Here is a 55952-nt window from a genome sequence, read left to right as displayed (position 1 = left end):
AACCCTGGCGAGTTGGCCGCCGCTGAGTTGATCGGCCGGGGTACTGGCACTGAGGGTTGGCAAACCCGCTGCATCCAGCGCCTGGCGCAGGCGTTCGGCGAGGTCCCAGCGGTCGTCGATCAGCTCCAGGTCACTGACGCGTGCATTGCCCCGGGCCATACGCTCAAGGGCAGCCAAGGCCGCGGCAGTTGCGGTGATATCGGCGATGGTTTGCCCTGCTTGAACCGCGATGGCCTGGGGCACATAGGCAACATGGGCCGGTTTTTTCAACGTGCCGGAGGAGGGCAGCAGCACGCCGGCCATCAACTTGGCCAGGATACTTTTGCCCCGTCCATTGCGCCCGACGATACCGGTAGGCGTTTGATCAATGGACAGGTTTACGTCGGCCAGCAAGGTTTCGCCATTGGCGAACTGGAAAGACAGGTGTTGCAGGGAAACAAGCGCGGGCAGCCGTTTGACGTCAGTCATCAGCACCTCCAAAAAAATGTCGAACAGGCCAACAAGCGCGCCAGGCGGCTCGTTGCAGATACATTTTGGAAGGCTTAGATGTTCACGTCGGCGGTCATCCCGTGAGTCAGAAGGGAGGCAGAGCCTAACCCACCTTAACTTTTCGCGGCAAGTCTTCGGCGAGTTTTTCCAGGAACATCGCCAGCGCGACTTCTTCGGCTTTCAAGCCTTTGCGCACCCGCGGCTTGGGCAGCTTCGACAATTGGCCGAGGCTGAAATGCTCGAGCACCGCCGGATGGATATAGCACTTGCGGCACACCGCCGGCGTGTTGCCCAACTGCCGGGCGACATCCTTGACCATCGCCACCACATGCCGCTTGGCGTCGGATTCAGGCTGCCACGCCAATTCGCGCAACACCGCCAGCGCCATCGCCGTGCCGGCCCAGGTGCGGTAGTCCTTGGCGGTAAAATCTTCGCCGGTCAGACGGTGCAGGTAGTCGTTGACGTCCTGGGAGCTGACGGTATGCCGCTCACCGTCTTCGTCCAGGTACTGGAACAGGTTTTGCCCCGGCAATTCCATGCAGCGCTTGACCACCCGGGCCAGGCGTCGATCCTTGACGCTGACTTGGTGCTCCACGCCACTCTTGCCACGAAACTGAAACTGGATCTCGCTGCCTTTGATGTCCACATGGCGGTTGCGCAGGGTGGTCAGGCCGTAGGATTTGTTTTCGCGCGCATATTGGGTATTACCGACGCGGATCAGCGTGGCGTCCAGCAACATCACGACCGTGGCCAACACCTTTTCGCGGGTAAACCCGGGCTCGGCGATTTGCGCTTCGAGCTGTTTGCGCAACTTGGGCAAGGCGGCGCCAAAGGCCTGCAAGCGCGAATATTTGTCGCTGTCGCGCACTTCGCGCCAGCGTGGGTGGTAACGGTATTGCTTGCGGCCACGGGCGTCCCGGCCGGTGGCTTGCAGGTGGCCGCGAGGGTCGGCACAGATCCACACGTCGGTGTAGGCGGGCGGCACCGCCAAGGCGTTCAGGCGTTTTATTTCGTCCGCGTCGGTAATGCGCTCGCCCTTGGCGTTCAGATACTGGAACGTGCCTCGCACTTTTTTACGGCGGATGCCGGGCTGGGTGTCATCCACATAATGCAGGTCGCGGGGCAGGTCGGCGGGTAACGAAGAGTCAGGCATGGGGCGGGTTCCTTGGCAACAAATCAGGCCGGTATGTCTGATTGACCGCAGCGCCCTGCGGTCGTGCCAAATGGTTAAGCCAGCACCGCCACCGCCTTGATTTGCGCCCACAGTCTCTGGCCCGGATGCAGTTGCAACTGGTTGTGTGAGAAGCGCGTGATGCGTGCCAGCAAGGGCGTGCCGCCGGCGTCGAGGCGCACCAGCACGTGGGCGCTGTTGTCCGCGCCGATGGTTTGGATGATGGTCACCGGCAAGCGGTTGAGGATGCTGCTGTGTTCTTCGGCCTGCAGGCTCAGGCTCACATCCCGCGCCTGGACCTTGACCCGCAGCGGTTTGCCCACCGCCAGCGGGGCATGGGCCACGCGCATCTGCAACGGGCAATCGGGCAGTTCCAGAGTGAGCAACTGATAGTGCGCATCGTAGGCAACGACGCTGCCGGCGATCACCACGCCGGCATCGTCGCCCAGCGCCAGGGGCAGGTCGAGACGCGCCAGGGTTTCGCCGATAGGGCCGCTGGCCAGGGCCTTGCCGTCGCTGAGCAAGACGATATGGTCAGCCAGGCGCGCCACTTCGTCCTGGGCGTGGCTGACATAGAGCACCGGGATATCCAGCTCGTCGTGCAGGCGTTCCAGGTAAGGCAATATCTCGCTTTTGCGCTGGCTGTCCAGGGCCGCCAGCGGCTCATCCATCAAAAACAGCCTGGGGCTGGTAAGCAAGGCGCGGGCGATGCCGATGCGCTGGCGCTCGCCGCCGGACAAGTGTTGCGGATGACGCTCAAGCAAGTGTCCGATGCCCAACAGTTCGGTGGCCTGGGCCATGTCCACGCGCCGTTGCAGACGAGGGATACGTTTGAGGCCGAACTCCAGATTGGCGCGCACCGACAGGTGAGGAAACAAACTCGCCTCCTGGAACACATAGCCCAGGGCGCGTTTATGCGGCGGCACAAACAGCCCTTTGCGGCTGTCTTGCCACACCTCGTCGTTGATTTGCACAAAACCGTGTTCGGCGCGTTCCAATCCGGCGATGCAGCGCAGGCACGTGGTCTTGCCGGAGCCAGAATGCCCGTACAGCGCGCTCACGCCACGGCCGGGCAATTGCAGGTCCACATCCAGCGTGAAGGCGGAGTACTTCAGGTGCAGGCGTATATCCATCATTGCGATCAGCTCCAGCCCATTTTGGTTTTACGGCTGGAGTAGAGCGCCAGCAACACGAGAAACGCGAACACCACCATGGCGCCGGCCAGCCAATGGGCCTGGGCATATTCCATGGCTTCGACGTGGTCGTAGATCTGCACCGAGACGACACGGGTCTTGTCCGGGATATTGCCGCCGATCATCAGTACCACGCCGAACTCACCGACGGTATGGGCAAAGCCCAGGATCGAGGCGGTGATAAACCCAGGGCGTGCCAGCGGCAGGATCACCGTGAAAAACGTGTCCCACGGGTTGGCGCGCAAGGTCGCGGCCACTTCCAGCGGGCGCGTGCCGATGGCCGAAAACGCGTTCTGCAACGGCTGCACCACGAAGGGCATGGAGTAGATCACCGAGCCAATCACCAGCCCGGCGAAACTGAAGGTGAGGGTGCCCAGGCCCAGCCACTGGGTGAACTGGCCGACGTAGCCGTTGGGCCCCATGGCCAACAGCAAGTAAAAGCCGATGACCGTTGGCGGCAACACCAACGGCAGCGCGACCACTGCGCCGATGGGGCCGCGCCACTTGGAGTGGGTGCGCGACAGCCACAGGGCAATCGGTGTGCCGATGATCAACAGGATCAGGGTGGTCAGTGCGGCCAGCTTGATGGTCAACCAGATCGCAGAAAAATCAGCACTCGACAGGGGCATTTACAGCTCGTAACCGTAGGATTTGATAACGGCAGCCGCTTTCGGGCCTTTGAGGTAGTCCACCAGGGCCTTGGCGGCGGCGCTGTCCTTACCCTTGTTGAGGATCACGGCGTCCTGTTTGATCGGGTCATGCATGGCGGCCGGGACAATCCACGCCGAACCGCTGGTGACTTTGCCGTCCTTGTAGATCTGCGAGAGGGAGACAAAGCCTAGCTCGGCGTTGCCGGTGGAAACAAACTGATAAGCCTGGGTGATGTTCTGGCCCTCGACGAGCTTGTCCCTGACCTTGTCAGTCAAGCCTTCTCTGGCCAGCACTTGGGTGGCGGCTAAGCCGTAGGGTGCAGCCTTGGGGTTGGCGATGGACAAATGCTTGAACTCATTTTTCTTCAGCACCTCGCCCTTGGCATCCACATAGCCGTCTTTGGCCGACCACAGCGCCAAGGTGCCGACCGCGTAGGTAAAGCGTGAACCCTTGACGGTAGCGCCTTCGCTTTCGAGTTTTTGCGGGGTGGTGTCATCGGCGCTGAGGAACACCTCAAATGGCGCACCGTTCTTGATCTGGGTGTAGAACTGCCCGGTAGCACCGTAGGCCGCGACCAGTTTATGGCCGGTGTCTTTCTCGAAGTCGGCGGCAATCGCCTGGATCGGGGCGGTGAAGTTGGCGGCCACGGCCACCTGCACTTCATCGGCATGGGCCGTACCCAAGGCAAAGGCGGCAAGCAGGGGGGCCAGGCGCGAAACGCGGGTCATCATGAAGCAACTCCTTAAAGGTGTACGGCAGGGTGTAGGAAAGAGGGCTTACCGCTATGTATGGGAATATATAGCGGTTGGCCATTGCCGGTACAGTGCCAAGTTGCTGCTCAGATCAGCCGCGGGTGAGTTTGCTCAAGCTGTGCTCGGCTAATTGGCGCGTCAGGTCATAGGTGGACAGGTCTTTGCCCAGCCTCAGGGCCTGGCCTGCCCACAGGTTGCTGAAACCGGCTTCATCCTTGGCCTTGAGCGGCATTAACGCGCCACCGGCTTTAGGAAACGCCGGCGCCACCGGGTTGATGGCGCCGAGTTCACGCATCACGCGGTTGACGATGCCCCGCGCCGGGCGGCCGGTAAACAGGTTGGTCAGCGCGGTTTCGCTGGCCTGGGCATGGCGAAGCGCGTGGTGATGGGAGGCGCTTACAGTGGCTTCGGGCGTGAACAGGTAGGCCGTGCCGATCTGCACGGCCGAAGCGCCGAGGGCAAAGGCCGCAACGATGCCACGCGCATCGCCGATTCCGCCGGCGGCAATCACCGGCACGCTGACCGCGTCGACAATCTGTGGCAACAGCGCCATCAAGCCGATCTGGCTGTTGAGGTCATCGCTGAGAAACAGACCACGATGCCCACCGGCTTCAAGGCCCATGGCGATAATCGCGTCGCAGCCGTGCTGTTCCAGCCACACGGCTTCTTCGACGGTGGTGGCCGATGACAGCACCTTGGCACCGGTGGCTTTTACTCGGTCGAGTAAGGACTTCTCTGGTAGGCCAAAGTGAAAACTCACCACTTCTGGCCGAAATTCTTCCACCACCTGGCAGGCTGCGTCGTTGAACGGCGCGCGGTTGGACAACGGGGTTGGCGCATCGAAGTCGACGCCCAGTTCATGGTAGTAAGGTTGCAGCAAGGCCTTCCAAGCCTGGTCCCGCGCTTCATCGCCATCGGGCGGTTGATGGCAGAAGAAGTTGACGTTGAGCGGCGCGTTGCTGGCCTGGCGAATGAGGGCCAAGGCGTCGCGCAGTTGCTCCAGGCTCAAGGCTGCGGCGGGCATGGAGCCCAGGGCGCCGGCTTGCTGGGCGGCGATGACCATGGCGGTGGTCGTCGCGCCAGCCATCGGCGCCTGGATGATCGGCACCTCAATGCCCAACAGGTCAAGAATGCGGGTGTCTGGCCAGGTGCTCATCGGGTGCGTCTCCAGCGTTAGTCGGGCTTTTCGCTGTTTTAGCAGGGCAATCGGCACCCGGCCAGTCTGTTTTATTCACTGGACGACAGCGGCATTTTGTGGGGCTGGGTTTCGCGCTCAAGCAACTGACGCTTACGTTCCACGCCCCAGCGGTAGCCCGACAGCTCACCATTACTGCGCACCACGCGATGACAGGGAATCGCCACCGCCAGGTGGTTGGCACCACAAGCCTGGGCCACCGCGCGAAAGGAGGTGGGCGCGCCGATACGCTCGGCAATCTGCGCATAACTGGCAGTGCTGCCCGCAGGGATCTCCCGCAACGCCTGCCACACCCGTTCCTGAAAGGCCGTGCCGCGCAGGTCCAGGGGCAAATCCAGGCCCAGGGCAGGGGCCTCGACAAAGCCGACGACGTGGGCGACCAGTTGTTCGAACCCCTGATCCGCGCCGATCAACTCAGCCTTGGGAAACTGGTCTTGCACGTCGCGCACCAGTTTGCCCGGATCATCGCCCAATAAAATCGCACACACGCCACGTTGGCTTTGCGCCACCAGAATCGCCCCCAGCGAGCACTGCCCAACGGCAAAGCGGATGGTGTTATTGGCGCCGCCGCCTTTGTAGTCTCGCGGTTTCATGCCGAGCACTTGGTCGGCGGCTTCGTAAAAACGGCTATTGGAATTAAAGCCCGCGTCGTACAGGGTGTCTGTCACCGAATGCTGGCCCTTGAGGCCGTCGCGCACTCTGCGCGAACGCAGGGCGTTGGCGTAACCCTTGGGGGTCAACCCGGTGTTGGCTTTGAATACGCGGTGGAAGTGAAACGGACTCAACCCGGCGCATCGGGCAAGCATGTCCAGGCTAGGCGGCGTTTCGGCCTGTTCGATTTGCCGGCAGGCCTCGGCCACTAGCTGTCCATGGTGTGCGGCCAATTGGGTCTGGTCGCCAGCAGCGCGTTTGCTCGGGCGATAACCTGCGGCCTCGGCCTGCGCCGGCGTGTCGAAGAACTCGACATTTTCCGGGCGCGGCAAACGCGAAGCGCTGCTGGGGCGGCAATAAATACCAGTGGTTTTCACGCCGTAGACAAATAGCGCGTCAGCCTTGGCATCACGGGCAATAATGGCAGCCCAGCGCGGATCGTGTTCGTTGTTCATGGCCTGCACTCTTGACGGTTCAGGAGCAGATTAAGCCTGCTGCGCGCAATCGACACTCCGAAGCTTGCGGTCAAATTAGCCAGCGGTGCGAAAGGTCAGGTTGATGCGCTGCGGGCCCATGATCGGATGCACGCCGTCCTTGATCGGCGTCACGCCATGAAAGCGCAGGCGATCAACGCCGCCCCACACCACCACATCACCATGGAACAACGAGACCTTCTGGGTTTTATCACTGCGCGCATGACCACCGAACAGGAAAATCGCTGGCAGCCCCAGGGACACCGAGACCACGGGCGCGCTGTAGCTGCGCTCGTTCTTGTCCTGGTGCAGGGACATTTTTGCCCCCGGTACGTAACGGTTGATCAGGCAGGCATCGGGTTGAAAACCGCTGAAACCGGCCTCGGTAGCCGCTGCCACCGCTAGTTGGCGCAATGTGTCGGGCATGACGGGCCAGGGTTGCTGGCTGCGTGGGTCGAGTGGGCTGTAGCGATAGCCACGGGCGTCGGTGGTCCAGCCCAGCTCGCCGCAACTGCTCAGCGCCGCCGACATGGTAAAACCGCCGGGGGTGACCATCTGCCGAAACGGTGATTGAGCCAGGACACGCCGCAGTTCAGGCAATAACCGCTCGATCCAGGGCAGGGCATAGCCCTTCAGTACGTAGGATTCTTCGCCAATTTGCTCGCGCCCGGCAGGCTGTTGCAGGGCATCATCGGCAAACAAATCGGCGGTAGGGCCAGGCATGGCTTACAGCGCCTTGCTCACATTGATTTCGGTGATTTCGTCGCTGGCATCATGAATTTTCGCCAAGGCTTGCTTGGCTTCTTCGACGCTGTTGCTGTGCAGCTGGGCAAATTCAAAGCGGCGTTCGCCGTTGAGCTTGTACTTGATGACGTATTTGGTTGTGGTGGTCACAGCTTTTTTCCTGTCAGGTGTTCGGGTCAGCTCAGCTTGCTGCTGGTGCGACGAACGATGCGGATCTTGTGGGACAACGCAGGCTTGCGGGTCACGCTGATGGCGCGACGGGTCACCACATCCAGGGTGATGTTCCAGAAGCCGGTGCTCGGTGCGGTGATCTTGGCCGGGAATTTATCAAATGCGCCTCCGTGGTAGGTATGGCGGCCGCCATTTTTGAAGCTGCGAAAGTTCGCATCACTCATCAGGCGAATATTGCAGGTCTGCGAGCATTCGATGACGACAATGTCTCCCTCGTTGAGGTGCTCACGCTGGTGGATGAATTTCATGGGGTGTCTCCAGAAGGGCTTTTTCTGAAAAATCAGAACGATACGTAGGTTAAGATGGAGTTTATCAGCCCCAGCGCGTTTATTATCGGGCCGTCGTCGACGACTTCGACAATTTAAAACAGTTATTTACCGAGTTATCACAGATAAATCCTACGTTGGTGGGAGAAAATTACCATCCCCGCTGTCGTAGGGTCTTTATCGGAGGTTTTTGTATGAAGTGGAGTGTGTTGGTGCTGGCCTTGGCAATAGGTGGGTGTGCTTCGGTTGCAGATATCAAGCAGACCCCGCCAACATTGGTGGTCATCTCAGGGAAGAAGCCGCAGGAATATGCGGCGTGTGTGGTGCGCAAATTGGAGGCGACCCGTCGGCCGCCGCAGATCGAGCCCCATAAAGACGGCATTCAGGTGATCGTGCCGCAGAAATTCTCGGCAGACCCTTCGGCAATTTTTGAAATCGAAGACCGCTCCAGCGGTAGCAGCATCAAGCTTTATGAAAGCATGTCCAATGTGCCCATCCGCCCGGGCGACGTGAAGAAGGCAGGGGAAGAGTGCATTTCCGGTTGAGCCACAGGCCCACCCCTCAAACCCGATAAAAAAAGCCATCACCCTGCAGGGACGGCCTGCATCCGTTAAACTGTCGGGCATTCACTGCAAAGATGCCGCTCAAACCCTGGGTTTGAGCGGCATTTGTTTTTCTGGAAAGCCCGTTATGAAACGAGAACACGTCAAAGCCCGCCATGCCGAAGGGCAGATTTCGGCCACCCATGTCATCCAGAACCCCGCCGATTTGGGCGAGTGGATCGTATTTTTCAAGAAGAGCGGCGGGCGCAGCTACTTCCTGGTGGACGAGCAGGATGAGGTCGAATCGTTCGCGCGCCTGGATGACCTGATCGAACTCCTGCGTGGCCTGGGGATCAAGTTCGCTGAAGTGCACCTGTAGCAGCGTTACTTGCAGACCACCACCACGCTGCGGCCTTTGAAGTTGCCCACGTCCTGGCCCAGGGTCTTGTCGCTTTCCTTGAGCGCCGGCGTACCGTTGGTGCCGACGATGCGGTAACCGGTGCCCGCGCAGGATGCGTCCGCTTTCTCGTAGCAACTGGCCCATGAATTGGCCTCGCCCGAGCAATCGATGGTCAAGCCTTGTTCGCCATTTTTAAGCAAGGTGTCGGAAGCGGTGGTACAGCCGGCGAGTGCCAGTACCGCGGTCAGTGCCAGGATTTTGTTCATAAGGGATCTTCGTCGAGAGGGAATAGAGGGCGCTGACACTGTCGTGGGGCGTTGGCGGCGATTATAGCGAACTGCCATCGGGTGTGCAGTGGCAGGTTACCCGTGCTGCGCTTGCACACCCTGTAAGTCAGTGGGTGACAGTCATGGCACGCCCATTACCAGCACGCCACTTCCGCTGATTGCCCCGGCAGCAGGGAAGTCACCTGCTCGTCGTACGAGCGAAAAGGTTACATCATCGCCTCCCATGCTGTTGGTGATGCGGGTGCGGAATGAACCGTTGACCCTCACCGCTGAGCCCGCACGCACGAGGGCGGTGCCCACGTTCGGGTTGCTCATCACCAATAGCCTGTCGTCGAACGACGTCGAAATGCCTTTGTAGGTGATGGTGATGTCGGTGTTGATCCCACCATTGGGGCATGAATAGGTGAGCCTGCGGTTGGCACGAACCGAGGTGGTAAGGGGATCGGTGCCGATCGCCCGCTGCTGCACATTGCCGAAGTTGATCTCGATGGGGTTGTTATTGTTGATGGTGCAGGTTGACGGCGAGATGCCGAAGTTGTTGGCGGCTTTGTACGTGAGGACGAGCCGCGTGCTTCCAAAGCTGTAATTATTCGTCTGGTGCAGATTCAGCGCGCCCAGAATGTCACCTATTACCACGCTGATCGGGTTGCTGGGGTCGTTGCGCAGCAGGATATAGGGGGTTACAAAGATGGGATACGCCACAAAGTTGTTAGGCATGGTCGCGATCCGGATGTTAAACGGCACTGGAGTGTTATAAAACGCGCCGTTTATGCGTAGGCCGGTACCTTGATTGTTGAATTTCGGCCCGGGCACCCAGGGGGCGCCGGCTTGCGCCGATGTTCCCCAAAAATCTATACGCGTAGGGTGGGCAGGTGAGGGCGTAAATCGGCATTCCAGCCACGCGCCTTCGAGAAGGATACGGGTGTTGTCCGAGCCGACACTCACGTTGACGGGGACCTCCAGGTTCAGGATCCCGCCGTCGCCAACATATTGCCAATTTCCGCCATTAACGCGGCAATCCGCTGCTCGCGCGGTGGTCGTCACACCCAGCAGGACGAGAAGCACTATCGCTCCATAGAGTCGTTTCATTTTGATCTCTCATTGCGCCTCTGTCCGAACGTCACTGTGAGTGATCATCCGGAAGATAATTAAGGTTTGCCCAGGCCGTTTTCAGGCCAGCAACGGCTACGGATAGTCCAACGTAAAAGTCGAGGTCACCCTGTACGCGCCTTGGCCGATGGTCTGATCGCTGATGGCTTGCGGCTCGCCCTGCACAAAGGCTTTAAGCGCGATCACATTGCTGCCATCTATCAGTACCTGCGCATCGCTGGGCGAATTCAGCGGCAGTGGCTTGTTGCTCGGCGTCTCTATGCCAACCCCGATGCCTGAGGCGCCACTGCCGCCATCCAGCGCGAGCATGCCGGGCAACGCGGTGTTTTCCCTGCCGCCAAAGGTGATGCTGACCGTGGCGCCAATGGTGGTGTCGCAGTTCTCCAGGTGCAGCCTGAAGTCCTTGCCCTGTGAACGGGTGTTGATATACAGGTGCTTGCTGGTAACGTCCCAGAGTTCCAGGGTGACGGCCTCGTCGCCCGGTCGCAGGGTGCAGGCCTCCTGGACCAGGTTGCCCTTGAAACTCAGGTTGTCCGCTGCTTGGGCGTCGGCGGCCAGGCTCAAGGCCAATACCAGCGCTGCACGGTGTAAATGTCCCATTTATTCGACTCCTACTGGTATTCGGCCAACAACGTGGCCACCGCGCTAAACCTTGCGGGCGCCAGGGTTGCGCCGGGCTGTTTGACCGGCACCACCTCCAATACGGGCGGTGATGACAGGCTGATATCCAGTGGCGTATTGAGTGAAAAAGGCAGGTTGTTCTGGAAAACCCGAATACCCAGCGCCGGTACGCTTGTCTGTACCGCCGCACCGTCAAAGGTGGTTGCCGTGCCGTTGACACTCAACTTCAGCGCCCATGGCAGCGTGTCGGTGCCGCAGTTGATGGTGTAGCCCACGCCTTTTCGGTACTGCACACCGTCGACGCGCTTGATCCCGACATCGCCAAAATCCACCTCGATGGTGTTGCCCGCATCGATCGTGCACGGGGGAGGCTCGTTGAGCGTGCCGCTAAACGTCAGGTTGGCCGATGCAACGCTGCACAGGCCCAGGGAGCACAAGGCGAGCAACGCTCGCTGCGGCCAACAGATCATTGGTCATTCCTCTTCATTGATAATCGACCACGAGGGTGGCGGCCGCATCGAATGCGCCTCCGGTCAGCGTGCTGCCCGGGCGTTTGACGGGTACCGCCTGCACCACCGGCACGTTGGGATAGGTGAAGTTCACCGCCGTGTTCAGCGGCCAATCGGCGCCGTTGACGAACAGCTTTACCCCAAGATCCGGCTTGCGGGTGACCAGCACGCGGCTGTCAAATGCAGCACCGGTGCCCCTGAGTTCCAGGGTCAGCGCGTTGCTGAAAGGGGAGCTGCAGCTGACGGTGTACGGCACGCCACGGCGATAATTGACCCCGTCGACTCGCGAGGTCAGCAGGTCATTGCCAAAAGGCACGTCGAGCGTACTGCCGCTGTTGATGACACACGGCGGCGGCGCAATGATCACCGCGCGGATGGTCAGGTTGGTCTCGGCCTGCGCACCCAGGCTGAACGCCCAGAGCAAACCGCTGCCCATTAACACGGCCCAGGGGCCGTATGACTTAGCCATTGTTCTGCCCTTACTCATAATTGAGCCTGAAATCCACCACGGCCCGGAATGCCCCGCTGGTCAATGGCGCAGCGGTGCGCGTAGGCCGAACGTTCCAGGTCTTGGTGTTACCGCCCAGGGGCAAGAACAGCGGTTCGCCGCGTTGGCCCAGTTGTACGTCCCGCCCCAGGGCGTCGGTCAGTTGCAGCCCCAGGCCGGTGATGCCTTGCACTTTGACCAGGCGCGAATCGTCGTCATCGGCAGGCGCGATAAAGGCCACCGACAGCACCGGTTGAAAGGCGCTCCAGGTCAGGTTGCCGGTGCGTTCACTGCGGATACTGCCGGCGGTGCGGTTGCACTCGGTAAAGCGCAACTGGAAGGCCACCTGGTTGGCCTGATCACCAGGCCGACGTAACTGGCTGGTGGAGACGTCGCCCAGTTCAATGGTCTGATGCAGCGAGGTCATTTCCAGGCTGCACGGGGTTTCGTGCATGGAGCCGGAAATATTCAGCACGCCATTCATGCCCTCGATATCCTCGGCCTGCGCGCTCCCTCCAAAGGCCAGTAACAGGCCGCCCAATACCGTTATGTAATGAGACTTCATGGCTGACTCCAGCGACAGGCTTACTGTTTGGGCAGTGCTGCTTGCAGGTTGACCTTGCACGTCTCGCCGCTGCAGGTGAAGGCCAGCAGCGGACGGCCGCCGTAATCATTGACGTAGGCCAAGTGAGGGGTAGGGCCCAGGGCCTTGGCAGTCGGGCCGAGGATCAGCGTGCCTTTGGGCGGCACCATCACCGGCTCGAAACCGGCCACGGTCTTGCCCTCTTTGGTGCTGCGCGCATCCACCAGGGTCACGTAGTAGGGCGTCGGGTTATTCACCCGGTAATGCTCGCCTTGCCGGGTCAGGGTCAGCTTTTCCTGCCAGGGCTTGGACAGGTCTTGCTGGCTGGGCGTAATGGCTTGAGGCCGGTAGAACAGTTTGATCCGGGTCTGCAGCGCGATTTGCAGGGTGTTGGCCTTATCGGTGCGTGGCGGAATTTCCCGCAGGTTGAAGTAGTAGACCGTCTCTCGATCCTGGGGCAACGACTTGGCCGCCGGCAGCGCCTGGACTTTTACCTGGCTCTGTTTGCCCGGTTCCAGGCGCTGCACCGGGGGCAGCACGATCAAGGGTGTGGTGAGTTTCTGGCCCTCTTCATTCTCGATCCAGCCCTGGGCCAGGTACGGCAATTGGGTGTTGTTATTGGTGATGTTCACGCTGGTGGCGTCTTTGCTGCCGTCGAAAATCACGCGGGTACGGTCCAGGCCAATTGCAGCGTGGCTGCTGTGGCTCATGGCGAGCGTCAGCAGGGTGAGGGTCGAGAGGGTGAAGCGTTTGTAAAGGGTCATGAGGATGTGGTCTCCGTGACGGGGTGCTTGCCGGTCAGTTCTGCCGGCGCGGACAAGGGTTGATCGGTGGCTGCGACTCGGCAGTCCAGTTGCAGGGCGTTGCTCAGGCCGTCAGCGGGCAAGACGTCGGGAAGGGTGAGGGTGCAGCGCTCATTCCCGCCCCAACTGACGACCATCTGTTCACCGGCTTGAATGCCGCTGAGGTAGACATTGCCGCCGTCATTCACGATGCCGGTGTCCTGCTGCTTGGCGTTCTGGACCGTCGCACCGAAGGGCGGCGAGCTGCCATCGGGCAGGCGCAGCACCGCCATGGCTTTTTCACCGGCGATCACGTCCAGGGCGCGATAACCGATGGCGCCTTCGGTGAGGGTCAGTTGGGTGACAGATTGAGTGGCTTCGACATTGCTCGGCAGGCTCTCCAGATCGACGCTGGCTGCCGTACGCTGGTAGCTGCTCAGGTCGGCGATCACCGCTTTACCGAAGGCGTTGCTGCGGGTCGGCGAGCCGTAACCCCGCACCGGCACGTCAGGCACGCCGCTGGTATCCACCATCAAACGGGTGCCGCCCATGCTGTTGGTGCGATGCAGGGCTGCGCCGTGAGACGTGAGCGTGCCACCGCCGCGGGCTGACAGGCTGAGGCTGGTGCGACTGTCTTGTTGCCGGCTGGCGGCGACTGTCAGGTCCGCTTGATCACCCATGTGGCTCAGATAGCCACTGGCCGAATTATCGCTGGCGGTCAATTGGTAGCTGTTGCGCTCATCGAGGCGGTCGCTGTAACGCGTTGAAAAGCCGTTCTTGCCTGCGGCCCGGCTGGCGTCCAGCGACAGCGTGCCGCTGCGTCCCAACGGCAGGCTGACCGTCAGCGCCATGCCGTTATCCTTGTAGTTGTAATCCAACGTTCGATAAACGTTGAGCGACAAACTCATGTTTTTGACGGTGCCCACATTGAAGTAGCGGGACACCGACAAGTTCCAGCGCTGGGTAGCCGGTCGCGACCAGTAAGTTTGTTTGTTATAACTGGCGTAGACCGTGGCGCCCAAGTCGCGAAATTGTTTGTTAACGGTCGCTGTATACAGCGCTTTGCTGCCACCAATAGGTTTGAATTCACCGGCATATTGACCGAATTCGTCGTATTGTCCGCGGCCCGCCAGTTCCCCGTTCCTGCCGTAATGACGAGCGTCTAAATATTCACTCATGCTCAAGAAGTTCTTATCGGAGAACCGATAACCGGCGAAGGTGACCTGGCTGTCGTATTGTTCAAAGTTCTTCGAATATTGCAGGCGGTAGGATTTACCCGAGAGCGTTTGATTCCATACCTCAGCCCGGGACTGGGTGACATCCAGGGATAACGCGCCCAATGCCAACAGGTCGCGGCCAGCGCCGATAGTGGCGGCCCGGTAGTTGTTGTCGGTGATGGCGCCGCCGAACAACGACCAGCCGTTGCTCACGCCCCAGGAGAACTCCCCCGTGCCAAAAAAGTTGCCGTCAGCGCCATATTGGAGATCCGAAGGCCGCCCGCTCGCCAGCTTATATCGAACTTGCCCAGGGCGCGTCAGGTAAGGAACGCCTGCGGTGTTGAGCTTGAAGGTCTGTACCGAACCGTCTTGCTCCTCTACCCGCACATCCAGCGTACCGGTGACGGCATCATTGAGGTCCTGGATACGAAAGGGGCCGGCGGCCACCAGGGTTTCATACAGCACGCGCCCTTGCTGACTGACGACCACCCTGGCGTTGGTCTTGGCCAACCCCACCACTTCAGGTGCGTAACCGCGCAGGTTGGGGGGCAGCTGACTTTCGTCTGACGTCAACGCAGCACCGGTAAAGCGAAAGCTGTCGAACAGGTCCGAATACAGGTAGTTTTCGCCAACTACCAGCCGCGCCCTCAAGGCAGGAATGGCGCGGTAAGCGTAGTAGCGGCTCCACTCCAGCTTCTGTTCCCCGGCGGAACGGTCCCTTGCGCTGTCGACACGGCCCTGCCAGTCGGCCCTCAGGCGCCAGGCCCCGGCATTGGCCCCCAGCGTTCCGTTGCCACTGAGGTGGTTGCGGGTGCGCTCGTTTTTCTGGGCGTTGGACTGCGCCGTCAGGTTGTAGTCGATCAACAGTCCCGGTACGCCTTCATCCCAGCGTGCAGGCGGATCCCAGTTGAGGGCGCTGTACTCAAGGTAGGCGTGGGGCAGGTTGATGCTCAATGTGGAGGTGGCCAGGTCTGCACTGACCTCGGCACCTGGCAAGCCTTGAAGGTCCAGGCACTCGTCGCCTTTCCACCTTGTGAGCCTGGCTGCTTCGATCGCCTTCAGGCCCAGTTGCGCCACGAGCTCTGCGGACAAGCAGGCCTGGCTACCCTTCGGGTCATCATCAGGGGGATAAAACGCCACCGACTGCTCGGAAAGCGCCTGGCCGTTGATCTGCACAAGCATCGTGTAAGTGCCGGGCAGAATGAAACCGCTGCGCGAAAACCGCGACAAATCGATATTGGTGCGATCATTCAGGTCAAGAACGTCGGTATTGAATTCGATATCCGCGGCACCCAAGGCTGTGCCTGCCAGTGACATCAGCCCGCCAACCAACGTGGGGCGCAGCGTATGTTTGATCTTCGACGCATTCAGCATGAAAGCAACCCATCAATGTTCAAAAGTATTCCAACTTGAACCGCACGGCGACGCGGTGAGCGCCCGGCGCCAAGGGCAACCCGTTGCCCACCAGCCGCAACGTGTAGTGAAGTGTCATGTCGCCTTCGGCCAAGGGATGCGGCGCCATCGGCTCGCCCGGCACGCTCTCCTGGCCGGCCGAATCCCAGATGTGAAAGGCAACACCCTGTGAATCGCCGAAGGCAGCAAAAGAGCGACCGTCGCGGTCGCGCGGGCCGTCGAACGTGACCCGCAAATGCTCCCAGTCAGGTAGCGTTGCACCCGGCCGTAAAGGGTCCGGGCGCGTCAATGAGCAGTTGACCAGGCGTAAATCAAAGGGGTGTGGCTCGCCCAACGCATTTCGCAACAGCCGCCCAATGGGCTCGGCGGGCATCTCGATGGTTTGATCGGCACTGGTCAGTTCCAACCCGCACGCGGAGTCAACGACCCTGCCACCGAGCGTGATGACCCCTTCACCTTGCGCAGTCTCCTGCGCGAACACCCAAGGGCTGATGACCACCGCCAGTGACGAGCTCATCGCCAGACTTCTGAGTTTTTTCACCGTTTTCTCCCACCCGTTCCCCCCGCCACCCTGAAGTGGCGGGGGGGCTACTTACTGATAAGCCAAGGTGAAATTGGTGACCGCGCTGAAGTCACCCGGCACGATGTCGCCGGTCGCCGCGCCTTGAACAAAGGCGCCGAATTCCAGCGTGTTGTCACCGGTGGAAATGGCCTGGGGCGTGGTTGCCACACCCAGTTGGATAGGGCTGCCGCCATGGGTCATCATGATGCCGACGCGGCCTGCGGTACCGACGGTGCCGATTGCGCCAGGCACGTCAGTTGATGGCGCAGCCGTGAACGTCGTGGTCACGGTGTTATCAGTCAGATTTGTCAGGTCGCAACCTTCCAGTTCAATCAGCACACGGCGAGCTTCGGACTTACCGCCTGCCTGCAATTGATGCTTGGCGATGGCGCCCAGATGAATGGTCTGATCTACCGATTCAGGCTTGATGGAGCAGGCACCCGAGTGGACCGATCCCAGAAAGGTAACCGTTCCATCTGCCGCCTGAGCGCCGGACATGGAACCCGCGAACAGGCCGATGGTTAACAGTGCAGTTTTGAACGTAGTTTTCATTTGCAGATGCCCACATAAAAATGTCATGGAAGAGCCCCGCCACCTATTGGCGTGGGGCTGACGTTTCACCTCAAGAGTGGCCGGCAGCAAACTCGGCTGATCGCCAGTCGAGTACCAATCAGAAGTTAAAACTTTCCAATTAGTTGTATTGCCATTTGGGCGCACGGTTGAGGCGGAAGCAATTGTGTGATGGCGACTTGAAAAAGTAAGTCGTCACATTCGCTTATTGATGTGGGCAGGCAGTATCGCGACGTATAGGAAGAATATGGCACTTTGCCAAAACTTTGATTTTGGCTGTAAGAAATGAACTACACGCTGCTAAATGAGAATAATTTAGTTTGGGTTATAGCTGTAAGAATGGGATGACATACAGTGAAAATCAATAGACATTAATAGCGCGAAACAACTAACCGGGTTACGGGCGCAGAGGCCGTGAGGCTGGCAGGTCAACAGCCACAAAAAAGCCCCGATTAACGGGGCTTTCGCAGAGCAACGAGGCTTACTTGGTTTTCGGCCGCTTGCTCGATGCATGGCCTGCCTCATCCACAAACACCTCGGCTACGGCAATCGCCATGCTTTCGGTCTCGAATACGCCGGCAACGCTGTCGCCGTGAAAATTGATCAAGTGCCAGCCGTCTGCTCGCTTCGTGATCAGGTAGCCGTTTACACCTTTGGGTTCTGACATCTGTTGGCAATCTCGTGGTCTTGGTTCAAGGCGCTCATGATAACGCCAATTGCCGGGGCAGGGCGCAAGTTGTTGCAGGTCAGTGCCAGGGGGGCAAAAGCGTGCTAAAACCATTGCAGCCCTTTAAACAAGGGGCCAAGTCGGGTTCTGATCGACCGTTGGTGATGCGCTTTGCAGGATCAGCGGAACTTACGCCGACATTTTTTCTCTATGATGACATCGCAACGCCAGCAGGACCCATTGTAAGGTGACTGCGGCCTGATTAGACTGCGCCGAATTCCGTACGCACAGCCCTTTGTAAGGACTCATATGATCAAGAAATGCTTGTTCCCAGCAGCCGGTTACGGCACTCGCTTCTTGCCAGCGACCAAAGCCATGCCCAAAGAAATGCTGCCAGTGGTGAACAAGCCACTGATTCAGTACGGTGTGGAAGAGGCTCTGGATGCCGGTTTGAACGAGATCTCCATCGTCACGGGTCGTGGTAAGCGCGCGCTGGAAGACCACTTCGACATCAGCTATGAGCTGGAAAACCAGATCAAGGGCACCGACAAGGAAAAATACCTGGTCGGTATCCGTAAATTGCTCGACGAATGCTCGTTCTCCTACACCCGTCAGACTCAAATGAAAGGCCTCGGCCACGCCATCCTTACCGGTCGCCCGCTGATCGGTGACGAACCGTTCGCCGTGGTCCTGGCGGATGACTTGTGCGTCAACCTGGAAGGCGACGGTGTGCTGACCCAGATGGTCAAGCTCTACCAGAAATACCGTTGCACCATCGTTGCGGTGATGGAAGTCAACCCTACCGAAACCAATAAGTACGGTGTTATCGCCGGTGACGATATTGGCGATGGCCTGATCCGCGTACGTGACATGGTCGAGAAGCCAGCACCGGAAGATGCACCGTCGAACCTGGCGATCATCGGTCGTTACATCCTTACCCCGGACATCTTCAAGCTGATCGAAGAGACCGAGCCAGGCAAGGGCGGCGAGATCCAGATCACCGACGCTCTGCTCAAGCAAGCCAAAGACGGTTGCGTGATTGCCTACAAGTTCAAGGGCCAACGTTTCGACTGCGGCGGTGCTGAGGGCTACATCGAAGCGACCAACTTCTGCTACGAGCATTTCTACAAAACGGGCAAGGCTTACTGATTCATGTAAGCCGTTGCTCCAGCAGGTCGTTTCAGCGACCTAAACAAATGCCCCGATTGTTCGGGGCATTTTGTTTCATGCGTTAGGCGCACGCGTTCTGCTTTTGACCTCTAAAGCGAAGAGTGTTGATGCCAGCAGATGAATGGCGGGTTAATGTTTCGCTGTTTCGATTTTGAGGTCCCTGGTGATAATAAGCGTTTTATTGCCGGCCTCGTCTTTTCCGTAGGCGCAATAACGCCAGTTCCGATCTTTTGGCAGTATGAGCGTCTCTCTCACGAGGGCGTAACCGCTTTCATTCTTGCAGTCAATTGAATCGAGCGCCCCGTATTTATAATACGTCTGGACAATTTCGTTCAGCCGAGAGGCTGTGGTTATTTGCCATTCGTCAGGGCTGTGTTCATACACGTCGACTTCCGGCTTGCTCTGCGGGGCTGTGTCATCCAGCTGGCGTAATTTAACGGTCGCAAACTTCATGGGTTGCCAGGACGTCTGTCCAAAGCGTTTGCCAATGATGCATATCGCCTGAACCCCCTCCCTTTGATCGACGGGGAGTTTAAGCAGGGGTTGATCAACCGCCCTGACTGGCGCCCCATATCCTTTTGGCAGTGCGCATTGAATTGAGCTGGCTGATCCGCTCTTGTAGCGAATCCATTCGAAGCCTTTACTGATCTTCAGGCCCCAAGACGCCGGTTGCAATTGACCGTGCTCGTTGGGGGCTGCGGAGCGGGTCGACCAAGAGCCCACGCGTTCGATAGCTATCCCGGTACCCGGGTCAAGGTTGCTCAGGTCCAAGGTGTTATCTGGTCGAAATGCCGCAAGAATATGATCAACCGAGTGGGTGTATACCGCCTCAGGCCGACTTACCGTGCCGGCAGGCGCGAGTTCGCAGGGCCGGGCGAAGCCACAACCATTCAAGTAAGAGTCGGTCGCTGTAGATAGTATGCCGATTACCCGCTTGCCATCTTTCGCAAAAACCGGGGAGCCGGAGGAGCCGCCGTATACGCCAATACAGTCGTTGGCACGAGCGTCGGACCAATACCAGGGAAGGTCTGGTCGGATAGGCCAGGCGCTTTCGAAAAGAGGCGTGGGCGGCTGCGATTGGCAAACTGAGTGGCGCAGAAAAAATCCGCCAGGAAAAGCGCCCTGGGGTATATGTGCCAGTTCAATGGCGCGGTCGGACGCATCAAAATTCTTTAACAGTAACGGCTTCACGCCTCTTGAGCGAAGTTCGCCGTAGGTTGCAGCCAGTTCCAGCAACCCGACGTCCGACCCTTTCATGCTTGAATAAACTATACGTTTGATGCTGTACCAATGGTGCTCATTAACATTGTCAAAAAAATAAGCGGGGGAAAAAGCAAAGCCAACTGCCATGGGTTTATCAATGACGACGTCATTGTCACCGCTATCAATGCTCAACAAAGGATCAACACTGCAATGCCCCGCAGTGAGAATAAGCGCGGCCTGAGTATCATTGGGTGTTTCGCTGCTAGCCACCAATGTCGCCGTGCATTCCCACGCGAGCCCTTGAGTCTTCTTCATTAAACCTACAGCGAAGAAACGATCTGACCCCGGCGCAGTGGCCGATAACAGCGGAGCCACTCCAGCAGCGGGTGAGGTGTGAGGATTTGGAATTGAGACAAGCATGCTGTCGGCATGGCTGGAAGTGATCCATGCAGCCAGCACAATGAGCGTGAGTCGGCTAAAAAATCTTGAACTAAGCGTAAAGCGATAGCCGAAAATCATAGCGATGCTTCCTCATTTCGGATGCGGTGAGTGTTTACGGCACCGAAGTATCATTACGGATCGTCAATCAGCCTTCTACTGTCAACAATGACAGGTGACGCCTACGGTTTTTAACTAGCCGTTAAAGACCGTCGTGACAATGCGCTCTCTAGGGCCTCGTATTTGAATGTGGCAAGGTATGTCGATTGGCTTTTTCGTTTCTCGTCCCCACCTAAGTCGGTATGCTGGTGTCCTGCCGAGGAGAGTGAAATGGCCTACGATTTTGACCTGTATGTAATTGGCGCCGGTTCCGGCGGTGTTCGCGCGGCGCGCTTTGCCGCTGGCTTTGGCGCCAAGGTGGCCGTGGCGGAGAGCCGCTACTTGGGCGGCACCTGTGTGAACGTCGGCTGTGTGCCAAAGAAGCTGTTGGTGTACGGCGCGCATTTTGCCGAAGATTTCGAACAGGCCAGCGGCTTTGGCTGGTCCCTGGGCGAGGCGAACTTTGATTGGGCGACCTTGATCGCCAACAAGGATCGCGAGATCAACCGCCTCAACGGCATCTATCGCAACCTGTTGGTCAACAGCGGTGTGACATTGCACGAAGGGCATGCACGCCTGGTCGATGCGCATCAGGTGGAGATTAATGGTGAGCGCTTCACTGCCAAGCACATCCTGATCGCCACCGGTGGCTGGCCGCAGATCCCTGAGATTCCGGGGCGCGAGCACGCCATTGGCTCCAATGAGGCATTCTTCCTTAAAGAGCTACCCAAGCGCGTGCTGGTGGTGGGCGGCGGTTATATCGCCGTTGAGTTCGCCGGCATCTTCCACGGCCTGGGTGCACACACTTCATTGCTGTATCGCGGCGACCTGTTCTTGCGCGGCTTTGATGGTTCGGTGCGCAAACATCTGCAAGAAGAGCTGACCAAGCGCGGCCTGGACTTGCAGTTCAATGCCGACATCGAACGTATCGACAAGCAAGCCGACGGCAGCCTCAAAGCCACCTTGAAGGATGGTCGCGTGCTGGAAGCCGATTGCGTGTTCTACGCCACCGGCCGCCGCCCGATGCTGGATAACCTGGGCCTGGAAAATACCGGGGTCAAACTGGACGAGCGCGGTTTCGTCGCGGTGGATGATCTCTACCAGACCGCCGAGCCGTCGATCCTGGCGATTGGCGATGTGATTGGTCGTGTGCAGCTGACGCCGGTGGCGCTGGCTGAAGGCATGGCCGTGGCGCGGCGGTTGTTCAAGCCCGAGCAATACCGCGCGGTGGATTACGCCAATATCGCGACGGCGGTGTTCAGCCTGCCAAACATTGGCACAGTCGGTCTGACGGAAGAGGATGCACGCAAGAACGGCCACAACGTGCAGGTCTTTGAAAGCCGTTTCCGGCCGATGAAGCTGACCCTCACCGATTGCCAGGAAAAGACCCTGATGAAGCTGGTGGTCGACGCCGACACCGACAAAGTGCTGGGTTGCCATATGGTCGGCCCGGATGCGGGTGAAATCGTGCAAGGGCTGGCGATCGCGCTCAAGGCGGGCGCGACCAAACAGCATTTCGACGAAACCATCGGCGTGCATCCTACGGCGGCGGAAGAATTCGTCACCATGCGCACGCCTGTGGCGGATTGATCAGGTTGGCTCTGCTGCCTCTGGCGCCGTTGCAACGACGGCCGCCAGGCGCAGGGCTTCGATGCTTGCCTGGGCCTTGACCAGGTCCAGTTCAAGCGCCTTGTTGTGCTGCTGGTGTTCCAGCAGTGCGGCCTGGCGTGATTGGCTGTCTTGCACGGCCACGCGCAGGCGTTCCTGGAGCAGGGTGCGCTCGCTGTCGATCTGGCTGAGCTGCTCCTTGAGTTTCAGCTGTAGCGCCTGGTCCTGACGAGTTTGCTCCTGCAGCGCATTCAATTCCTTGGCGGTCACTCGCTGCTCACTCAGCAGACGCTCGTTATCGCGATGCAACTGGGTGATTTCATCCTGGCGCACCAGCGCGCTTTGCTGTGCCTGACGCAGTTCGGCCTGAACCTGCTGCAACTGGCCTTCATGGCGACGCTGTTCCTGCCCGCGCTGTTCCTTGATGGCATTGCGGTAATGCTCAAGCGCATCACGGGCGTGCAGATGTTTTTCTTCCAGGGAGCGAATCTGCTCGTCCTTGTCATTGAGCCTTAGCTCGTAATCGCTGCACGCCTGGCTCAGCCCGGCGTTACGGGTTTGCTCGGTCTGCAGGCTGGTGCTGGCGGTTTGCAGCGCCGCGCTTTCTTCGCCCAGGGCTGCGGCCTGGATATCAAATTGCTGTTTGAGCTGGGTGTGCGCTTCTTCCAGGGTTTCTACCTGGGCGAGCAGGGCGGCTTTGTGTTGCTCGAATTGCGCCAGGGCCAGGTCGATCGGCTCCTGGGCCTTCTCTTTGAGGCGTTGGGACAGGCGTGCGACCAGTTCGCCAAGCTCATCGTCAATTGGCGCCTGGTTGATGGTTTGCCGCGTTTCGCTTTCGTCCAGCTCTTTCAAATAGCGATGAATCGTGGTTTTCGAGCCGGTATTACCCATTTCGATACGCACTGCATCGATGCTGGGGTTTTCGCCACGGGCGAGGATTGCCAGGCGTGCCGTTTGCACTACTGCTTTGTTTATGCCGCCACGAGCCATGGGGTCTCCGTCGATTTAGTACTGTGGTACATGGTATGTATATACATACTATAACATGGTTAAAAACTCGTTGAAATTCATGATTTAACAGATGGGATATTGGCGTATTATCCCGTGTCATCTGTGTTTTCCTCCGCCATCCATCTGTCAGCAGTACGAATAGACGCCTATGAGCGACCTGGACCGATATCTCAACGCCGCCACCCGCGACAACACGCGCCGCAGCTACCGTGCGGCCATCGAGCATTTCGAAGTCAGTTGGGGAGGGTTCCTGCCGGCCACCAGCGACAGCGTGGCGCGTTACTTGGTGGCGCATGCGGGAGTGTTGGCAGTGAATACCTTGAAGCTGCGGCTCTCGGCCTTGGCGCAATGGCATACCAGTCAGGGGTTTGCCGACCCGACGAAGGCGCCGGTGGTACGCAAGGTGCTCAAAGGCATCCGCGCCGTGCACCCGGCGCGAGAGCGACAGGCCGAGCCTTTGCAGCTCCAGCATTTGGAGCAAGTAATCGCTGCCCTGGACATTGAAGCCAAACAGGCCAGCGAGCATCACGACCCACCACGCTTGCTGCGGGCCAAGCGCGATGCTGCGCTGATTCTGCTGGGCTTCTGGCGCGGCTTTCGCAGTGATGAGCTGTGCCGATTAAGCATTGAGCATGTGCAAGCCGTGCCGGGCGCTGGCATCAGCCTGTACTTGCCGCGCAGCAAAAGTGATCGCGACAACCTCGGCAAGACTTACCAGACCCCGGCGTTGCTGCGGCTGTGCCCGGTGCAGGCTTATAGCGAGTGGCTCAGCGCCTCGGCGTTGGTGCGCGGGCCGGTATTTCGCGGCATTGACCGCTGGGGCAACCTGGGCGAGGAGGGCTTGCACCCCAACAGCGTGATCCCGTTATTGCGCCAAGCCCTTGAGCGTGCAGGTATTCCCGCCGAGCAATACACCAGCCACTCCCTGCGCCGGGGCTTTGCCACTTGGGCGCACCGCAGCGGCTGGGATTTGAAGTCGCTGATGAGTTACGTCGGCTGGAACGACATGAAATCCGCGATGCGCTATGTTGAAGCGACGCCGTTTCTAGGCATGACCCTGGCAACCCAACCGCTGATTTGAGATTTCTTCTATTAATACAGTCACCTGATAGAGAAAGCCAATCGTCAGCATCAGGTTTGCCAATGAGCCATCGACCGAAAGAGCCGGTAGGATTCATCTCATCAACTTCTTAACCCCTGACGGAGAGTCAACGATGCCTATCATCAACAGCCAAGTAAAACCGTTTAAAGCCACCGCTTTCAAAAACGGCAGCTTCGTCGATGTGACCGACGCTGACCTGAAAGGCAAGTGGTCGGTTGTATTCTTCTACCCAGCCGACTTCACCTTCGTTTGCCCAACCGAACTGGAAGACCTGGCTGACAACTACGCCGAATTCCAGAAGCTGGGCGTCGAAATCTACAGCGTTTCCACCGACACCCACTTCGCCCACGCTGCCTGGCACAACACTTCGCCAGCCATTGGCAAAATCCAGTACACCATGATCGGCGACCCAACCCTGACCATCTCCCGCAACTTCGACGTGCTGATCGAAGAAGCTGGCCTGGCAGACCGCGGCACCTTCGTGATCAACCCAGAAGGTCAGATCAAGATCGTTGAGCTGAACGACGGTGGTGTAGGCCGTGACGCTTCCGAGCTGCTGCGCAAGATCAAGGCCGCTCAGTACGTTGCTGCCCACCCAGGTGAAGTCTGCCCAGCCAAGTGGAAAGAAGGCGAGGCCACTCTGGCGCCGTCTTTGGACCTGGTCGGCAAGATCTAAGTCTGTGAACGCGTATCAAGGGCGGGTATCCGCACTTAAGTAAGCTGCATCCGCCCTCAAAACGCCCGGGCGAGATTCGCTCGGGCGTTTTTTTGTCTGCAATAAACCGAATGAACAGGAAATCGCCCGTATGTTGGATGCCAATCTTAAAGCTCAGTTGAAGTCATACCTGGAACGGGTCACCCAGCCGATCGAGATCGTCGCCTCCCTCGACGACGGTGCGAAATCCCAGGAAATGCTTGCTCTTTTGCAGGACGTAACCAGCCTCTCCACGCTGATTACCCTGAACACCGATGGCAATGATGCGCGCAAGCCATCGTTCTCCATCAACCGCCCGGGTGCCGATATCAACCTGCGTTTCGCCGGCATCCCCATGGGCCATGAATTCACTTCGCTGGTGTTGGCCCTGCTGCAAGTCGGTGGCCACCCGTCGAAGGCCAGTGTCGAGGTGATTGAACAGATTCGCGCCCTCAAAGGCGAGTTCAGCTTCGAGACTTACTTCTCGCTGTCGTGCCAGAACTGCCCGGACGTGGTCCAGGCGCTGAACCTGATGGCCGTGCTGAACCCCAACATCCGCCACGTCGCGATTGATGGTGCGCTGTTCCAGGCCGAAGTCGATGAGCGCCAGATCATGGCGGTGCCGAGCGTCTACTTGAACGGGATCAACTTTGGCCAGGGCCGTATGGGCCTCGAAGAGATCCTCGCCAAGCTCGACACCAGCGGTATCGAGAAAGCCGCGGAAAAAATCAGCGCCAAGGACGCCTTCGACGTCCTGGTAGTGGGCGGTGGCCCGGCCGGGTCTTCGGCTGCCATCTACGCGGCACGTAAAGGTATTCGTACTGGCGTGGCGGCTGAACGCTTTGGTGGCCAGGTGCTGGACACCATGTCCATCGAGAACTTTATCTCGGTACAGGAAACCGAAGGGCCGAAACTGGCCAGCGCACTGGAAGCCCATGTGCGTCAGTACGATGTCGACATCATGAACCTGCAGCGCGCCAGCAGCCTGGTACCGGCGAAAAATGCCGGTGAGCTTCACGAAATTCGCTTCGAAAGCGGTGCCACCCTCAAGTCCAAGACCGTGATCCTGGCCACAGGCGCCCGCTGGAGAGAGATGGGCGTGCCCGGTGAGCAGGAATACAAGGCCCGCGGCGTGTGCTTCTGCCCGCACTGCGATGGCCCGCTGTTCAAGGGCAAGCGTGTGGCGGTGATCGGCGGCGGTAACTCCGGCGTGGAAGCGGCCATTGACCTGGCCGGTATCGTCAGCCATGTCACCTTGCTTGAATTCGACAGCAAGCTGCGCGCCGATGCTGTCTTGCAACGCAAGCTCTACAGCCTGCCGAACGTGGATGTGATCACCAGCGCATTGACCAGTGAAGTCAAAGGCGATGGTCAGAAAGTCACCGGCCTTGCCTACAAGGACCGCGACAGCGGTGAGTTCAAGACCATCGAGCTGGAAGGCATCTTTGTGCAGATTGGCTTGCTGCCCAACACGGATTGGCTCAAAGGCACCGTAGAACTGTCGCCGCGTGGCGAGATCATTGTCGATGCCCGTGGCGAGACTTCACTGCCTGGCGTGTTCGCCGCCGGTGACGTAACGACTGTGCCGTACAAGCAGATCGTGATTGCAGTAGGCGAGGGCGCCAAGGCTTCGTTGAGCGCGTTCGATCACCTGATCCGTACCTCTGCTCCGGCGTAAATCCTGAGCTGAAAATGAAAAACCCCATGAGCGATCATGGGGTTTTTTTTATGCTCGATACGCTTACATCGGCGCCGGCTGAATGATCTCGACCCAATAAGCATCCGGGTCTTTGATGAACGCGAGGCTCTTCATGCGGCCATCCGTCAGACGCTTCTGGAAATCACAGCCCAAGGCTTCGAAACGTTCGCACGCCGCGACAATGTCCGGCACCGAGATGCAGATATGGCCAAAGCCACGTGGGTCGGTGTTGCCGTTGTGGTAGGCAAAGTCGGCATCGTTTTCGGTGCCGTGGTTGTGGGTCAGTTCGAGGATGCCCGGAATCGACTTCATCCACTGGGTACGCTCGGCGGCGTCGGCCGGGATCTGGGCCTTGTCCACCAGGGCCAGGAAGTACAGGCTGAATTCGGCTTCCGGGAAGTCACGTTTCTCGACCAGGGAGAAACCCAGGATGCGCGTGTAGAAGTCCAGCGACTTGGTGATGTCCTTGACCCGCAACATGGTGTGGTTGAACACGAAGTTCGCCGTGGCGTTGTCGGGTTGGGCGGTGACGCCCGGGAAGGTGTTCAATTCGTGCAGGCTCATGGGCCCTCCAGAAAAAATGTGAGATGAGCGGTCCATTGGCTTGCGGCCTGCCTCCATGCAGGCGGGCCATGATACGCAAGGCGCACCGGCTGCGCCAAATGAAAAAGCGCGCTCAACCCTTGCGGTCAGCGCGCGCCGGGCCGCACACTTTGCCGCTGGAACCTTGGGTGTTTTTCGCAATGATCGAGTTTCGTAGGCCGCTGTTGAGTGCTGTGTGCGTGTTGTTGGGCAGCCCGTTTGTGCTGGCCGCCGAGCCGCAGGTCCATTGGCCCAGCGGTTGGCAGGTCGAAGAAGTCGTGCCTGACGGCGAGCCCCCTGCCAAACCCCAAGCCGTGTCCCGGCAGCGAGCGATCAAGAATGATGAAAATGGTGCGACGTTGATGGTCATGGAGTTGACCGGAACGCCAATTGAGGCCGGCCATAAAGTTAATCTTGCTGGCGTGTTGCTGGAGATGCGCAAGTCGATCCAGAAAGACTTTGCCCGTGGCGGTTATCAAAGCGTGTGCAGCAAAATGCGCCCCACGACATTGAGTCGGCTTGACGCGTTGGAAACTACCTGTGTGATTACCGAGAACGGTCGACACGTATTGTCGCAAACATTAGTCGGTGCGCTGGATGTCGACAAAGCCTATGTTTTTTCATACGCCGGCCAGGCGCAAGCGTACGAGGCGAGCAAGGAGGAAGTCAGTTTGGTGCGTAACAGTCTGAAACTTTGACCCGCTCAAGCTGAGCGAATTTGAACAACATGAACGCTGATTTAAGTTCGATTTCGAACCGTTAGAGCAAAAAAAGCCCCGCGTATGCGGGGCTATTTTTTAGTACATGTTTCAGCCGCGAAGCCAGGAGTCTACAGTGGCAGCGCCGTACTCTTCTTTCCAGGCTTTGAGGCCGCGGTGGTTGCCACCTTTGGTCTCGATCAGCTCGCCGGTGTGTGGGTTGTGGTAAACCTTGACCACCCGTGCGCGGCGCTGTTTAGGCGCGGCAGCGGCCGGTGCGCCGCCTTTGCGTGGCGCGGGATCGAGGATAGCGATCACATCACGCAGGCTCTTGTCGTATTTGCCCATCAGCGTCTTGAGCTTTTCTTCAAATTCGATTTCTTTCTTCAGGCCAGCGTCGTTCTTCAAGGATTCCAGCTGTGCAAGCTGCTCTTGAAGGGCTTTTTCTGCTGCGCGAAATTCGGCGAGTCTGGACAAAATCTATACTCCAATAATGTAGTTGCTGATATCAACTGCAGACAAAGCTATAAGCCAAGAACGTTAAGCCACGTCAACGAAAAAGACCCTTCTGCGAGTTCTGCACAGGCAGAAAAAATTGTAGTAGTTAATTCAGCCCGAGTAAATCATGTCTTTTAAAGAAAGACCAATCTTTCATCATCGGTCGCGCAGGGCTATTCCACGATGCCCAACGATTTAATGAATTCATCGCAGGGTAATGGTCGGCCAAACAGGTAACCCTGTAGGAAATCCACGCCTTGGGCAACGAGGTATTCACACTGTTGGGCTGTTTCTACGCCTTCGGCAACAATGCCTAGATCCAGCTTGACCGACAACTCTATGATGCTGTCCAGAATATGCCGAGACAGCGCATCCGCACCGATCATGGCGACAAAGCTTTGATCGATCTTCAAGTAGTCGACATTGAAATTGCGCAAATAGCCCAAGCTGGAGTGGCCGGTGCCAAAATCATCAATGGCGATCATGACTCCCATTTGATGCAGCGCCTCGAACAGGCGACGGGTGGTCTCGGTGGGTTCGATCAACTCCCGCTCGGTCAACTCCAGCACCAGGGTGACCTGGCCGGGTGGGAACGCGGCGAGGAATTCCCGGCAGTCCTGCACCAGCGCCATATCCTGGCAATGGCGCGCAGTGATATTCACGCCGATATGAAAGCCTGGGCTGAAGCGCGCGGCATGAGGCGCCAGTTGCGCGGCAGTCTGGCGCAGCAGGGCACGGGTCATCGGCACGATCAGGCCGGAGTCTTCAGCCAGGGGAATAAACAGGTCCGGGCGCACCAGCCCTTCTTTGGGATGCTTCCAACGCATCAGCACCTCACACCCGGCCCATTGGCGGGTGTCACCGCGTACCACCGGTTGGAAATAGGGAATGAACTCATTGGCCCCCAAGGCGCGTTGTAACTCGTGGGTTGGCGCTGACGAACGTTTTTGCAGCCAGTGAGCGAGCAGCCCCGCCAATATCCCGAAGAACACCACCAGGCTGAACAGGGCCGGATACCGCGCCTGCATATAGCGCCAGACTTCACCCTCGGGCATTCCGGCCTCGACACTGTATTGATAGCGCTCGGAAGCCAGGCGCTGTGGCGCCACGGCAAATGTCGGCAACGCGCCTTGATGCACTTTGCCGTCGGCACCCAGCCAGTTCGGGCCGACGTGCAATACCAAATACGCGTAACGGCTGATCAAGCGCAAGGCGTTGGTGAGGTGGTAACCGTCAACCGAGGCAAACGCACCTTGATCGCCTTGGACCAGGCGGTACACCAGCAGGGCGGTATCGGGTGTGACGGGGTTGCCTTTCATCAACCACAGGCGCCCATCCACGTAGTCGTCGGGGTTGACGGGCGATTGGTAGCGACCGCCAAACAACGAGCTGCAATAGATGTTTTTCTGCCAGGACAGCGTGGTGGCCCGCACAAACGGCCGGCGCGTGACTTGTTCACGTAGCGCCAACTTGGCGGCGCTGTCACACGGTTTACCGGCCAGCGGCAGCAACGCCTGGGCAGCGATGGCGGTGTTGTCGAGCATCAGATCGAACTGGCGCACCGCTTCTTGAGCGGTTTGCGCCGTGCTTTGTTCAAGGGTGCGCTCGGCTTGCCAATACAGAATCACAACCCCCAGCAAGATGGGCAACACGCCGCTGGTTGCACTGATGAAATAGCGTGCGGCTCGGCTTCGTGGGCCTTTGACGGTCAGGGGCATAGGGGCGGTCAGTCGCGAGAAAAAGAGTGAGATATGCCGATGATAGATGGCAATACGCAGGCCTGCTCAGTTGTTTTGAGCGGGTTGACCTAGCCGTTCGGTCAGTTGTGGCGGGGATTTCATCTAGGCAACATAAACATCGTTGCAAGAAGTAAGAGACTCAGGACCGTACCCCTCCAGCCTCTCTCAGTGCCGTGCTAGCCCAATTTTGGCGGGACGGTCGGCGCGTGCCTTTCGAATCTCGGAAGCCGCCTTGCAGCCTTTTAACGACTCCACAGGAATTTGCAGCAATGAAAAAAATCGCACTGGCCGTTGCCTGGTTGATGGCTAACAGCGTTGTCGCTCTACCGGCGTTCGCGGCGGACGGCACTATCACCCTGACCGGTGAGATCACTGGCACCACCTGCAGCATCAGTGGCGGGGCAGGCGCTGCACCTGGCGCCGGGCCGGACTTTGCCATTGCGCTGCACAAGGTCCAGGCCAGCGCACTCAAGGCAGCCGGGCAGACGGCGGGGGTAAAGCCGTTCTTTATCCAAGTCGGCAGTTGCCCGAAGGACACGGTGGTCGCGGTGTTATTCGAGAGCAGCAGCCCGGCGATCAACCCGGCGACCGGCAACCTGGTCAATCAGGCACCGGCAACGCCGGAACCGGCAAAGTTCGTGGAAGTACAGATTGTGGACGGCGTCACCAACCAGCCCCTGGACCTGCGGCTGGGCCTGAGTTCGAGTACCGCGACAGTGCCTGACGGCGGCGCGGTGACGCTGCCATTTGCGGCTCAGTACTTCGCCACAGGGGCAGCGACCGCCGGCCCGATCAGCACGCAAGTGCTGTATTCCGTGACATTCCCCTGATCAAGGCCTGGGTGCCTGGCAATGCGCCAGGCCCTGTCTTGAAGGATGGACTCATGCTTTCTCGCACATTACTGGCGAGCCTCACCTTTGCGCTCATCGCCGGCTTACCGTCCACGGCCCACGCGGGAGTGGTGATCGATGGCACACGGCACATCTACCCCCAACAGCGCCGTGAAATCACCCTGCGCCTGAGCAACGACGATAAACGGGCACCGCGCCTGGTCCAGGTGTGGCTGGATCAAGGCGATGCCACTCCAGATCCCGCCCATAGCGACGTGCCGTTCAGCCTCTCGCCTCCGGTGTTTCGCTTGGACCCGGGTAGAAGCCAGGGGGTGCGGCTGGTCTACACCCAGGAGCCGCTGCCGTCAGATCGAGAATCATTGTTCTGGCTCAATGCCTTGGAAATCCCCCCTAACGTCAACGCGGCCGAGCTCGACGAGCAAACACCTGAGGGAAACCACCTGCAGTTTGCTTTTCGTATCCGCACCAAAGTGTTTTTTCGCCCCCGTCATTTGCCTGGCAGTGCAGACCAGGCCCCCGCGCAACTGCGCTGGAGTCTGAGGCGCACCGAGCGCGCAGCCGTACTGCGCGTACACAACCCTACGGCCTTTCACGTGACCTTCAACGAGGTGGCACTGGCGCTGGGGCCTCGGCCTGACGCCCACCTGATACCGGTACAAGAAGGCATGGTGCCGCCAGGTGCCAGCCTCGAACTGCCTGTACGCGGCAGCCTGCCGACGATCCCCGCCGACGCCCAGGTGCATTTCAAATACATCAATGATTACGGCGCATTCTCCGCGCCGCAGCGAGCGCCCCTGAAGTTTTGATTATGTCTGTTTACCTGCCATTTACTGGGCATCCCGTGTTTGTCTGGCTGTTGTGCAACTCGCGGCTGATGGTGTCGCTGGGTGTGTTCACAACCTTATGCTTGCCGGCCGAGGCCGCGCCACTGTTGTTTGATATCGAGGCGTTCACCAGTGGCCTTGCCACTGCCGTGGATATTTCGCGTTTCAATACGGGCAATGCATTGGCGCCTGGCGTCTACCGTGTGGATGTGATGCTCAATGGGCAATCCGCGGGGCGCCGCGAAATCAGCTTTGTCTCCCGGAAGGGGCAGGACGATGTCCAGCCTTGCGTGAGCGCGCTGGAACTTGCCCAACTAGGAGTCGTGCTGCCACCTGACAAACATAGCGCCGACACGCAGTGCCGTGAATTTACCCAATGGATCCCCCTGGCCAGCAGCCAGCTCGACATCGAGACCCTGACGCTCGACGTCAGTATCCCGCAGGCTCACCTCAGCCGTGCCGCACGCGGTTACGTTGACCCGGCCCGTTGGGACAGAGGGCTCGACGTTGCGCTGCTCAATTACACCTTCAGCGCCGCAGCGGTGACGTCGGGGGCGGGGGAAGGTCGGGGTTACCTGGGCCTCAACGGCGGCGTCAACCTCGGCGACTGGCGCCTGCGCCACCAAGGCGGCCAGGCCTGGACTTCCCGTGGCGGTCTGCTGCCTTATCAACACACCGCCACGTACCTGCAACGGCCCTTGTCGGCCTGGCGTTCGCAACTGACCCTTGGCGACAGCTTCAGTAACGGCCAGGTCCTCGACGGCGTGCGGGTGCGGGGCATCACCCTGTCGACCGATGACCGCATGCTGGCGCCGTCGCAACAAGGCTATGCACCGCAGATACGCGGCATCGCCGACAGCAACGCCACGGTAACGGTGCGCCAGAACGGCTACACGATCTACGAAACCCAGGTTGCCCCGGGGCCCTTTGTCATCGACGACCTATACCCCACGGGCTACGGTGGCGACCTCAATGTCAGCGTCACCGAGGTGGACGGGCGCCGCACCTCCTTTGTCGTGCCGTATTCCGTGGCCCCACAGTTATTGCGCCAGGGCGCCACTCACTACAGCACCACGTTGGGCCAAGTGCAGCAACGGGGGGTCAGCAAGACCCGCCCCATGGTGTTTCAGGGCACCTTGCAGCATGGCCTTACCGATGGCCTGAGCCTGTACGGCGGCAGCGCGGTTTACCAGGGATACTTGCAGGGCAAGGCCGGGCTGGCGATGAGTACGCCCATCGGCGCGTTTGCCCTGGACACCACGCACTCGCGCACCCGCATCGAGGGCAACGGGGTGGTTGGCGGACACAGTTGGGGCCTGGCCTACAACAAGAACCTGCCGTTTTCCGGAACCCATTTTGCGCTGGGCGCCTACCGCTTCTCCACGGTCGGCTATCTGAGCCTGCCGGATGCTTTGAATGTGCAGGAACTGGCGCGTCAGCAGGGGAACATCGAGGGCTATGCCCGACAGAAAAGCCGTCTCGATCTGACGATCAGCCAGCAAGTGGGCGAAGGCACCTTGAGCCTGTACGGCAGTTCGGTTGACTACTGGGCGAGCCGGCAAGGTCGCCAGACATCCTTCACCCTCAGCTATGGATCACGCTGGAAGCGGCTCAACTGGAACATTTCGGCGCAGCGCTCAAGGGTTAGCGACGCCGACCCACCCAGCGATCGTGACCACAGTGACGCGATCTTTTTCGGCCGCGCGTTGCAACCCGGTCGCGTCGATAATCGTCTGGCACTGACCCTGTCGATGCCGCTGGGCCAGGGCACATCGGCGCCGACTCTCAGCAGCGCGTTGTCGCGCGACACCGGCGAGTCAAAGGGCAGTCAACAGCAAGTGGGTATCAATGGCTTGCTCGGCGAGGCGTCAGAGGGGCACTACGGCCTGGCCGGCAGCCAGGGCACGGGGAGCCAGGCCGGTTCCAGCTTCAATGCCTACGCCGGGTATCGCAGCAGCACGGCCAACCTGCGCGCCGGTTACGGCCAGAGTGGCAACAACGCACAAGTGTCCATGAGCGCCGACGGCGGGCTGATTGCCCATGGCGGTGGCGTGACCCTCTCGCAAAGCCTCGGTGAAGCGTCGGCACTGGTGTATGCACCGGATGCCCAGGGCGCGCAGATCGGCGGGGGTGTACGCATCGACTCATACGGCTATGGCGTGTTGCCGAGCTTGCGGGCCTACCATCCCAATGACGTGGATATCGACCCCGAAGGCATGCCCATGGATGTGGAGCTCAAGGAATCGAATCACTCGGTGGTACCGACAGGAGGCGCAGTGTCGCTGGTCAAGTTCGAGACCGTCAGTGGCCGTGCGGTGGTGATCAAGGCGACCCATCGCAACGGTCAGCCGCTGCCTTTTGCCGCTCAGGTGTTCGACGAGCAGGGCAGGGAAGTCGGGGTGATTGGGCAAGCCGGCAAGGCGTTTGTGCGCGGCGTGGCCGACCAGGGCACGCTGACCGTGCGTTGGACCGAGGCGGCAAGTGACCGCTGCTATATCCCATACCGTCTGCCACCGCGGCCACCGGGGCACCGCCAGGAGAATGCCGACCAACTGGTCAGCCGGTGCCACGCCAACACCGCCAACGATGAGGTCAGCAGCCGATGATCAGCCCCGGTAGGCAACGTTTGGTAGGGCTTGTAATGGTGACCTGCATCGCCCTTGCCAGCGCGCCCCATGTCCAGGCCAAGGCGACGTGTACGCCCGCGCCGCCGACGGTGCTGTCGGTGCCGCGCATTACGGTGCCCGCCAACCCTGTGGTCGGTCAGGCCCTGGGAAACCCGGATGGCTACCCCGTCGAGGTAGCGCACGGGTTGAGGTGCACATATCCGCCCAACCTTATTGTTCGCTATTGGTCGTCCACGCGGATTGCTCGGGAGATTCCCTGGACGGGACGTAACTTCTTCCACTCAGGGGTCGTCATGCCGGTTCATCTGACCGGCGTGCAAGGTGTCGGGTTTGCGTTTATGGCGCAGGACCGTGACGTCGGACCGATGCAAACCGTGACTACCGGGGTCACAGTGTTACGTGGCCCGATCCATCCAGGTTTGCCTACGTGGGGCTTGCGCGGACGCTTGTTCTTGGTAGTAACCGGCCCGATCCAGGGCGGCACCATTACGCCGCAGACCTTCGCGGGCTTGTACCTGTACACCAGCGAGACGCACCACGCGTTCAACTTCGGCAGTATTGAAGTAGGCCCGCCGAGCAAGCCAACCTGCACGGTCTCCACGCCCTCCGTGGCGATCCCGCTGGGGGCGGTGGAGAGCCGTGCATTCAAGGGCATTGGCAGCGTGGCCGGCAATGCCACCCGCACCATCACCTTGCAATGCGCGGGTGGCGGGGGCGCTGACAGCGATGTGCTGTTGACCTTGACCGACCAGACCCAACCGGCCAATCGTAGTGACCAACTGACATTGACCGCCAATTCCACCGCCAAGGGCGTGGCGCTGCAACTGCTGTTTGGCAATCGCCTGATCAGCTACGGCCCCGACGCCGCCGCTATCGGCACGCCGAATCAATGGTTGGCAGGTAGCACCGGCAACGGCACCTTCCAGATTCCCTTGACCGCGCGCTACATACAAACCGGCGCCATCGTCCGCCCGGGCACGGCCAACGGGTTGGCGACCTTCACTTTGGCCTATCGGTAGTCGGCGTGATGATCCGAGTGTTATTGAACTGCGTGCTCGGTCTGGCACTGTCGGCATCTATGGCGAAAGCGCAGGCCGAAATCGTGATAGATCGTACCCGGCTCATTTACCCGGCCACCGCACGGGGAGTAACTCTCAACCTGCGCAACGAGGCGGACAGCCCGAGGCTGGTGCAAGTCTGGATCGATGAAGGCGACCCTCAGGCGTCGCCGGAACTGAGTGACGTACCGTTTACCGTCACGCCACCGATCCTGAGGATGGAGGCGGGCAAATCGCACGCATTGCGAGTGATCTATCATCCGGTTCCGCAGACTGCCACGACCGATCCCCAGGAAGTGGTGTATTGGCTGAATGTGCTGGGGATCCGGCCCACTGACGCGGCGAGCCATCAACTGCAATTGGCGTTTCGCACGCGCATCAAACTGTTCCTGCGCCCCAACGCGTTGCCAGGCAGGGCGGAAGATGCCGTGGCGGCGCTGCAATGGCAGCTGGCAGACGACCGCCCGGTGCTGCGGGTGCGCAACCCGAGTGCCTTTCATGTGACCTTGTCCAGCGTGGCGCTCAATCTTGAGGGCGTCGCATACCGCCACGAAAACCCACCGATGCTGGCTCCGCGCTCAACGGTCGAGTTGAGCATGCCGGGTTGGGTTGTACCGTGGCGAGGTACGCCGACGCTGCGTTTCACTACATTGGATGACAATGGCGCGACGCAGGAGAGGACGCAGCGCATAGGCCGGTAACTAAGTAGGCGAGGGGTACAGCCCTTGTGCCAGCGCGATGAATGCCAGGGCAGCCGGGGAAGACTGACGCCGATCCAGCACCGCCAGCCCGATCCGACGCGGTACCCGCGGTGCCAATGGCAACGCCACATAATGCGAGCCGGCATGTTCCGGCAGGGGAGCCTGCGCAACCACACACAAACCATCGCCCCGGCTGACCGCCTCCAACGTGCTGAGCAACACCAGCTCCGACGAGCCGGCTTCAGTCAGGATAAAGGGTTCATCGCAGAGCGCCTGCAAGGTCATGGCCTCATCGGCGCATAGGTATCTACACAACTTGGGTATGACGCTGAACCTGTGGAGAGGGAGCTTGCTCCCGCGACGGCCTGATAGCCGATGCTTATCTACCTGACGCACCGCAGTCCAAATGTGGGAGCTGGCTTGCCTGCGAAGACGGCCTCACAGTCAACGGATTGTGTGCATATCCATTGCTGCGGTAACGGCTGCTTAGGGTTCCGCTCTGACAGCGGCTCACTTTTGAAAAGCGCAAAAGTAAGCAAAACGCTCTTGCCCCACCACTCGGCACCTCGCTTAGGCTCGGTGTGCCCGTAATCCGCCAGTGATTTGGGGGGCCGCCGCCACGCGCCATCCATGGCGCGGGGCGGCTAAACCGGCATCCCTGCCGGTTTACCCCCCAAATCCCTATCGAATTCCGGCCAGCGTGGTTTAACGGGGCGCTTAAGATCAAAATCAAAAGCAGATCAAGAGCGACTCGCTTCGCATCGTGGATATCGGCTATCGATGGCATTCGTCGCATAGGCGCCAAGCGCTCCGGGGTGTTCATCGCGCTTAACCCGTTGACGGCAGTCATTTGCGGTACGGTGCTGCTGGACGAACCGCTGACAATGCCGATGTTGCTCGGCGGCGCAATCATCCTGCTGGGTATCTACCTGTGCAACAAACCCCTTGCGCGGGGCAGGGCAATGGGGATTTGATAAGAGTACGGACAAACCCGGTTACGCTGTGTAGAATCAGTTTACGCATACAAGAATATGGACTTGCGCTCACGCAAGCCTCGGCCGTCAGAGACTGATGACACCATGAAGCTACTTGGCTCCCCCCTCATCTTTGGTGACTTCCTCGCCCGCAGCGTGCGGGGCCTCTCTTGTGCGCCACCCTCCAGCCTCATCCTTGCTCGCAACTAATCAATTGCTACCTACAAGAATGATGAGGCACCGAACATGACCGACCAACTCGCAAACCCAATGGGCCTGATGGGCTTTGAATTCATCGAATTCGCCTCGCCCACCCCAGGCACCCTGGAGCCGATCTTCGAGATCATGGGCTTCACCAAAGTGGCGACCCACCGTTCCAAGAACGTGCACCTGTATCGCCAGGGTGAGATCAACCTGATCCTCAACAACGAACCCGACAGCCTCGCTTCCTACTTCGCGGCCGAGCACGGCCCGTCGGTGTGCGGCATGGCGTTCCGCGTCAAGGACTCGCAACAGGCCTACAAGCGTGCCCTGGAGTTGGGGGCCCAGCCGATCCACATCGACACCGGCCCGATGGAATTGAACCTGCCGGCAATCAAAGGCATTGGTGGTTCGCCGTTGTACCTGATCGACCGTTTCGGCGAAGGCAACTCGATCTACGACATTGACTTCGTGTACCTCGAAGGCGTTGATCGCAACCCGGTAGGCGCTGGCCTGAAGGTCATCGACCACCTGACCCACAACGTCTATCGCGGGCGCATGATCTATTGGGCCAACTTCTACGAGAAGCTGTTCAACTTCCGCGAAGCGCGTTACTTCGACATCAAAGGCGAATACACCGGCCTGACCTCCAAGGCCATGAGCGCGCCGGACGGCAAGATCCGTATCCCGTTGAACGAAGAATCGTCCAAGGGCGCCGGGCAGATCGAAGAGTTCCTGATGCAGTTCAACGGCGAGGGCATCCAGCACGTCGCGTTCCTCACCGACGACCTGGTCCAGACCTGGGACGCGCTGAAGAAGATCGGCATGCGCTTCATGACCGCGCCGCCCGACACTTACTACGAAATGCTTGAAGGCCGCCTGCCGAACCACGGTGAGCCGGTGGACCAGTTGCAATCGCGTGGCATCCTGCTGGATGGCTCGTCGGTTGCCGGTGACAAACGTCTACTGCTGCAGATCTTCTCGGAAACCCTGATGGGCCCGGTGTTCTTCGAATTCATCCAGCGCAAAGGCGACGATGGGTTTGGCGAGGGCAACTTCAAGGCGTTGTTCGAGTCGATCGAGCGCGACCAGGTGCGTCGTGGTGTACTGACCGCCGATTGATGACGGGTTAAAGCAAAAAAGCCCAGTTTTAACTGGGCTTTTTTGTGCGTGATGCATCGTGTTGCAAATGCCATGCGGTTTACTGGGAACAGGTGTTTCTTCAACAATCACACAGAGGGCAGGACGCAGAAAAACCTGCGCTTCCACTATGAAGAGGCTCTCTTATGAATGTGAATTCTCCTGCCCCTCAACGCCCGATCGGGTCACCTATATCCATGGAGCAGTCGGGCCCCGCTCGCAATGTCCGTTCAACCGGTGATGCAGATCCGGTCGATCAAGCGCGTAAAAAGTTTCTCGATGACAATGAAACCGAGTACTTGGGCGGCACACTCAGCGCAGAGGGATATCAGTGGGTGAAGGCAGCAGTCTCTCGCGATAAACCGGGTGTGCAGGTCTCGACATTTGCCGTTGATGGCGTTCAGTCCAACGACATGATGGTGATCAAGCACGTGCCGCCTACAGAAGAGGGGCCTAATCTCGTCCTGTATATGCCGGAAGAAGACGTGACATCGTTTCATGAGTTCAAAAATGCAGAGGAGATGACTGCCTGGCTCAAGGATGTGGCCAGCGACCCGACCGAGCGCAAGCGATTTACCGAGCATTTTTCCAGTGATAAAGCGCCGAAACAGGAGGATCGGGTTAACAAGAAGTTCGGCGAGTTCGCTGATGGCGACATCAATGCAGTCGTGGGCAGTTTTGGCTATGAGACGGGTGATATTTTCGAACGGTTGAACAAAGACGTTTCAGTGCCACCGGTTCAGATCAGTGGGCTGGTGCGCACGCAGCTTCACAACGTCACGCCAGATGGAAAAGCGACCTATATCGGGTATCCAGAAGATGGTAAGAAATTACTTTATACCTACGACGCTTATGGAAACATGCACGGCAGTAATGGGAAAGAATGGTTTTTCGCTCAAAACGGGTTGAACGACAACAAACGGCTGGAACCGATGACGCTTAACGAATTCACCAAGAAAGTTGCCAGCGTTTCATTGGACAATGCGGGCGCCAATGATATGCGCGGGCTCCTGGATGAGTTCGTGAGGCAACTCAGAAACCCGTTGCGCGGTATTGGAATGGCGCTCAAAGAGCTAGGCGTGCCTGGCGACGTTGCCACCTCCATCGAAGAAATACTGAAGAATCCAGTGAAAGGAACGCTGCTTGAATTGAACCATGACAATCGGATCGGCAAGGTGTTTGGGGTTGATAAGGAACAGATGGATGCCACCCTGGAAAGGGGGGGCAGTCAAGTCCAAAGCAATATTCCCCACTATGGCGCATGGAGGGATAGATTCAACGACGTGGCCGATGTCATCGAGGGGCAGGTCGGCACTTACAAAGAGCCGACCACTCAGGTGAAGACCTGATTCAATCCAGGCTGTAATACAGAGGGGTAAGGATGCCCCCATAACCCCATCCAATCCCAGCCGGCCTTTCAGGCTCGGCGCTGACGCACCAAGTGCTTGAACCCTTCATACACCAGCACCATCACCGCCAGCCAGATCGGGATATAGGTCAGCCATTGCCCACCCTGGATGCCTTCACCCAATAGCAACGCCACCGCCAGCAACAGCACCGGCTCCACGTAGCTCAGCAGCCCGAACAGGCTGAACGCCAGCAAGCGACTGGCAATGATATAGCTCACCAGCGCCGAGGCACTGATAAGGCCCAGCATGGGAATCAATGCATAGAGCTTTGGGTGCCCATCCAGCACGGCAAAGCCTTGTTCGCCGCTTTGTACAAACCACCAGGCCACCGGCAGCATCAACGCCATATCCAGCCACAGCCCACCCAGATGGTCGGTGCTCAGGTACTTACGCACCACGAAGTACACCGGGTAGCCGATGATCACCACCAGTGTGGCCCAGGAAAAACCACCGGCCTGATACAGCTCGTTCAACACGCCAAGCGCGGCCAACACCACGGCGATCTGTTGCAGCCGTGAGAGGCGCTCGCCGTAGACCAGGCGCCCGGTGAGCACCATGGTCAACGGCAGCAGGAAATACCCCACCGACACGTCCAGGCTGCGCCCATTGAGCGGCGCCCACATGAACAGCCACAACTGCACGCCGAGCAGGGCAGACGACACCAGCACGCCGCCAATCAGCCGTGGCTTAGCCGCCAGCATGCGCAGCAGTTCCCACACCCTGCGCCACTCACCGCTGACAATCATGAACACCGTCATGCAGGGCACGGTGAGCAACATGCGCCAGCCGAAAATTTCCAGGCCACTCAAGGGGGTAAGCAGCGATGTGAAGTAATACATCACCGCAAACAACACCGAGGCCAAGACCGATAACACCACACCTTTAGACACACTGTCCTCGCGAAAGCCGATTATTTCGTCGGCAGTCTACAGGCGTGCCAACCGACCGGATACAAAATGCCCGACATCGTTGAACCCCGGCGAGGACGAATGCCCCGGTGTGACCAACGAATCAATGAACGCCTCGTCTTCGGCACTGATCTTCACCGCCAGCGCGCCGGTGTAGGCGTCCCACTGCGCCTCGGTCCGTGGCCCCACAATCGCCGAGCTCACCGCCGCATTGTTCAGCACCCAGGCGATTGCGAACTCGACAATCCCTACGCCACGCCCTTGGGTGTATTGCTGGATCTGCTGGGCAATGCGCAGTGATTCAACCCGCCACTCGGTTTCCAGGATGCGCTTGTCCTGGCGCGCGGCACGGCTGCCGGGTTCAGGCGTGACGTCCGGTGCGTACTTGCCGCTGAGCACCCCTCGGGCCAGCGGGCTGTAAGGCACCACGCCCAGCCCATAAGCCGCTGCAGCGGTAATCTGTTCCACCTCGGCCTGGCGATTGACGATGTTGTACAACGGTTGGCTGATGATGGGTTTATCAACCCCCAGGCGTTCAGCCACGCGGATCACTTCTGCGATGCGCCACCCCCGGTAATTGGACAGGCCCCAGTAGCGGACCTTGCCCTGGCGGATCAGGTCACCGATGGCGGACACGGTCACCTCCAACGGCGTGTCGTGGTCTTCGCGGTGCAGGTAGTAGATGTCCAGGTAGTCGGTGTCCAGGCGTACCAGGCTGGCGTCCAGGGCTGTGAACATACGCTTGCGGCTCAAACCGCTGCGGTTGGGCACGCCATCGGCAGGGCCGAAGCCGACCTTGGAGGCCACCACCCAATCGTGGCGGTTGCGTGCAATCGCCTCACCGACGATTTCCTCGGAGCGCCCGCCTGTGTACACGTCAGCGGTGTCGATGAAATTGATGCCCTGGTCCCAGGCCTTGTCGATGATGCGCAGCGAATCTTCGGTGCTGGTCTGTTCGCCAAACATCATGGTGCCGAGGGTCAGAGCGCTGACCTTCAACCCGGAGTGGCCCAATGTGCGGTAAATCATGCAAAGCTCCTCATGGCAGGCAAAATGTAAGTGATGCAATACCAGACCCGAGCGCTCTGGAACAAGCCCTGTGCGCATTTCTTCATGTGCGTAGCAAAGTCACGCAGCGCGCCTGTAAAAAACGGTGCAGCACTTTCACGCGTTCCGACACTTGCAGGCGGTGCGGGCACATCAGGTTGAACGGCGCGGGTTCGCCTTGCCAGTCGGGTAGCAAGGGTACCAACCGTCCAGCCTGGATATCACGGGCCACATCCAGGTTGGCTTTATAGGCAATGCCATGCCCCGCCAGCGCCCAGCGGCGGACAATCTCGCCGTCATCGCTGAGGTAGTCACCGCTCACCTCGACTTCTTGAAGCAACGGCCCCTGGCGGAAATACCAGGTGCTATTGGCCTGGCCGCGGCGCATATAGCGCAGCGTGCTGTGGTGGGCCAGGTCTTCGGGCTTAAGCGGTGTGCCGTGGCGCGCCAGGTAGTCGGGGCTGGCGCAGGCAATGCGATGGTGATCGGGTACCACCGGCAGGGCCACGAGGCTGGAGTCCCTCGGCACGCCAAAGCGCAAGGCAATGTCGACGGTGTCGCGAAACAAGTCGGCATTGCTGTCGTTGAGCAACAGTTGCAAGCGGATATCAGGGTGCTCCAGCTTGAACTCGTCCAGCCAACCCAGCAGCACATTGCGGCCAAAGTCCGAGGGCGCGGCCAACTGCAATAGACCACTTAGGCTCTGGCCTTGTTGCTTGATGGCGTGCTCGCCTTCCGACAACGCCTCCAGCGCCACCCGCACACTGTCCAGGTAGCGCCGTCCTTCTTCGGTCAGGCGCATGCTGCGGGTGGAGCGGGCGAGCAGACGGATGCCGAGGCGGGTCTCAAGGCGCTTGAGCGCAATACTCGCCGCCGCTGGCGTGAGGCCCAGGCCACGGGCGGCGGCCGTGAGGCTGCCGGTGTCGGCACTGCGCACGAAGACTTCAAGGTCCAGAATCGAGCTCATTGATAAAAATCCTTTAAAGATCTTGTCGTTTTACCCGGATTTTTAATCGATTACCAAGCTGGGAAGATGAACGCTCACTTTCTGACCCAGGTAGTTTTCTCATGACCTCTTCTCTGAGCGGCAAAACCATCATCGTTATCGGCGGCAGCAGCGGTATCGGCGCGGCAGTGGCCCAGGCAGTCTTGGCGCGCGGCGCGAAGGTGGTCGTGGCCGGGCGCCGCTTGGCGTCAAGTTCCGCCAACGGCCTGCGCAGCGAGCCGGTGGACGTCACCGACAGCGCCTCTTTAAAGCAACTGTTCGAAACCGTGGGGCGGTTTGACCATCTGGTCTACACCTCGGGGCCTTCAGTACGGGCCAAGGCTTTGATTGAAACCGACCTGAATGAAGCCCAGGACAACTTCGATGTGAAGCTCTGGGGCGTACTACGCGCCATTCAACACGCGCTGCCCTTTATGCATGAACAGGGCAGCATCACCCTGACCTCGGGCCAACTGGGGCGCAAGTTGGCGGCAGGGCAGTTCATCAAGACGGGCATTAACGCTGCGACCGAGGCCTTGGGCAAGCAACTGGCGAAAGAACTGGCGCCGCGTCGAGTCAATGTGATCAGCCCGGGGGTGATAGACACACCGGCCTACGCAGGGCTTGGCGAAGAGCAGCGCTTGGCGATGTTTGCCAAGGCGGGCCAAGGGTTGCCGGTTGGGCGGGTGGGGCAGGCGCAAGAAGTGGCGGCGGGGTATGTGCTAGCCATGGAAAATGGCTTTATGACCGGGGCAGTGGTTGATATCGATGGTGGCGGGCTGTTGTAAATACATGACCAAAGTGGGAGGGAGAAGCTCCCTCCCACTTTGAAGGCGTCAGGCCTTGAGCGTACGCGTCATCCGCAACGCCAACACACTCCCACCCACAATCACGGCCGCCAGCAGGTACAACGCCACATCCGTAGACCCGGTGGCATCCTTCACAAAACCCACGATATAGGGGCTGAGAAAACCCGCCATCTGCCCCATGGAGTTGATCAACGCCAAGCCACCCGCCGCCGCACCCGCGCTGAGCATCTCGGTGGGCACCGGCCAGAACATCGGCAGGCCGGTCAGGGCGCCCATGGTGGCGATGGTCAGGCCGAGGATGGCAATGGCCGGCGTGGTGGCGAAGTTCACTGCGATGACCAGGCCGAGGGCGCCCATCAACATCGGCACCACCAAATGCCAGCGGCGCTCCTTGCGCAAGTCGGCGGAGCGGCCCACCAGCAGCATGAACGCCGCTGCCAGCAGATACGGAATAGCGCTGAGCCAGCCAATCACCAGGTTATCGCTGAAGCCCATGTTCTTGATGATCGACGGCAGCCAGAAGTTGATCGCATACACGCCACTCTGGATGCAGAAGTAGATCAGGCCGAACGCCCAGATCGCGGGGTTCTTGAACACTTCGGCCAGGGAGTCGCTGGTGGTTTTGGGTTTGTTCGCCAGGTCCGTGGCTTGGTCGGCTTCCAGCACTGCACGCTCATGGGGCTTGAGCCACTTGGCGTTGGCGAAGCTGTCACTGAGCAAGAAATAGGCGAGGGCGCCGAGGATTACAGTCGGGATGCCTTGCAGCAGGAACATCCACTGCCAGCCCGCCAAGCCACCTTGGCCTGCGGCGAAGTGATTGAGAATCCAGCCGGAAAACGGGCTGCCGAGCAAACCTGAAACCGGGATCGCCGACATGAACAGCGCCATGATCCGCCCACGGCGGAAGGTCGGAAACCACTGCGAAAGGTACAACACCACACCGGGGAAGAAGCCGGCCTCAGCGGCACCGGTGAGCAGGCGCAGGGTGTAGAAATGCGTGGGCGTGGTTACAAACAGCAGGCATGTGGAGAGCGTACCCCACACGATCATCATCAACGCGATCCAGCGCCGCGGGCCAAACCGGGTCAGCGCCAGGTTGCTCGGTACGCCGCACAGCACATAGCCGATAAAGAAAATCCCGGCCCCGAGGCCGTACACGGTTTCACTGAATTTCAATGCATCGAGCATCTGCAACTTGGCAAAGCCAACATTTACCCGGTCAAGGTAATTGAACAGGTAGCAGATAAAGATGAAGGGGATCAGGCGCAGGGTAACGCGCTTGTAGATGGCGTTTTTATCGTCATCGCTGGCCAGTGCGGCAGTGGCGCTCTGTGACATGGGATTCTCTCTTTATTATGATTTTTCGCGGTGCGAGGGTAACGTTGACCGCCCCAACAGTCTCGATGACGTGATGGGCAACTGTCTTTGTGCTGGCGCACAGTCAAGCCATCTTTGCGCTGTGCCGGTGAACAACCTTTTTCAGGAAATTAGCCCCATGTTCGAGCTGGATCATGCCCTGGCGCAGGAGATTGTCGATCGCACCATGGCGATCCTGCCGTATAACGTCAATGTCATGGACAGCCAGGGCTTGATCCTGGGCAGCGGTGAACCGGAGCGGATCAATACCCGTCACGAAGGGGCGCAACTGGTATTGGCCAATGGGCGGGTGGTGGAAATCGACGGGCAGACCGCCAAGCATCTCAAGGGCGTGCAGCCGGGCATTAACCTGCCGCTGCTGCATGATCAACGCCTGATCGGCGTGCTGGGTATCACCGGCGAGCCGGATGGGCTGCGCACCTATGCCGAACTGGTGCGCATGACCGCTGAAATGCTGGTCAGCCAACGCCACCAGCAAGCCGAGCAACAATGGCGGCGCCAGCGCTGCGATGATCTGCTGGCCCTGCTGTTGGCCGACAGCGGCGACTCCCCACGTTTGGTGGACGAAGCCCAGCAACTGGGGCTCAAGCCACAACTGGCGCGCACGCCGTACCTGTTTGAACTGGGCCCCGGCCAAACGGCGGAGGCTTTGAGCGCCTGGCTCGCCAGCCGTTACCCGGACAGTTGGTGCGTCAGTTCTGCGCAGTTTTCCTTGCTGTGGTGCCGACCCGCCGCGGTGCAGGTCGATAATCCCCGCTTGTTGGAAAAGCTCGACGGCCTGGGCTGGAACGTCCTGCGCGTGGCCATCGGCGGGCAAGCGGAAGGTTTGGCGGGGCTGCGCCGCTGTTACCGCCGGGTCGGTGATCTGCTCGCTTATGGCCGCGATATCCTGCCGCAATCACGGCTGTTGACCCTCAACCGTTATCGCCTGCCGGTGATGCTGTGGCGTCATCGCAACGACGACGCCCTGGACGAACTGCTCAATCCGTTGCGCAAAGTGTTGGCCAAGGACAGCAACGGGCAACTGCTCGCCACGTTGCGCAGTTGGTGTGAACACGACGGGCAAAGCCAGGCGTGTGCCGACGCCTTGGGCATTCACCGCAACAGCCTGCGCTACCGCATGGAGCGAATCGCTGAACTCAGCGGCGTGGACCCGCTGACGCTCGATGGGATGCTTGCCTTGTACCTGGGCGTCCAATTGCTGCCCCAGAGCGAACGCTAAAATTCGCACGATGTTATTAGCTGTTCTCCCTGTCACGGCTTACGTTTTTCCAAGCTGGCAATGAACTCATCGAGGATGCGCTTGCTTTCGGCAGCTTCTTCGGCACTGGGCCCGCGAATGTTGGCCCAGGGGTCCGGCTTGGGCACGACCGAGCCGTAGCGGATGCGTACGGATTTGAGGATTGCATCCCACACGGCCATGGCTTCGTAGTCGGTGAGGGAAGGGTTAACGGGTTCTGGTGACGCAGGTTGTTGCCAGAGAGGCAGTTCGTAGCCTTTGTTGGCGAACTGGGGAAGGGTCCAGCGCACTAGGTCTCCGGGTTCGTTGGGATCAACTGGCTCTCCTTTCATGCCACCCGCCGACAAACGGATGCTCATGCCAGGCCGAGCCAGCGAAGGATTGTCCCGGTAGTTTTCGCTCACAAAGAGTATTTGACGGTGAGTGTCATCGCTGAAGCCGATCAGGGACTCTTCGGCTTGCATGCCGGCCAACGTAATGTTCCTTGCCCGCAAATTTTCGTAATCCCCTGCGAGAAAAATTTGCCCGTCTTTGGGAGTGCGGACGTGCAAGCGTTCTTCATCATCAGGCGACAGAGCGTTGATATAGATACTCAGCGAAACATCTGAGGCTGGTGGGCTAAAGTCGAAACTAGCGATCTCCTGATCGTGATGACTGCGAATGACAACCGGCCCAAGCGCAAACCCCGCGCCTGCGGTTTCAGGGGTGACTTTGAAGATCTCTTTTGAGAGTTTTAACAGACGATCTTCAACAGGAGCGGTATTACCCTTGAAGGAGTCAGCTCGGAGCATGACGTAGACGTCATCGACCAGCAGGTGGAGTTCGTGAACGAAAGTCTGACGCGGTGTTGGACGCCGATAGTATTGCAACATGACACTTTGCGGTGTCTGCGCTTTGGCTGACACCAGCATTGATACGTCATCCATCTCATAGTTCTTGACCGCGGCGATCCGGCTGGCCCGTTCCTGCAAAGCAGCGGAAAAACGTTGCTGTGACACACCCTCGCCCAACACCCGCACTTCAACGGATGCATGATCAGCCCCCAGCCCGTAATACAACTTCACATCCCCGCCCCCCGTCCAGCTGGCGGGCAAATCTACCAGCCCACGGCCCAGGGCCCAGGTGCGCATGTTGCTGGTCAATTCGTGCACGGTTTGTTTCTCCTGTTCACTGGGTTGTTTGAAGGTGGTGCACCCTGCAAGCGATCCAAGCAGCAGGCATGTAAAAAAAACGGTCAGCCTGCGCATAGAGGCCTCTTGGCTTTCGCCGCGATCTTGATCAGGGAGTAGAGGGTGAATTGTTGGGTGAGCGGGTTGGCGTAGGAGGCTTCATGATCGAACCCTGGGGACTGCACTTGCTGGCGGACAGAACCCTGGCGGACCTGCCTGATCGGCGCGCGGCCGGAGCTCACCGGTACGGTGCCGTCGCCAGCGCCGTCCTGCATACGGCAATGCAGTTCCCAATAGCTGGTCTGCACGGTCTTCACTGGTGCATTGGGGTCACCCCGCGGGGGCATTACGCTTTCGGCTTGCCCGCCTACGTACAACGGGCTTCGCCCGTCGTCACGCACCTCATGCATTTGCAGGCTGGACACCGTGAAAGCATCCGGGCTTGAGGCATAAGGGCCATTGAGGCGAGACCCGCGACGCATTTCCCAGGTGATGGATTCGAAACTGGGGTGCTTATCGTCGTTGCCGTAGTAAACGTAGGTTTGAGGGTGGTAGGAGCCAGCGAGTTTCTGATGGAACCGCTTCGCTTCCGACATGTTTTCCTCAAAATCTTCCCACGTAATCGGATCCCCATCCTTCGGTGCCAACCACTCTTCACGCAACAATCCCCACCAGCGGTCACGGCGTAGATAAATCTCTTCGTAAGGATCCTTTACCGGTTGACGCGGCATAGCCGGGGCTCCACGTTCGTCAATCAGCCGCAGCCAGCCCGGGGCGTAATCCTGGGTGGGCAGCAATTGCAAGGCACCGGGTGCCTGCGCGAATACAGCGGTGACCTCCTGACCGGTGGGGCCAATGACCGCGCCGGCAATGGGATCTTCGTCGCGCATGCCGACCTTGCATCGACGGTAAGCGACCGGCGCCCCGATGGCGGGCATCACGCCGTGCACGACGCCGGCAATTTTGTCGGCCATACCCGGTAGCTGCCCGCATCGACGTGCCACCAGCCCGCCCATGGAGTGGGTAACCAGAATCACCTGTTGGCAGTTGCGACCGTACTGCTGCATGAGTTCATCAATACGCACAGCCAGCCTTGAAGCGGCCTCCTCGTTGGAGTCCAGCCAGTTGTAACCACAGGCATGCACCGGCATACGGTAGCCACCACGCGCCGCCAACTCGTCCGAAATAATCGACGGCAACTGCGCCGCCAGGTTAGCGCCCAACCCGGGCATGGCGATGGGCATTTCAGGTTTCAACTCGGTGACTTGAACTGGGCCGGGCTCGACACTGCGGGTGTGCGGATGCTCAGGCCGAATGTCGAATTGCGGCCATTTGTGCGGCATGAATTCGCTGTTAAGGGTGTCTTCAAGCCACAGAAGAAACGCGTGGTAGCTGGTTTCGCTGACTTCGCCCCATCCGCGCTCTTCGTAGCGCTTGGTCAGAGCCAGGATGGTTTTTTTCCTGTCCGGTTCTGGCGGCACTATGACCGTGCCGACAGAGCGCTCCGGCACCGCGCCTTTGTTATCAACCTCTACCCTGGCGGGGTGCAACAGTTGCTGTCGTATACCCGCCTTTTTGTTTATCCAGTTCAGGGCCAACCACATATTCTTACCCATGAACCCCGCATCCAACCGCCAGACGGGAGCCGCCTTATTCTTTCCCTTTCCTTTCTCCGGTTTGCTCTTCAAATTCGACCCCATAATCCCCGGCACAAAAATCACCGGCAGCACCCCGTCCGGCGGCAATATGCAGTGCACCGGGTCGGTGATATGGCTGGGCGTGAGGGTCCAGGTATGCACAGGGTTGCCCCGGGCGTTATAAGAGAGCGGCGCTATGCGTGGCATTTGAGAGGTATCGGCCATGAAATTCTCCCTGAATCGAGGGCGCTGCTGCCGTTCGGCGTGGAGCCCCCCGGATTGATATTGTCTGGAATCTTCTGGGCCACACTCTATAAGCGTGCAATTGCGAGCCTCAAGGGAGCGTGCGCATTAAAGAGGCGTCCTACACTGCTGAAAGTCGTTGCTGACAGATAGATCAAACAAGCCGGCCCGTAGGTTTGGCGTTTATTCATCGCGGCGTGTCACTTTGTAGGAATGAACAACAAAACCCCATCCACACTTGTGCATCGGCCCCGCGTCATTCCCCCAGCCAACTGGCAGCATGGGCGTTATAAAAACCGGAGAAAGCCCATGAAAATCGTGATCGCCCCCGACTCGTTCAAAGACAGCCTGAGTGCCGCAGGCGTCGCCCAGGCGATTGCCGGTGGGTGCGCCCAGGTCTGGCCGGATGCGCACGTGCTTCAATGCCCGATGGCTGATGGCGGGGAAGGAACGGTGGATGCGGTGCTCGCGGCGTGTAAGGGTGAGCTGCGCAGGCAAACGGTCCGAGGCCCGCTGGGCGACAGCGTCGAGGCGCGTTGGGGCTGGCTGGCCGACAGCCATACCGCAATGATCGAGATGGCCGAGGCCAGCGGTTTGCAACTCGTTGCGCCGGGGCAGCGCGACGCATGCTCCAGTACCACCTATGGCACCGGCGAGTTGATCCGCGCCGCGCTGGATGCCGGGGCGCAGCGCATTATCCTGGCGATTGGCGGCAGTGCCACCAACGATGGCGGAGCGGGGGCGATGCAGGCCCTTGGCGTGCAGCTCTTGGATAGCGAACGCCAGCCACTGCCGGCGGGTGGGTTGGCGTTGGCACGTCTGGCCCATATCAGCCTTGAACAACTCGACCCGCGACTGGCGCAGGTGCGTTTTGAAATCGCCGCCGACGTCAACAATCCCCTGTGCGGCCCTCACGGTGCCTCGTCGATTTTTGGCCCGCAAAAAGGCGCGAACCCCGAACAAGTGGCACAACTGGACGCTGCCCTTGGCCACTTCGCCGACCATTGCGCCCAGGTGCTGCGCCGGGATGTGCGCGACGAACCCGGCAGCGGCGCCGCCGGTGGTCTGGGCTTTGCCGCCAAGGCGTTCCTCGGTGCACAGTTTCGTCCGGGGGTCGAGGTGGTGGCTGAACTGGTTGGCCTGGATGAAGCGGTGCGTGGCGCCGATCTGGTCATCACCGGCGAAGGCCGCTTCGACGCCCAGACCCTGCGTGGCAAAACCCCGTTTGGCGTGGCGCGCATTGCCCAGCGACATGGCGTGCCGGTGATCGTGATCGCGGGCACCTTGGGCGACGGCTACGAGCAGATGTACGCTCATGGTGTGGATGCAGCGTTCGCCTTGCCGTCGGGGCCGATGTCACTTGAGCAGGCCTGCCACGAGGCCCCGCGCCTGTTGAGTGAGCGGGCCTCGGACATTGCGCGGGTATGGCGCCTGGCAGCTACTCGCTGACCCCGCGCGCCAGCTGCTCCACCCACTGCTCTTGAAACCCCTGCAGCGCCGCACCGGGTTGCTGCAATTGCACAAACTCAAGCATCGGGTCTTGCACCGCTGTGCGCACGCCGCTCAATTCCTCCAGGGTCGCCAAGCCGCAGAACGGCACATAGGCTTCGCTGTAGCCGCCTTCGTGCACCAGCACCAGGCGGCCCTGACATAAGCGATCGGCTGCCAGACGCAGGGCGCGGGTCATTAACCGGAACGATTCGCTGTGCAGCAACATGCGCGCTAGCGGGTCGACGGCGTTGGCGTCATAACCGCAGGCAACGATGATCAACTCCGGTTCGAAGCGCTCAAGGGCGGGCAGCACGATGCGCTCCATGGCCTGTAGGTAGGTGGCGTGACCACTGCCTGGCGGCAACGGGATATTGATGTTGGCGCCCAGGCCGGCGCCCCGGCCGCGATCCTGCTCGCCGCTGTAACCGGGCGGGTAGCAGCCGTCCTGGTGCAGGGAAATCGTCAACACATCGGCGCGTTCTTCGAAGATCGACTGCGTGCCGTTGCCGTGGTGCACATCCCAGTCGATCACGGCGACTTTGCCCAGCCCGTGGCGCGCCTTGGCGGCCTCGATGGCAATGGCGATATTGGCGAGAAAGCAAAAGCCCATGGCGCTGTCTGCCAGGCAGTGATGCCCCGGTGGCCGCGACAGCGAATAGGCGTTGTGCGCCTGGCCCTTGAGCACCGCTTCCACGGCGGCCAGGGTCAAACCGGCGGACAGTTGCGCGATCTCATAGCTGCCCGGCCCAATCGGTGCCTGGGGGCCAAGCTCACCGCCGCCGGCATCGCTCAATGCCTTGAAACGCTGCAGGTAAGCACGGCTGTGGACGCGCATCAGGTCCTCTTCACTGGCGGGCGGCGCGCTATGCTGGTGCAGGTGGCGGCTGAGTCCGGAGACATCCAACAGGCTTTTCAAGCGGCGCTTGGTCTCCGGTGATTCGGCATGCCCGCTGCCGGCCGGCGGCTGCACCCAGCCGCCCACGGGCAGGGTCAGCGCATGGGCGCCGGCGCTGTGCCACAGGCTCATTTCGTCGAAAAAAAATGCGGTGGTCAGGTTCATACCGGTTCCAGTTCAGTGGGGGAGTGGGGACGGCTGGCGACGATCATCACCAGCGACAGCAAGGTGATGGCGGCAGCACCGAGCAGCAACAGGCTGAACCCGCCGCTGGCTTCGATCAGGCGGCCGGCGAGCGCCGGGCCGATGGCCAGGCCGCCACCGATGACCAAGTTGGAGGCGTTCATCAGCTTGCCGCTGTGATCGAGGTCGGCCAGGCAGGCCAGGATCAGCGGCAGGATGAAGGTCCAGGTGAATTTGAACAGCAGGGCGGCCAGGGCGAACCGCAGTAATGCAGGCTGGCCGAGCAACAGGATCACCGCTGTTGCCATTGACGTGTAGCCCAGCAACAACAGCGCGCCACGGGGCAGGCGAGCGCCGATCAGTGAGGCGCTCGCAGCGCCAGCAATACCCATTACGGTGGCGATGGCGAGAATCTCGCCGCTGTGCTGCGCAGAAATCCCGGCACTGGCGCCCAAGGCACCGATAAAGGTCCATACGCCCCCCAGGCTGATGTAAAAGGCGAGGACCGCGCCAACCCCCAGGGCGGCTTTCCAGCGTGAACCGGGCAAGACCGGGGCGCGGCTGGCGGGCAACGCAGGGCTACCGGCAGGAAAGGCCCGCGCCAATGGCAGCAGCAGGGTCATCAACCCCGCCAGGATCAGGTAGCAGGCATTCAAGCCAAACCGTTCGAACAAGCCAGGCAGCGCCACCAGGCCGAGGGCACCGACGACCAACTGCCCCATCACCCATAAGCCGTACACCCGACTGGGGTTGGCGGTGGTGGCGGCACTGGCCAGGCAGAGGATCATCAACGAGCCGCCGGCCAGGGCGCTGGCACCGCGCAACACCAGCAGCACGACGTAGGTGTCGGCGAGCATCGACAGCAGGTTAGCGGCAATGAACAACAGCGCGGCGACCCGGGCGGCGGTGCGCCAGTCAACCCGCTTGAGCCACCACCAGGCGGGCAAGGTCGCCAGGCTCATGGCGCCCAGTTCCACGGAAAACAAGTCGCCAATGCGCGCAGGGCTCAGTTGCCACTGGCTGGCTAACTGCGCGGCCACGGCCGGAGCGGTCATCAGGATGGTCGGGGTGAGGGCGGCAAACAGCACGATCGCCGCCAGCCGTGCCGTTATTGCAGGGGTGGAAATGGGCATTTTCAAGCTCCAGGAAAGGGGTCAGAACACATGCACCAGGCGTAACAACGCCTCGGTGCCGGCGTAGCCATTGGAAGCCGCAACGTTTTGCGAAAGGCTGACCATCAGTTGGTTTTGCCGGTCGAGCCAATGCCCGAGTTCGAAGCCGACTTGGGTATAGCGTTTGTGGGTGTCGTCGAGGCGGCGGTTGTTGAGGCGCAGCGCGCCACCGTCGGCCTGGATCAGGCGCAGAGCGCCGTAAGTGGCGGCGCTGAAGTCATACGAGGCGAAGGCCTGCAAGCGATACAGCGGCGCTTGCTTGAGTTCGCTGCCAAAGTAATCGTCATTGCGGCCATAGAGCTGGGCTTCCAGGTTGGCTTCCAGTACCCATTTTTCGCCGATGCCGTGGGTGTAGTTGTAGACAAAGGTGGCGCCCCAGCGATTGGCACCCGGGGACACGTCCGGGTTTTGGCTGTGGTACTCACCCACCGGCACGGTGATCAGGCTCAACAGGCCGCTGTAGGTACGCGAGGCGGGGTCATTGACGAAAAACAGCGTGCCGCCCACCTGTGGGTCGCCCAGGCCGCGCTCGCGGCTGCGCTGATTGGCGCCGGGCAAGCGTGCGTTGATGTCGGCAAAGGGCAGGATGAATTGTGGCGTGCACAACGTGCCGCAGGCGTCGGTGAAATACACCTGGCGGTAAGCCACGGCGTTGACCCGCAGGTCGGCCTTGCCGGTGCTGTCGGCGGGGCCATGGAAGTCCCCGGCACGTGTGGCGGGCAGGTACAACACACCCAGGCTGGTACCCGGTGGGGCGGCGAAAAAGTCGCGGGCGTTGAGGTCGGCCGCCTGGCTGTCGAGGCCGAGCAGGGTGGCGCACAGCGCTGTCAGGTTACGTAAGCATGTGGAAGTCATGAAGAAGCGTCTCGTGTGAGAAGGCCGAAAAAAGGGCAACAGCAGCCCGTGACCGTTAAAAAACGACCGTGGTAAACCGTGGGAGAAACGGGCAGGGTCAGTCGGGCGGGGCGTGCACCAGGTGCGCTATGCGTGCCTTGTCCTTGACGCCGAGCTTGGTGTAGATGGCGCGAATATGGTGGCGCACGGTATTGGGTGAGAGTCCAAGGTCGCGGGCCACTTCCTTGTAGGTCTTGCCCTCGCCAAAGCCTTGGGCCACATCGTTTTCCCGTGGGCTGAGCTGGGGCAGGGCGCGGTTGAGGCGCGCGGCCAGCAGCAATTGGTCGCCCACGGGGGACACCTGGATATGGATGTGCTTACCGTCATGCCCGCGCTCGTCCAGCGGCACCGGTAGGGTGGGGCCACACCATTGCGGCCATTCGCTGAGCAGCAGGTCGACAAACCCGCGCTCGGCGCATTGCAACACTCCCCGTGGGTCGCATACCGCCAGGGCGAGATTGCGCGGGCTGGTCAGGGTTTCACGCATGGCCACCAAGGTGCGGATTTGGTTCGCCGAGACCGCCGCCACCAGGTGCAGCATCAGGTTATTGAGCAACTGGCAATCCTGCGCGTTGAACGTGGGCGCGGTGGGCTGGCGGTAGAGCGTCAGGTGGTGGCTGAGGTGGGTTTGCGCGTCGATATGGATCACACAGAGCAATTCACCCAAGCCGTAGCGTTGCCCCAACCAGTTCAAGGCGCTGCCGTTGGCGGGGTCGCGCATATCGATGATCACCGCCTCGCCGGGCGAGGCATGCACCCGGGCAACGGTCACGTCCAGATGACGGATCGACTGCCAGTCTGCCAGATAGTCGGGGGGCAACTGGTGGAGGTAGCTGTTGTGTTCGTGCGGCACCCCGTCGATGACCGCCGAGCGCCCCCACCAGGCACTGTCGAAGGCCAGCAAGTGGTTGAGGCGCGCCAGGGCATGGTGTTGAAAGTGTTCGATGTCCTGGTGTTGGGCCAGGCGTTGCAGGTCCAGGGTCAGGGTGCTGAAAGCCTGTAACAGGCTCGCGGGATCGAGACGGTTCATGGGTGTTCCTCTGTGGGACTTTTTTTGTTGTTCTCGTCACAGGGTGAAGGCCAAAGCGTCGGGTTGACGGGGCAGGGCCTGGGCTGAGTATCGGCGCTGCGCGCAGGGATCGCCATCGTTCAGATGCAGGATGGTGCTGGTTGGCCCGTGGGAAAACTCCGGCTCGTCAGGTGGGCGACTTAGCCTCTACACTGGCCGGCCACCTGTCTTTCATAGGATGAAATGCAATGCACGTGCCTGAACCGTCTATCGTGATCCAGCGTTTTACCGAGGCCCACCTGGAGGGCGTCGCCGCGCTCTACAACGAACCGGCTGTGTGCCGTCAGGTGCTGCAAATGCCTTTTCAGTCGGTTGAGATGTGGCGCAAGCGCCTGGTGATGGATAACGAGCGGCGCCTGCAACTGGTGGCGTTGCAGGGCGCTGAGGTGATTGGCCAATTGGGACTTGAGCAGTACCTGCGCGTACGCCAGAGCCACGTTGGCTCATTGGGTATGGGCGTGGCGCCCGCCTGGCAGGGCAAGGGCGTCGGTTCGCGGCTGTTGGCGGCCGCGCTGGAGGTGGCCGACAACTGGATGAACCTGCGCCGTGTGGAACTGACGGTCTACGCCGACAACGAAGCTGCGCACAACCTGTACCGCAAGTTCGGCTTCGAAGTGGAAGGGCGGTTGCGCGACTATGCCCTGCGTGATGGTGTGTTTGTCGACACCCTCAGCATGGCGCGCCTGCGCACATTGGCTTGATCCGGTAAGCATAGGGATCTATACAACTTCGATGAAAGCGGTGTGTCAGCCGCTGAATCTTTAACTGAACCACCGCCTTCGCAGGCAAGCCAGCTCCCACACGGGTCATGCATTGCCCACAAAATCAGCGCCCGGCACAGATCCCCTGTGGGAGCGGGCTTGCCCGCGATAGCGGCGTGTCAGCCGCTGAATCTTTGACTGAATCGCCGCCTTCGCAGGCAAGCCAGCTCCCACACGGGT

At 59.9% G+C, this 55952-nt stretch carries 55 protein-coding genes and 2 pseudogenes (1 of these 57 running past the window's edge); 20 read left to right on the top strand and 37 right to left on the bottom strand.

Features of this window, described 5'->3' with window-relative positions:
• From MF6394_RS16205 to MF6394_RS16165, 10 genes are all read right to left on the bottom strand, one after another.
• Window positions 1-468 carry the start of an ABC-F family ATP-binding cassette domain-containing protein gene (locus tag MF6394_RS16205; RefSeq protein WP_078467049.1) on the bottom strand. Its footprint begins 1167 nt before the window's first position, so 468 of the gene's 1635 nt are visible here — the first part of the coding sequence; its start codon is at window positions 466-468; its stop codon lies off the left edge, out of view.
• Between the two features lie 124 nt (window positions 469-592).
• Entirely contained in the window at window positions 593-1642 is a 1050-nt protein-coding gene (locus MF6394_RS16200) for a DNA topoisomerase IB (RefSeq protein ID WP_078467048.1), read from the bottom strand.
• A gap of 74 nt (window positions 1643-1716) precedes the next feature.
• On the bottom strand, window positions 1717-2796 hold the full coding sequence (gene modC, locus MF6394_RS16195) for a molybdenum ABC transporter ATP-binding protein (protein ID WP_078467047.1): 1080 nt from the start codon (window positions 2794-2796) through the stop codon (window positions 1717-1719).
• 5 nt (window positions 2797-2801) lie between these two features.
• Window positions 2802-3482 (bottom strand): molybdate ABC transporter permease subunit, encoded by a 681-nt coding sequence (modB, locus tag MF6394_RS16190; RefSeq protein WP_044273925.1) that lies wholly within the window; start codon window positions 3480-3482, stop codon window positions 2802-2804.
• A complete protein-coding gene (gene modA, locus MF6394_RS16185; protein ID WP_078467046.1) occupies window positions 3483-4235 on the bottom strand; it encodes a molybdate ABC transporter substrate-binding protein in 753 nt (250 codons plus the stop codon).
• 112 nt (window positions 4236-4347) lie between these two features.
• Entirely contained in the window at window positions 4348-5412 is a 1065-nt protein-coding gene (locus tag MF6394_RS16180) for an NAD(P)H-dependent flavin oxidoreductase (protein WP_078467045.1), read from the bottom strand.
• Window positions 5413-5483: 71 nt separating this feature from the next.
• Entirely contained in the window at window positions 5484-6557 is a 1074-nt protein-coding gene (gene ada, locus MF6394_RS16175) for a bifunctional DNA-binding transcriptional regulator/O6-methylguanine-DNA methyltransferase Ada (protein ID WP_078467044.1), read from the bottom strand.
• 75 nt (window positions 6558-6632) lie between these two features.
• On the bottom strand, window positions 6633-7298 hold the full coding sequence (gene alkB / locus MF6394_RS16170; RefSeq protein WP_078467043.1) for a DNA oxidative demethylase AlkB: 666 nt from the start codon (window positions 7296-7298) through the stop codon (window positions 6633-6635).
• A gap of 3 nt (window positions 7299-7301) precedes the next feature.
• On the bottom strand, window positions 7302-7469 hold the full coding sequence (locus tag MF6394_RS34300; protein WP_164545329.1) for a hypothetical protein: 168 nt from the start codon (window positions 7467-7469) through the stop codon (window positions 7302-7304).
• 26 nt (window positions 7470-7495) lie between these two features.
• On the bottom strand, window positions 7496-7798 hold the full coding sequence (locus MF6394_RS16165) for a DUF1883 domain-containing protein (protein ID WP_003191319.1): 303 nt from the start codon (window positions 7796-7798) through the stop codon (window positions 7496-7498).
• Between the two features lie 212 nt (window positions 7799-8010).
• Between MF6394_RS16165 and MF6394_RS16160 the strand changes: the two genes are divergently transcribed.
• Both MF6394_RS16160 and MF6394_RS16155 read left to right on the top strand, forming a co-directional pair.
• Window positions 8011-8361: a hypothetical protein gene (locus MF6394_RS16160; RefSeq protein WP_003191317.1), complete on the top strand. Its 351-nt coding sequence runs from the start codon at window positions 8011-8013 to the stop codon at window positions 8359-8361.
• A gap of 145 nt (window positions 8362-8506) precedes the next feature.
• The gene (locus MF6394_RS16155; RefSeq protein ID WP_032897196.1) at window positions 8507-8737 is read left to right on the top strand and encodes a hypothetical protein; all 231 of its coding nucleotides are present in this window, start codon (window positions 8507-8509) and stop codon (window positions 8735-8737) included.
• A 5-nt stretch (window positions 8738-8742) separates the two neighbouring features.
• Here the strand turns inward: MF6394_RS16155 and MF6394_RS16150 are convergent, their stop codons facing one another.
• The 11 genes from MF6394_RS16150 to MF6394_RS16100 form a co-directional block, all read right to left on the bottom strand.
• Window positions 8743-9024 (bottom strand): hypothetical protein, encoded by a 282-nt coding sequence (locus MF6394_RS16150; protein ID WP_032897198.1) that lies wholly within the window; start codon window positions 9022-9024, stop codon window positions 8743-8745.
• A gap of 141 nt (window positions 9025-9165) precedes the next feature.
• Complete coding sequence (locus MF6394_RS16145) at window positions 9166-10134, bottom strand: fimbrial protein (protein ID WP_047710912.1); 969 nt, start codon at window positions 10132-10134, stop codon at window positions 9166-9168.
• 96 nt (window positions 10135-10230) lie between these two features.
• Window positions 10231-10755 (bottom strand): fimbrial protein, encoded by a 525-nt coding sequence (locus MF6394_RS16140; RefSeq protein ID WP_032897202.1) that lies wholly within the window; start codon window positions 10753-10755, stop codon window positions 10231-10233.
• An 11-nt stretch (window positions 10756-10766) separates the two neighbouring features.
• Complete coding sequence (locus MF6394_RS16135; protein ID WP_032897205.1) at window positions 10767-11246, bottom strand: fimbrial protein; 480 nt, start codon at window positions 11244-11246, stop codon at window positions 10767-10769.
• A gap of 13 nt (window positions 11247-11259) precedes the next feature.
• Window positions 11260-11754 (bottom strand): fimbrial protein, encoded by a 495-nt coding sequence (locus tag MF6394_RS16130; RefSeq protein WP_047710911.1) that lies wholly within the window; start codon window positions 11752-11754, stop codon window positions 11260-11262.
• 10 nt (window positions 11755-11764) lie between these two features.
• Window positions 11765-12337 carry a fimbrial protein gene (locus tag MF6394_RS16125; RefSeq protein ID WP_047710910.1) on the bottom strand — a complete coding sequence of 191 codons (573 nt, stop codon included), beginning with the start codon at window positions 12335-12337 and terminating at the stop codon, window positions 11765-11767.
• Window positions 12338-12357: 20 nt separating this feature from the next.
• A complete protein-coding gene (locus MF6394_RS16120; RefSeq protein ID WP_078467042.1) occupies window positions 12358-13119 on the bottom strand; it encodes a fimbria/pilus periplasmic chaperone in 762 nt (253 codons plus the stop codon).
• Window positions 13116-15728 carry an outer membrane usher protein gene (locus MF6394_RS16115; RefSeq protein ID WP_078467041.1) on the bottom strand — a complete coding sequence of 871 codons (2613 nt, stop codon included), beginning with the start codon at window positions 15726-15728 and terminating at the stop codon, window positions 13116-13118. The genes MF6394_RS16120 and MF6394_RS16115 overlap by 4 nt, the downstream gene beginning before the upstream one ends.
• 19 nt (window positions 15729-15747) lie before the next feature.
• The gene (locus MF6394_RS16110; RefSeq protein ID WP_234454839.1) at window positions 15748-16284 is read right to left on the bottom strand and encodes a fimbrial protein; all 537 of its coding nucleotides are present in this window, start codon (window positions 16282-16284) and stop codon (window positions 15748-15750) included.
• A gap of 75 nt (window positions 16285-16359) precedes the next feature.
• Window positions 16360-16881, bottom strand: coding sequence for a fimbrial protein (locus tag MF6394_RS16105; protein ID WP_032897213.1), 522 nt, complete (start codon window positions 16879-16881; stop codon window positions 16360-16362).
• Between the two features lie 499 nt (window positions 16882-17380).
• Window positions 17381-17566 (bottom strand): hypothetical protein, encoded by a 186-nt coding sequence (locus MF6394_RS16100; protein WP_003191311.1) that lies wholly within the window; start codon window positions 17564-17566, stop codon window positions 17381-17383.
• A 309-nt stretch (window positions 17567-17875) separates the two neighbouring features.
• Here MF6394_RS16100 and galU point away from each other — a divergent pair, with 309 nt between their 5' ends.
• On the top strand, window positions 17876-18715 hold the full coding sequence (gene galU, locus MF6394_RS16095; protein ID WP_003173830.1) for a UTP--glucose-1-phosphate uridylyltransferase GalU: 840 nt from the start codon (window positions 17876-17878) through the stop codon (window positions 18713-18715).
• 150 nt (window positions 18716-18865) lie between these two features.
• Here the strand turns inward: galU and MF6394_RS16090 are convergent, their stop codons facing one another.
• Window positions 18866-20458 carry a trypsin-like serine peptidase gene (locus MF6394_RS16090; protein WP_044273909.1) on the bottom strand — a complete coding sequence of 531 codons (1593 nt, stop codon included), beginning with the start codon at window positions 20456-20458 and terminating at the stop codon, window positions 18866-18868.
• Window positions 20459-20707: 249 nt separating this feature from the next.
• On the opposite strand from MF6394_RS16090, the gene gorA reads away from it, so the two are divergent.
• Window positions 20708-22066 carry a glutathione-disulfide reductase gene (gorA, locus tag MF6394_RS16085; RefSeq protein ID WP_044273907.1) on the top strand — a complete coding sequence of 453 codons (1359 nt, stop codon included), beginning with the start codon at window positions 20708-20710 and terminating at the stop codon, window positions 22064-22066.
• On the opposite strand, the gene MF6394_RS16080 is transcribed toward gorA, so the two are convergent.
• Window positions 22067-23074, bottom strand: coding sequence for a DNA-binding protein (locus MF6394_RS16080; protein ID WP_078467040.1), 1008 nt, complete (start codon window positions 23072-23074; stop codon window positions 22067-22069).
• Between the two features lie 169 nt (window positions 23075-23243).
• Here MF6394_RS16080 and MF6394_RS16075 point away from each other — a divergent pair, with 169 nt between their 5' ends.
• The 3 genes from MF6394_RS16075 (at window position 23244) to ahpF (ending at window position 26569) form a co-directional block, all read left to right on the top strand.
• Window positions 23244-24176, top strand: a complete 933-nt coding sequence (locus MF6394_RS16075; RefSeq protein WP_078467039.1) for a site-specific integrase — start codon at window positions 23244-23246, stop codon at window positions 24174-24176.
• Window positions 24177-24309: 133 nt separating this feature from the next.
• Window positions 24310-24873 (top strand): alkyl hydroperoxide reductase subunit C, encoded by a 564-nt coding sequence (ahpC, locus tag MF6394_RS16070; protein ID WP_003191303.1) that lies wholly within the window; start codon window positions 24310-24312, stop codon window positions 24871-24873.
• 130 nt (window positions 24874-25003) lie between these two features.
• Window positions 25004-26569 carry an alkyl hydroperoxide reductase subunit F gene (gene ahpF, locus MF6394_RS16065; RefSeq protein ID WP_044273902.1) on the top strand — a complete coding sequence of 522 codons (1566 nt, stop codon included), beginning with the start codon at window positions 25004-25006 and terminating at the stop codon, window positions 26567-26569.
• Window positions 26570-26632: 63 nt separating this feature from the next.
• Here ahpF and gloA read toward each other — a convergent pair whose 3' ends face one another.
• Window positions 26633-27154: a lactoylglutathione lyase gene (gloA, locus tag MF6394_RS16060; protein WP_003191301.1), complete on the bottom strand. Its 522-nt coding sequence runs from the start codon at window positions 27152-27154 to the stop codon at window positions 26633-26635.
• A gap of 179 nt (window positions 27155-27333) precedes the next feature.
• Between gloA and MF6394_RS16055 the strand changes: the two genes are divergently transcribed.
• A complete protein-coding gene (locus MF6394_RS16055; protein WP_078467096.1) occupies window positions 27334-27870 on the top strand; it encodes a DUF4946 domain-containing protein in 537 nt (178 codons plus the stop codon).
• A 111-nt stretch (window positions 27871-27981) separates the two neighbouring features.
• Here MF6394_RS16055 and MF6394_RS16050 read toward each other — a convergent pair whose 3' ends face one another.
• Together MF6394_RS16050 and MF6394_RS16045 are read right to left on the bottom strand one after the other, a co-directional pair.
• Window positions 27982-28347 (bottom strand): histone-like nucleoid-structuring protein, MvaT/MvaU family, encoded by a 366-nt coding sequence (locus MF6394_RS16050; protein ID WP_003191298.1) that lies wholly within the window; start codon window positions 28345-28347, stop codon window positions 27982-27984.
• 194 nt (window positions 28348-28541) lie between these two features.
• Window positions 28542-30086, bottom strand: a complete 1545-nt coding sequence (locus tag MF6394_RS16045; protein WP_003191295.1) for an EAL domain-containing protein — start codon at window positions 30084-30086, stop codon at window positions 28542-28544.
• A gap of 290 nt (window positions 30087-30376) precedes the next feature.
• Here MF6394_RS16045 and MF6394_RS16040 point away from each other — a divergent pair, with 290 nt between their 5' ends.
• The 5 genes from MF6394_RS16040 to MF6394_RS16020 all read left to right on the top strand — a co-directional run bounded on the left by MF6394_RS16040 (window position 30377) and on the right by MF6394_RS16020 (window position 36168).
• A complete protein-coding gene (locus tag MF6394_RS16040) occupies window positions 30377-30937 on the top strand; it encodes a fimbrial protein (protein ID WP_032897223.1) in 561 nt (186 codons plus the stop codon).
• 53 nt (window positions 30938-30990) lie between these two features.
• Entirely contained in the window at window positions 30991-31764 is a 774-nt protein-coding gene (locus tag MF6394_RS16035; protein ID WP_047710905.1) for a fimbrial biogenesis chaperone, read from the top strand.
• A gap of 2 nt (window positions 31765-31766) precedes the next feature.
• Entirely contained in the window at window positions 31767-34388 is a 2622-nt protein-coding gene (locus MF6394_RS16030) for a fimbria/pilus outer membrane usher protein (RefSeq protein WP_078467038.1), read from the top strand.
• Between the two features lie 35 nt (window positions 34389-34423).
• On the top strand, window positions 34424-35428 hold the full coding sequence (locus MF6394_RS16025) for a fimbrial protein (protein ID WP_161952163.1): 1005 nt from the start codon (window positions 34424-34426) through the stop codon (window positions 35426-35428).
• Window positions 35429-35511: 83 nt separating this feature from the next.
• On the top strand, window positions 35512-36168 hold the full coding sequence (locus MF6394_RS16020) for a fimbrial biogenesis chaperone (RefSeq protein ID WP_161952162.1): 657 nt from the start codon (window positions 35512-35514) through the stop codon (window positions 36166-36168).
• Here MF6394_RS16020 and MF6394_RS16015 read toward each other — a convergent pair.
• Window positions 36169-36471, bottom strand: a pseudogene (locus MF6394_RS16015) (LysR family transcriptional regulator substrate-binding protein); the annotation flags it as partial.
• 470 nt (window positions 36472-36941) lie between these two features.
• Here MF6394_RS16015 and MF6394_RS16005 point away from each other — a divergent pair.
• The 3 genes and pseudogenes from MF6394_RS16005 to MF6394_RS15995 all read left to right on the top strand — a co-directional run.
• A pseudogene (locus MF6394_RS16005) lies at window positions 36942-37142 on the top strand (EamA family transporter); the annotation flags it as partial.
• 246 nt (window positions 37143-37388) lie between these two features.
• Window positions 37389-38465 carry a 4-hydroxyphenylpyruvate dioxygenase gene (hppD, locus tag MF6394_RS16000; RefSeq protein WP_032897233.1) on the top strand — a complete coding sequence of 359 codons (1077 nt, stop codon included), beginning with the start codon at window positions 37389-37391 and terminating at the stop codon, window positions 38463-38465.
• Window positions 38466-38629: 164 nt separating this feature from the next.
• Window positions 38630-39832, top strand: coding sequence for a dermonecrotic toxin domain-containing protein (locus MF6394_RS15995; protein ID WP_238597297.1), 1203 nt, complete (start codon window positions 38630-38632; stop codon window positions 39830-39832).
• 68 nt (window positions 39833-39900) lie between these two features.
• On the opposite strand, the gene rarD is transcribed toward MF6394_RS15995, so the two are convergent.
• From rarD to MF6394_RS15980, 3 genes are all read right to left on the bottom strand, one after another.
• Window positions 39901-40782: an EamA family transporter RarD gene (rarD, locus tag MF6394_RS15990; protein ID WP_032897236.1), complete on the bottom strand. Its 882-nt coding sequence runs from the start codon at window positions 40780-40782 to the stop codon at window positions 39901-39903.
• Between the two features lie 36 nt (window positions 40783-40818).
• A complete protein-coding gene (locus MF6394_RS15985) occupies window positions 40819-41829 on the bottom strand; it encodes an aldo/keto reductase (RefSeq protein ID WP_078467034.1) in 1011 nt (336 codons plus the stop codon).
• An 82-nt stretch (window positions 41830-41911) separates the two neighbouring features.
• Window positions 41912-42814, bottom strand: coding sequence for a LysR family transcriptional regulator (locus MF6394_RS15980; RefSeq protein WP_078467033.1), 903 nt, complete (start codon window positions 42812-42814; stop codon window positions 41912-41914).
• Window positions 42815-42915: 101 nt separating this feature from the next.
• On the opposite strand from MF6394_RS15980, the gene MF6394_RS15975 reads away from it, so the two are divergent.
• Window positions 42916-43620 (top strand): SDR family oxidoreductase, encoded by a 705-nt coding sequence (locus MF6394_RS15975; RefSeq protein ID WP_069558599.1) that lies wholly within the window; start codon window positions 42916-42918, stop codon window positions 43618-43620.
• A 48-nt stretch (window positions 43621-43668) separates the two neighbouring features.
• Here the strand turns inward: MF6394_RS15975 and MF6394_RS15970 are convergent, their stop codons facing one another.
• A complete protein-coding gene (locus tag MF6394_RS15970; RefSeq protein ID WP_078467032.1) occupies window positions 43669-44979 on the bottom strand; it encodes an MFS transporter in 1311 nt (436 codons plus the stop codon).
• Between the two features lie 157 nt (window positions 44980-45136).
• Between MF6394_RS15970 and MF6394_RS15965 the strand changes: the two genes are divergently transcribed.
• Window positions 45137-46240, top strand: a complete 1104-nt coding sequence (locus MF6394_RS15965; RefSeq protein ID WP_034135022.1) for a sugar diacid recognition domain-containing protein — start codon at window positions 45137-45139, stop codon at window positions 46238-46240.
• Window positions 46241-46272: 32 nt separating this feature from the next.
• Here MF6394_RS15965 and MF6394_RS15960 read toward each other — a convergent pair whose 3' ends face one another.
• On the bottom strand, window positions 46273-47505 hold the full coding sequence (locus MF6394_RS15960) for a T6SS immunity protein Tli4 family protein (RefSeq protein WP_078467031.1): 1233 nt from the start codon (window positions 47503-47505) through the stop codon (window positions 46273-46275).
• On the bottom strand, window positions 47493-49289 hold the full coding sequence (locus MF6394_RS15955; RefSeq protein ID WP_078467030.1) for an esterase/lipase family protein: 1797 nt from the start codon (window positions 49287-49289) through the stop codon (window positions 47493-47495). Before MF6394_RS15955 ends, MF6394_RS15960 begins: the two co-directional genes overlap by 13 nt.
• 327 nt (window positions 49290-49616) lie before the next feature.
• Here MF6394_RS15955 and MF6394_RS15950 point away from each other — a divergent pair, with 327 nt between their 5' ends.
• Complete coding sequence (locus tag MF6394_RS15950) at window positions 49617-50756, top strand: glycerate kinase (RefSeq protein ID WP_078467029.1); 1140 nt, start codon at window positions 49617-49619, stop codon at window positions 50754-50756.
• On the opposite strand, the gene MF6394_RS15945 is transcribed toward MF6394_RS15950, so the two are convergent.
• From MF6394_RS15945 to MF6394_RS15930, 4 genes are all read right to left on the bottom strand, one after another.
• Window positions 50746-51858: a class II histone deacetylase gene (locus MF6394_RS15945; RefSeq protein ID WP_078467028.1), complete on the bottom strand. Its 1113-nt coding sequence runs from the start codon at window positions 51856-51858 to the stop codon at window positions 50746-50748. The two genes, MF6394_RS15950 and MF6394_RS15945, sit on opposite strands and share 11 nt — an antisense overlap.
• A complete protein-coding gene (locus MF6394_RS15940) occupies window positions 51855-53009 on the bottom strand; it encodes an MFS transporter (protein ID WP_078467027.1) in 1155 nt (384 codons plus the stop codon). The genes MF6394_RS15945 and MF6394_RS15940 overlap by 4 nt, the downstream gene beginning before the upstream one ends.
• A 21-nt stretch (window positions 53010-53030) precedes the next feature.
• Window positions 53031-53903 carry a transporter gene (locus MF6394_RS15935; RefSeq protein ID WP_078467026.1) on the bottom strand — a complete coding sequence of 291 codons (873 nt, stop codon included), beginning with the start codon at window positions 53901-53903 and terminating at the stop codon, window positions 53031-53033.
• A gap of 97 nt (window positions 53904-54000) precedes the next feature.
• Window positions 54001-54972: a helix-turn-helix transcriptional regulator gene (locus MF6394_RS15930; protein ID WP_044273880.1), complete on the bottom strand. Its 972-nt coding sequence runs from the start codon at window positions 54970-54972 to the stop codon at window positions 54001-54003.
• Window positions 54973-55199: 227 nt separating this feature from the next.
• Here MF6394_RS15930 and MF6394_RS15925 point away from each other — a divergent pair, with 227 nt between their 5' ends.
• Window positions 55200-55712 (top strand): GNAT family N-acetyltransferase, encoded by a 513-nt coding sequence (locus MF6394_RS15925; protein ID WP_047710892.1) that lies wholly within the window; start codon window positions 55200-55202, stop codon window positions 55710-55712.
• Window positions 55713-55952: the final 240 nt, after the last annotated feature.

Origin of the sequence: Pseudomonas sp. MF6394 (genome assembly GCF_002018845.1) — a bacterium.
GTDB lineage: Bacteria > Pseudomonadota > Gammaproteobacteria > Pseudomonadales > Pseudomonadaceae > Aquipseudomonas > Aquipseudomonas lactis.
The sequence above is the reverse complement of the archived record's forward strand: the minus strand, read 5'-3'. Positions and strand labels throughout refer to the sequence as shown.

Coding starts and splice junctions, on each gene's coding strand:
- MF6394_RS15965 (WP_034135022.1), top strand. CDS start 45,137: ATGTTCGAGCTGGATCATGCCCTGGCGCAGGAGATTGTCGATCGCACC.
- MF6394_RS16155 (WP_032897196.1), top strand. CDS start 8,507: ATGAAACGAGAACACGTCAAAGCCCGCCATGCCGAAGGGCAGATTTCG.
- MF6394_RS16130 (WP_047710911.1), bottom strand. CDS start 11,754: ATGGCTAAGTCATACGGCCCCTGGGCCGTGTTAATGGGCAGCGGTTTG.
- MF6394_RS16200 (WP_078467048.1), bottom strand. CDS start 1,642: ATGCCTGACTCTTCGTTACCCGCCGACCTGCCCCGCGACCTGCATTAT.
- galU (WP_003173830.1), top strand. CDS start 17,876: ATGATCAAGAAATGCTTGTTCCCAGCAGCCGGTTACGGCACTCGCTTC.
- gorA (WP_044273907.1), top strand. CDS start 20,708: ATGGCCTACGATTTTGACCTGTATGTAATTGGCGCCGGTTCCGGCGGT.
- MF6394_RS15985 (WP_078467034.1), bottom strand. CDS start 41,829: ATGATTTACCGCACATTGGGCCACTCCGGGTTGAAGGTCAGCGCTCTG.
- MF6394_RS16075 (WP_078467039.1), top strand. CDS start 23,244: ATGAGCGACCTGGACCGATATCTCAACGCCGCCACCCGCGACAACACG.
- MF6394_RS16115 (WP_078467041.1), bottom strand. CDS start 15,728: ATGCTGAATGCGTCGAAGATCAAACATACGCTGCGCCCCACGTTGGTT.
- hppD (WP_032897233.1), top strand. CDS start 37,389: ATGACCGACCAACTCGCAAACCCAATGGGCCTGATGGGCTTTGAATTC.
- MF6394_RS16160 (WP_003191317.1), top strand. CDS start 8,011: ATGAAGTGGAGTGTGTTGGTGCTGGCCTTGGCAATAGGTGGGTGTGCT.
- MF6394_RS16165 (WP_003191319.1), bottom strand. CDS start 7,798: ATGAAATTCATCCACCAGCGTGAGCACCTCAACGAGGGAGACATTGTC.
- MF6394_RS15950 (WP_078467029.1), top strand. CDS start 49,617: ATGAAAATCGTGATCGCCCCCGACTCGTTCAAAGACAGCCTGAGTGCC.
- MF6394_RS16045 (WP_003191295.1), bottom strand. CDS start 30,086: ATGCCCCTGACCGTCAAAGGCCCACGAAGCCGAGCCGCACGCTATTTC.
- modC (WP_078467047.1), bottom strand. CDS start 2,796: ATGATGGATATACGCCTGCACCTGAAGTACTCCGCCTTCACGCTGGAT.
- MF6394_RS15955 (WP_078467030.1), bottom strand. CDS start 49,289: ATGGCCGATACCTCTCAAATGCCACGCATAGCGCCGCTCTCTTATAAC.
- MF6394_RS16180 (WP_078467045.1), bottom strand. CDS start 5,412: ATGAGCACCTGGCCAGACACCCGCATTCTTGACCTGTTGGGCATTGAG.
- MF6394_RS16120 (WP_078467042.1), bottom strand. CDS start 13,119: ATGACCCTTTACAAACGCTTCACCCTCTCGACCCTCACCCTGCTGACG.
- MF6394_RS16025 (WP_161952163.1), top strand. CDS start 34,424: ATGGTGACCTGCATCGCCCTTGCCAGCGCGCCCCATGTCCAGGCCAAG.
- MF6394_RS16110 (WP_234454839.1), bottom strand. CDS start 16,284: ATGAGCTCGTCACTGGCGGTGGTCATCAGCCCTTGGGTGTTCGCGCAG.
- MF6394_RS16105 (WP_032897213.1), bottom strand. CDS start 16,881: ATGAAAACTACGTTCAAAACTGCACTGTTAACCATCGGCCTGTTCGCG.
- gloA (WP_003191301.1), bottom strand. CDS start 27,154: ATGAGCCTGCACGAATTGAACACCTTCCCGGGCGTCACCGCCCAACCC.
- MF6394_RS16035 (WP_047710905.1), top strand. CDS start 30,991: ATGCTTTCTCGCACATTACTGGCGAGCCTCACCTTTGCGCTCATCGCC.
- MF6394_RS15940 (WP_078467027.1), bottom strand. CDS start 53,009: ATGCCCATTTCCACCCCTGCAATAACGGCACGGCTGGCGGCGATCGTG.
- MF6394_RS15980 (WP_078467033.1), bottom strand. CDS start 42,814: ATGAGCTCGATTCTGGACCTTGAAGTCTTCGTGCGCAGTGCCGACACC.
- modB (WP_044273925.1), bottom strand. CDS start 3,482: ATGCCCCTGTCGAGTGCTGATTTTTCTGCGATCTGGTTGACCATCAAG.
- ahpC (WP_003191303.1), top strand. CDS start 24,310: ATGCCTATCATCAACAGCCAAGTAAAACCGTTTAAAGCCACCGCTTTC.
- MF6394_RS16125 (WP_047710910.1), bottom strand. CDS start 12,337: ATGAAGTCTCATTACATAACGGTATTGGGCGGCCTGTTACTGGCCTTT.
- MF6394_RS15930 (WP_044273880.1), bottom strand. CDS start 54,972: ATGAACCGTCTCGATCCCGCGAGCCTGTTACAGGCTTTCAGCACCCTG.
- MF6394_RS16055 (WP_078467096.1), top strand. CDS start 27,334: ATGATCGAGTTTCGTAGGCCGCTGTTGAGTGCTGTGTGCGTGTTGTTG.
- MF6394_RS15960 (WP_078467031.1), bottom strand. CDS start 47,505: ATGCGCAGGCTGACCGTTTTTTTTACATGCCTGCTGCTTGGATCGCTT.
- alkB (WP_078467043.1), bottom strand. CDS start 7,298: ATGCCTGGCCCTACCGCCGATTTGTTTGCCGATGATGCCCTGCAACAG.
- MF6394_RS15925 (WP_047710892.1), top strand. CDS start 55,200: ATGCACGTGCCTGAACCGTCTATCGTGATCCAGCGTTTTACCGAGGCC.
- MF6394_RS15945 (WP_078467028.1), bottom strand. CDS start 51,858: ATGAACCTGACCACCGCATTTTTTTTCGACGAAATGAGCCTGTGGCAC.
- ahpF (WP_044273902.1), top strand. CDS start 25,004: ATGTTGGATGCCAATCTTAAAGCTCAGTTGAAGTCATACCTGGAACGG.
- MF6394_RS16080 (WP_078467040.1), bottom strand. CDS start 23,074: ATGGCTCGTGGCGGCATAAACAAAGCAGTAGTGCAAACGGCACGCCTG.
- MF6394_RS16100 (WP_003191311.1), bottom strand. CDS start 17,566: ATGTCAGAACCCAAAGGTGTAAACGGCTACCTGATCACGAAGCGAGCA.
- MF6394_RS16135 (WP_032897205.1), bottom strand. CDS start 11,246: ATGATCTGTTGGCCGCAGCGAGCGTTGCTCGCCTTGTGCTCCCTGGGC.
- MF6394_RS16090 (WP_044273909.1), bottom strand. CDS start 20,458: ATGATTTTCGGCTATCGCTTTACGCTTAGTTCAAGATTTTTTAGCCGA.
- MF6394_RS16145 (WP_047710912.1), bottom strand. CDS start 10,134: ATGAAACGACTCTATGGAGCGATAGTGCTTCTCGTCCTGCTGGGTGTG.
- MF6394_RS16030 (WP_078467038.1), top strand. CDS start 31,767: ATGTCTGTTTACCTGCCATTTACTGGGCATCCCGTGTTTGTCTGGCTG.
- MF6394_RS15935 (WP_078467026.1), bottom strand. CDS start 53,903: ATGACTTCCACATGCTTACGTAACCTGACAGCGCTGTGCGCCACCCTG.
- MF6394_RS16040 (WP_032897223.1), top strand. CDS start 30,377: ATGAAAAAAATCGCACTGGCCGTTGCCTGGTTGATGGCTAACAGCGTT.
- MF6394_RS15995 (WP_238597297.1), top strand. CDS start 38,630: ATGAATGTGAATTCTCCTGCCCCTCAACGCCCGATCGGGTCACCTATA.
- ada (WP_078467044.1), bottom strand. CDS start 6,557: ATGAACAACGAACACGATCCGCGCTGGGCTGCCATTATTGCCCGTGAT.
- MF6394_RS15975 (WP_069558599.1), top strand. CDS start 42,916: ATGACCTCTTCTCTGAGCGGCAAAACCATCATCGTTATCGGCGGCAGC.
- MF6394_RS16140 (WP_032897202.1), bottom strand. CDS start 10,755: ATGGGACATTTACACCGTGCAGCGCTGGTATTGGCCTTGAGCCTGGCC.
- MF6394_RS16150 (WP_032897198.1), bottom strand. CDS start 9,024: ATGAACAAAATCCTGGCACTGACCGCGGTACTGGCACTCGCCGGCTGT.
- MF6394_RS15970 (WP_078467032.1), bottom strand. CDS start 44,979: ATGTCACAGAGCGCCACTGCCGCACTGGCCAGCGATGACGATAAAAAC.
- modA (WP_078467046.1), bottom strand. CDS start 4,235: ATGATGACCCGCGTTTCGCGCCTGGCCCCCCTGCTTGCCGCCTTTGCC.